Annotated in this window: 51 protein-coding genes and 1 pseudogene; 12 read left to right on the plus strand and 40 right to left on the minus strand. The window is 34.6% G+C overall.

Translation table 11 applies throughout. The features are described 5' to 3' along the window. The first annotated feature begins 82 nt into the window (after positions 1-82). On the plus strand, positions 83-604 hold the full coding sequence (locus tag ACFXN8_RS11030; RefSeq protein ID WP_386845027.1) for a GNAT family N-acetyltransferase: 522 nt from the start codon (positions 83-85) through the stop codon (positions 602-604). A 179-nt stretch (positions 605-783) separates the two neighbouring features. Here ACFXN8_RS11030 and ACFXN8_RS11035 read toward each other — a convergent pair whose 3' ends face one another. Together ACFXN8_RS11035 and ACFXN8_RS11040 are read right to left on the minus strand one after the other, a co-directional pair. Then, positions 784-963 carry a hypothetical protein gene (locus tag ACFXN8_RS11035; protein WP_386845029.1) on the minus strand — a complete coding sequence of 60 codons (180 nt, stop codon included), beginning with the start codon at positions 961-963 and terminating at the stop codon, positions 784-786. Positions 964-1,361: 398 nt separating this feature from the next. Continuing rightward, positions 1,362-2,615 carry a collagen-like protein gene (locus tag ACFXN8_RS11040; RefSeq protein ID WP_386845031.1) on the minus strand — a complete coding sequence of 418 codons (1,254 nt, stop codon included), beginning with the start codon at positions 2,613-2,615 and terminating at the stop codon, positions 1,362-1,364. A 253-nt stretch (positions 2,616-2,868) separates the two neighbouring features. Here ACFXN8_RS11040 and ACFXN8_RS11045 point away from each other — a divergent pair, with 253 nt between their 5' ends. Beyond that, entirely contained in the window at positions 2,869-3,288 is a 420-nt protein-coding gene (locus ACFXN8_RS11045) for an HXXEE domain-containing protein (protein WP_376074766.1), read from the plus strand. A 389-nt stretch (positions 3,289-3,677) separates the two neighbouring features. Here ACFXN8_RS11045 and ACFXN8_RS11050 read toward each other — a convergent pair whose 3' ends face one another. Both ACFXN8_RS11050 and ACFXN8_RS11055 read right to left on the minus strand, forming a co-directional pair. Next, entirely contained in the window at positions 3,678-3,929 is a 252-nt protein-coding gene (locus tag ACFXN8_RS11050; RefSeq protein ID WP_386845033.1) for a hypothetical protein, read from the minus strand. Positions 3,930-4,427: 498 nt separating this feature from the next. Continuing rightward, the gene (locus tag ACFXN8_RS11055) at positions 4,428-4,937 is read right to left on the minus strand and encodes a MepB family protein (protein ID WP_386845035.1); all 510 of its coding nucleotides are present in this window, start codon (positions 4,935-4,937) and stop codon (positions 4,428-4,430) included. Positions 4,938-5,197: 260 nt separating this feature from the next. Between ACFXN8_RS11055 and ACFXN8_RS11060 the strand changes: the two genes are divergently transcribed. Together ACFXN8_RS11060 and ACFXN8_RS11065 are read left to right on the plus strand one after the other, a co-directional pair. After that, positions 5,198-5,413 (plus strand): YkvA family protein, encoded by a 216-nt coding sequence (locus ACFXN8_RS11060; RefSeq protein WP_376074851.1) that lies wholly within the window; start codon positions 5,198-5,200, stop codon positions 5,411-5,413. A 401-nt stretch (positions 5,414-5,814) separates the two neighbouring features. Continuing rightward, entirely contained in the window at positions 5,815-6,258 is a 444-nt protein-coding gene (locus ACFXN8_RS11065) for a carboxymuconolactone decarboxylase family protein (protein ID WP_386845037.1), read from the plus strand. 273 nt (positions 6,259-6,531) lie between these two features. On the opposite strand, the gene ACFXN8_RS11070 is transcribed toward ACFXN8_RS11065, so the two are convergent. The 5 genes from ACFXN8_RS11070 to ACFXN8_RS11090 all read right to left on the minus strand — a co-directional run bounded on the left by ACFXN8_RS11070 (position 6,532) and on the right by ACFXN8_RS11090 (position 11,395). After that, positions 6,532-7,350, minus strand: a complete 819-nt coding sequence (locus tag ACFXN8_RS11070; protein WP_386845039.1) for a phosphoenolpyruvate hydrolase family protein — start codon at positions 7,348-7,350, stop codon at positions 6,532-6,534. Next, a complete protein-coding gene (locus ACFXN8_RS11075; RefSeq protein ID WP_386845041.1) occupies positions 7,316-8,575 on the minus strand; it encodes a Tm-1-like ATP-binding domain-containing protein in 1,260 nt (419 codons plus the stop codon). The genes ACFXN8_RS11070 and ACFXN8_RS11075 overlap by 35 nt, the downstream gene beginning before the upstream one ends. Positions 8,576-8,919: 344 nt before the next feature. Further along, positions 8,920-10,134, minus strand: coding sequence for a phosphoenolpyruvate hydrolase family protein (locus ACFXN8_RS11080; protein ID WP_386845043.1), 1,215 nt, complete (start codon positions 10,132-10,134; stop codon positions 8,920-8,922). Between the two features lie 127 nt (positions 10,135-10,261). Continuing rightward, entirely contained in the window at positions 10,262-10,831 is a 570-nt protein-coding gene (locus ACFXN8_RS11085) for a histidine phosphatase family protein (RefSeq protein WP_386845045.1), read from the minus strand. 78 nt (positions 10,832-10,909) lie between these two features. Then, positions 10,910-11,395: an Lrp/AsnC family transcriptional regulator gene (locus tag ACFXN8_RS11090; RefSeq protein WP_376074774.1), complete on the minus strand. Its 486-nt coding sequence runs from the start codon at positions 11,393-11,395 to the stop codon at positions 10,910-10,912. Between the two features lie 233 nt (positions 11,396-11,628). Here ACFXN8_RS11090 and ACFXN8_RS11095 point away from each other — a divergent pair, with 233 nt between their 5' ends. After that, entirely contained in the window at positions 11,629-12,549 is a 921-nt protein-coding gene (locus tag ACFXN8_RS11095) for a DMT family transporter (RefSeq protein WP_376074852.1), read from the plus strand. Here ACFXN8_RS11095 and ACFXN8_RS11100 read toward each other — a convergent pair. Next, on the minus strand, positions 12,541-12,714 hold the full coding sequence (locus ACFXN8_RS11100) for a hypothetical protein (protein ID WP_376074775.1): 174 nt from the start codon (positions 12,712-12,714) through the stop codon (positions 12,541-12,543). The two genes, ACFXN8_RS11095 and ACFXN8_RS11100, sit on opposite strands and share 9 nt — an antisense overlap. A gap of 358 nt (positions 12,715-13,072) precedes the next feature. On the opposite strand from ACFXN8_RS11100, the gene ACFXN8_RS11105 reads away from it, so the two are divergent. Continuing rightward, a complete protein-coding gene (locus ACFXN8_RS11105) occupies positions 13,073-13,531 on the plus strand; it encodes a putative iron-sulfur cluster-binding metallochaperone (protein WP_376074776.1) in 459 nt (152 codons plus the stop codon). A 99-nt stretch (positions 13,532-13,630) separates the two neighbouring features. On the opposite strand, the gene ACFXN8_RS11110 is transcribed toward ACFXN8_RS11105, so the two are convergent. From ACFXN8_RS11110 to ACFXN8_RS11120, 3 genes are all read right to left on the minus strand, one after another. Then, the gene (locus ACFXN8_RS11110) at positions 13,631-14,587 is read right to left on the minus strand and encodes a hypothetical protein (RefSeq protein WP_386845048.1); all 957 of its coding nucleotides are present in this window, start codon (positions 14,585-14,587) and stop codon (positions 13,631-13,633) included. Positions 14,588-14,957: 370 nt separating this feature from the next. After that, positions 14,958-15,584, minus strand: a complete 627-nt coding sequence (locus tag ACFXN8_RS11115) for a DUF3267 domain-containing protein (protein WP_386845050.1) — start codon at positions 15,582-15,584, stop codon at positions 14,958-14,960. A 19-nt stretch (positions 15,585-15,603) separates the two neighbouring features. Then, positions 15,604-17,013 (minus strand): aminotransferase-like domain-containing protein, encoded by a 1,410-nt coding sequence (locus tag ACFXN8_RS11120; RefSeq protein WP_386845052.1) that lies wholly within the window; start codon positions 17,011-17,013, stop codon positions 15,604-15,606. 252 nt (positions 17,014-17,265) lie between these two features. Here ACFXN8_RS11120 and ACFXN8_RS11125 point away from each other — a divergent pair, with 252 nt between their 5' ends. Beyond that, positions 17,266-18,177 carry a DMT family transporter gene (locus ACFXN8_RS11125; RefSeq protein WP_386845054.1) on the plus strand — a complete coding sequence of 304 codons (912 nt, stop codon included), beginning with the start codon at positions 17,266-17,268 and terminating at the stop codon, positions 18,175-18,177. A gap of 317 nt (positions 18,178-18,494) precedes the next feature. On the opposite strand, the gene ACFXN8_RS11130 is transcribed toward ACFXN8_RS11125, so the two are convergent. The 10 genes from ACFXN8_RS11130 to ACFXN8_RS11175 all read right to left on the minus strand — a co-directional run bounded on the left by ACFXN8_RS11130 (position 18,495) and on the right by ACFXN8_RS11175 (position 25,506). Then, positions 18,495-19,238: an amidohydrolase family protein gene (locus ACFXN8_RS11130; protein WP_386845056.1), complete on the minus strand. Its 744-nt coding sequence runs from the start codon at positions 19,236-19,238 to the stop codon at positions 18,495-18,497. Positions 19,239-19,395: 157 nt separating this feature from the next. Continuing rightward, entirely contained in the window at positions 19,396-19,581 is a 186-nt protein-coding gene (locus ACFXN8_RS11135) for a hypothetical protein (RefSeq protein ID WP_376074782.1), read from the minus strand. Between the two features lie 79 nt (positions 19,582-19,660). Further along, positions 19,661-20,353: an ABC transporter permease gene (locus ACFXN8_RS11140; protein ID WP_376074783.1), complete on the minus strand. Its 693-nt coding sequence runs from the start codon at positions 20,351-20,353 to the stop codon at positions 19,661-19,663. Between the two features lie 25 nt (positions 20,354-20,378). Continuing rightward, a complete protein-coding gene (locus ACFXN8_RS11145; RefSeq protein ID WP_386845059.1) occupies positions 20,379-20,525 on the minus strand; it encodes a hypothetical protein in 147 nt (48 codons plus the stop codon). 642 nt (positions 20,526-21,167) lie between these two features. Beyond that, complete coding sequence (locus ACFXN8_RS11150; protein WP_376074785.1) at positions 21,168-21,728, minus strand: DUF1697 domain-containing protein; 561 nt, start codon at positions 21,726-21,728, stop codon at positions 21,168-21,170. A 25-nt stretch (positions 21,729-21,753) separates the two neighbouring features. Beyond that, positions 21,754-22,170 carry a hypothetical protein gene (locus ACFXN8_RS11155; RefSeq protein ID WP_386845062.1) on the minus strand — a complete coding sequence of 139 codons (417 nt, stop codon included), beginning with the start codon at positions 22,168-22,170 and terminating at the stop codon, positions 21,754-21,756. 2 nt (positions 22,171-22,172) lie between these two features. After that, positions 22,173-22,460, minus strand: a complete 288-nt coding sequence (locus tag ACFXN8_RS11160; protein ID WP_386845064.1) for an alpha/beta fold hydrolase — start codon at positions 22,458-22,460, stop codon at positions 22,173-22,175. Between the two features lie 320 nt (positions 22,461-22,780). Further along, entirely contained in the window at positions 22,781-23,320 is a 540-nt protein-coding gene (locus ACFXN8_RS11165; RefSeq protein ID WP_376074787.1) for a DUF7010 family protein, read from the minus strand. Positions 23,321-23,953: 633 nt separating this feature from the next. Further along, entirely contained in the window at positions 23,954-24,511 is a 558-nt protein-coding gene (locus ACFXN8_RS11170) for a cysteine hydrolase family protein (protein ID WP_386845066.1), read from the minus strand. 182 nt (positions 24,512-24,693) lie between these two features. Next, positions 24,694-25,506: an aminoglycoside adenylyltransferase domain-containing protein gene (locus tag ACFXN8_RS11175; protein ID WP_386845068.1), complete on the minus strand. Its 813-nt coding sequence runs from the start codon at positions 25,504-25,506 to the stop codon at positions 24,694-24,696. 305 nt (positions 25,507-25,811) lie between these two features. Between ACFXN8_RS11175 and ACFXN8_RS11180 the strand changes: the two genes are divergently transcribed. The 3 genes from ACFXN8_RS11180 to ACFXN8_RS11190 all read left to right on the plus strand — a co-directional run bounded on the left by ACFXN8_RS11180 (position 25,812) and on the right by ACFXN8_RS11190 (position 27,935). Next, entirely contained in the window at positions 25,812-26,498 is a 687-nt protein-coding gene (locus ACFXN8_RS11180; protein WP_386845070.1) for a DUF421 domain-containing protein, read from the plus strand. Between the two features lie 148 nt (positions 26,499-26,646). After that, on the plus strand, positions 26,647-27,561 hold the full coding sequence (locus ACFXN8_RS11185) for a class I SAM-dependent methyltransferase (protein ID WP_386845072.1): 915 nt from the start codon (positions 26,647-26,649) through the stop codon (positions 27,559-27,561). Positions 27,562-27,581: 20 nt separating this feature from the next. Then, positions 27,582-27,935, plus strand: a complete 354-nt coding sequence (locus ACFXN8_RS11190) for a cupin domain-containing protein (protein ID WP_376074792.1) — start codon at positions 27,582-27,584, stop codon at positions 27,933-27,935. A 291-nt stretch (positions 27,936-28,226) separates the two neighbouring features. Here ACFXN8_RS11190 and ACFXN8_RS11195 read toward each other — a convergent pair whose 3' ends face one another. The 5 genes from ACFXN8_RS11195 to ACFXN8_RS11215 form a co-directional block, all read right to left on the minus strand. Further along, positions 28,227-28,646: a VOC family protein gene (locus ACFXN8_RS11195; protein WP_386845075.1), complete on the minus strand. Its 420-nt coding sequence runs from the start codon at positions 28,644-28,646 to the stop codon at positions 28,227-28,229. A 191-nt stretch (positions 28,647-28,837) separates the two neighbouring features. Further along, a complete protein-coding gene (locus ACFXN8_RS11200) occupies positions 28,838-29,548 on the minus strand; it encodes an ABC transporter permease (RefSeq protein WP_386845077.1) in 711 nt (236 codons plus the stop codon). Positions 29,549-29,559: 11 nt separating this feature from the next. Beyond that, positions 29,560-30,255 (minus strand): ABC transporter ATP-binding protein, encoded by a 696-nt coding sequence (locus ACFXN8_RS11205; RefSeq protein ID WP_386845079.1) that lies wholly within the window; start codon positions 30,253-30,255, stop codon positions 29,560-29,562. 63 nt (positions 30,256-30,318) lie between these two features. Beyond that, a complete protein-coding gene (locus ACFXN8_RS11210) occupies positions 30,319-30,867 on the minus strand; it encodes a PadR family transcriptional regulator (protein ID WP_386845081.1) in 549 nt (182 codons plus the stop codon). Positions 30,868-31,122: 255 nt separating this feature from the next. Continuing rightward, complete coding sequence (locus ACFXN8_RS11215) at positions 31,123-31,968, minus strand: MBL fold metallo-hydrolase (protein ID WP_386845083.1); 846 nt, start codon at positions 31,966-31,968, stop codon at positions 31,123-31,125. Between the two features lie 478 nt (positions 31,969-32,446). On the opposite strand from ACFXN8_RS11215, the gene ACFXN8_RS11220 reads away from it, so the two are divergent. Then, a complete protein-coding gene (locus ACFXN8_RS11220; RefSeq protein WP_386845085.1) occupies positions 32,447-33,226 on the plus strand; it encodes a DUF1266 domain-containing protein in 780 nt (259 codons plus the stop codon). A 61-nt stretch (positions 33,227-33,287) separates the two neighbouring features. Here the strand turns inward: ACFXN8_RS11220 and ACFXN8_RS11225 are convergent. The 12 genes and pseudogenes from ACFXN8_RS11225 to ACFXN8_RS11280 form a co-directional block, all read right to left on the minus strand. After that, positions 33,288-33,983, minus strand: a pseudogene (locus tag ACFXN8_RS11225) (class I SAM-dependent methyltransferase); the annotation flags it as partial. A gap of 48 nt (positions 33,984-34,031) precedes the next feature. Beyond that, complete coding sequence (locus ACFXN8_RS11230) at positions 34,032-34,298, minus strand: phosphocarrier protein HPr (protein ID WP_386845087.1); 267 nt, start codon at positions 34,296-34,298, stop codon at positions 34,032-34,034. Between the two features lie 137 nt (positions 34,299-34,435). Next, positions 34,436-35,242: a BtpA/SgcQ family protein gene (locus ACFXN8_RS11235; protein ID WP_386845089.1), complete on the minus strand. Its 807-nt coding sequence runs from the start codon at positions 35,240-35,242 to the stop codon at positions 34,436-34,438. Further along, positions 35,242-36,228: an IF-2B domain-containing protein gene (locus ACFXN8_RS11240; protein WP_386845091.1), complete on the minus strand. Its 987-nt coding sequence runs from the start codon at positions 36,226-36,228 to the stop codon at positions 35,242-35,244. The genes ACFXN8_RS11235 and ACFXN8_RS11240 overlap by 1 nt, the downstream gene beginning before the upstream one ends. A gap of 134 nt (positions 36,229-36,362) precedes the next feature. Next, positions 36,363-37,088 (minus strand): amidohydrolase family protein, encoded by a 726-nt coding sequence (locus tag ACFXN8_RS11245; RefSeq protein WP_386845093.1) that lies wholly within the window; start codon positions 37,086-37,088, stop codon positions 36,363-36,365. An 87-nt stretch (positions 37,089-37,175) separates the two neighbouring features. Then, on the minus strand, positions 37,176-38,000 hold the full coding sequence (locus ACFXN8_RS11250; protein ID WP_386845095.1) for a PTS system mannose/fructose/sorbose family transporter subunit IID: 825 nt from the start codon (positions 37,998-38,000) through the stop codon (positions 37,176-37,178). Positions 38,001-38,013: 13 nt separating this feature from the next. Further along, a complete protein-coding gene (locus ACFXN8_RS11255) occupies positions 38,014-38,766 on the minus strand; it encodes a PTS mannose/fructose/sorbose/N-acetylgalactosamine transporter subunit IIC (RefSeq protein WP_386845097.1) in 753 nt (250 codons plus the stop codon). 515 nt (positions 38,767-39,281) lie between these two features. Continuing rightward, positions 39,282-39,671 carry a PTS sugar transporter subunit IIA gene (locus ACFXN8_RS11260; RefSeq protein ID WP_386845099.1) on the minus strand — a complete coding sequence of 130 codons (390 nt, stop codon included), beginning with the start codon at positions 39,669-39,671 and terminating at the stop codon, positions 39,282-39,284. Positions 39,672-39,741: 70 nt separating this feature from the next. After that, a complete protein-coding gene (locus ACFXN8_RS11265; RefSeq protein ID WP_386845101.1) occupies positions 39,742-40,218 on the minus strand; it encodes a PTS sugar transporter subunit IIB in 477 nt (158 codons plus the stop codon). A gap of 49 nt (positions 40,219-40,267) precedes the next feature. Further along, positions 40,268-40,996 (minus strand): amidohydrolase family protein, encoded by a 729-nt coding sequence (locus ACFXN8_RS11270; protein WP_386845103.1) that lies wholly within the window; start codon positions 40,994-40,996, stop codon positions 40,268-40,270. 36 nt (positions 40,997-41,032) lie between these two features. Further along, positions 41,033-41,779, minus strand: a complete 747-nt coding sequence (locus ACFXN8_RS11275; RefSeq protein WP_386845105.1) for a GntR family transcriptional regulator — start codon at positions 41,777-41,779, stop codon at positions 41,033-41,035. A gap of 1,372 nt (positions 41,780-43,151) precedes the next feature. Beyond that, positions 43,152-43,997, minus strand: a complete 846-nt coding sequence (locus ACFXN8_RS11280) for an alpha/beta hydrolase (RefSeq protein ID WP_386845120.1) — start codon at positions 43,995-43,997, stop codon at positions 43,152-43,154. A 259-nt stretch (positions 43,998-44,256) separates the two neighbouring features. Between ACFXN8_RS11280 and ACFXN8_RS11285 the strand changes: the two genes are divergently transcribed. Next, positions 44,257-44,742: a tetratricopeptide repeat protein gene (locus ACFXN8_RS11285; RefSeq protein ID WP_386845107.1), complete on the plus strand. Its 486-nt coding sequence runs from the start codon at positions 44,257-44,259 to the stop codon at positions 44,740-44,742. Positions 44,743-45,489 lie beyond the last annotated feature (747 nt).

Raw genomic sequence — 45,489 nt, forward strand, 5'->3', positions numbered from 1 at the left:
CTTGCCCTATTGTGCAGTAAGTACTATACAGATTGATTTTGGTATATTACGATATACTAGCGTTTTGAAAGGGGTACATATTTTGGATACCAACAATATATACATTAGGAAAATGACTGATAATGATTATGGTTTAATGGCAAAATGGTTGAGTACGAAAGAAGTTTTAGAATTTTATGGGGATATTAATTCACCATTTTCAATAGAACAAGTAAGGAAAAAATATGAACCACGCGTTCGTGGTGAAATCCTAGTTTTCCCCTTTATTGTTGAATTAGACGGTTCCCCAATAGGATTTATGCAATACTATAAACTTCAAGCAGAAGAACTAAAAGAATTAGGCTATTTAAATAATCAAGTGGTTTTTGGAATTGACCAATTTATCGGTATTCCAAAATTGTTTAATAAAGGCTATGGAACAATTATGGTTAGTAAATTTATTGAACTTATTATTATAATTACTGACGCCGAAATTATAATATTAGACCCTGAAGTTTCTAACGAAAGAGCTATTAGATGTTACGAAAAATGCGGGTTTACAAAAGTTAAAAAAATTAATAATGAACGTGCTTTGTTAATGGAATTTATAAATACTAAAATCTAACTCTATCTTATGATTTACAACTTCTTTTATTTCCAAACATTCCATTGGATCCTTAACGAATTTTAGGGATCTATACTTGAACAATAATCTGGTCATCCAAATGGTCATTGAACCACAATGACCATCAAAAGAATCGGGCATTTTGAGACCAATCAATATGGTGTTGGTATTCATAGGTATTAGTATGATATTTTATGCTGTTTCTTCTTTTTCAGCATTACTTCGATAATATTCTCAGAATCTTTTTGTCCTAATTTGATAGGTGTATTTTTTGCTACTCTTCTATAATTGTTTGGGTTATCTTTACAGTTTGGATTAGTAAAATTATTATTCATCATATTTAACGTATTGTTCAGCAAGATTCACTCTTCCTTTACGTTTCGAGATCTAACTAACCTTTACGTTTGTAGGTGCTTCCCAAAATCACCAATTCAAATAGTAGGAGGTATTAGAAATTGTTAAAACTTTTTATCTATCCTTATTGTGTTCATGTATTATTTGGACTTGTGGTCAGCTAACTCTACTATAAAAATTGTGCTTTTCTTTATTATGGTCCTCTTTATTTATGAAATAGGTGTTGAAACTGGTAAAAAGCAAAAGAACAGGATCTAACAAGAAAATTTTGCAGTTTTCTTTCGATTAATCCCAAGCACCTTTTCGTTTCATCACTTCTATAATCTTACCGATCCATGATGTTATTAAAATTGTTCACTTATATTGAACAGTCCTTTCAAATTTTGAAAGGACTGTTTTCATTTCATTGAGGCAAATTATATCGAATAGTTGCAGATACACCATTTGCGAAAGAGCCACCAGAAGTTATTATTTCTACAGACAGAAGAGTGCAACTATTTATTGGGAAATTTGACGTTGTAGTTGCACAGCAATTCGGTGTGGTAGATGTACTTGGTCCTGTAATAGTTGCTATAATACCCGAAGCTATCGGGACAGTAAAACCACAATTTGTGCTTAAATATATTTGTGCAGATGCTGTATCTCCAGCAGTTAAATTATGATCTCGTATATTAAGAGTTAAACTTGTTATAACTACATTTTGAGGGACTACAATTGTATTTTTGATGAAAGACGCCGAGGAACTCCCAACCCCAATAAAATCATTGTTTGCAACTGATTGATCTGAACTTAGGAAAACTTCCATTTGTCCTGGTCCATTCGTACCTGTTGGACCAGTAGTGCCAGTTACTCCTGTTGCTCCTGTTATTCCTTGGGCTCCAGTTGAACCCGTTGCTCCTGTTTTTCCTTGAAGTCCAGTTGAACCTGTCACTCCTGTTATTCCTTGCACTCCAGTTGATCCCGTTGCTCCTGTTATTCCTTGTACTCCAGTTGAACCCGTTGCTCCTGTTATCCCTTGCACCCCAGTTGAACCTGTCATTCCTGTTATTCCTTGCACTCCAGTTGATCCCGTTGCTCCTGTTATTCCTTGAATTCCAGTTGGACCCGTTGCTCCTGTTATCCCTTGCACCCCAGTTGAACCTGTCATTCCTGTTATTCCTTGCACTCCAGTTGATCCCGTTGCTCCTGTTATTCCTTGAATTCCAGTTGGACCCGTTGCTCCTGTTATTCCTTGTACTCCAGTCTGACCCGTTGCTCCTAGTATTCCTTGCACTCCAGTTGAACCTGCTACTCCTGGTATTCCTTGCACTCCAGTTGATCCCGTTGCTCCTGTTATTCCTTGCACTCCAGTCGGACCCGTTGCTCCTGTTATTCCTTGAAGTCCAGTAGAACCTGTCACTCCTGTTATTCCTTGCACTCCAGTTGAACCCGTTGCTCCTGTTATTCCTTGTACTCCAGTTGCTCCTGTTATTCCCTGGGCTCCAGTTGGACCCGTTGCTCCAATTCTCCCCTCTATTATTTGCAAGCCGTTTGAACCCGCCTCTATTATTAACCCTTGGAAACCTGTCGAACCAGGTAATCCTGTTTTTCCTCGATAACCTATCTCACCATCACCTGTTTCTCCTCTTAATCCTTCTTGAAAGTTATTAAAACTCATTAGATCACCCCCCTCCCTTTTTTCATAATATTTTTATTAGAATAAATGAAATAGACATAGCACTAGACTTATATAAACTTCCTTCCTCTTATTGTTTAGAATCAGCTCCTAAGAAAAATTGTTCATTCACTCATCACAATAAATCGTTCAATTATTTACTCTTTTGATTCAGACATATTCTTTAATATTTCTTGTAATTAATGCTAATGTAAAAATACAAATTATTTTATTACAATTATGGGGGATACTTCGAATGATTCAGTTTGAATTACATAACGCACTATGGCTTTTCGTTATTGTTTTTATGCTTCATGATTTTGAAGAAATAATAACTGTTGAGAACTGGTCTCAGAAAACAAATTATCTAGTTAAAAACACTAATAATAAATTGAAACTACTAATTTGGAAGTTTTGGAATATCAATTCACATTCATTTGCTAAAAGAGATGTATTTATTTTTCTAGTAACTTCAAGTATTGTATTTTTAAAAGTTCAATTTATAGATGCTAATTGGACAGCAGCATTATTTATATCTTTTTTATGTTTCGTTCTCTTCCATAATCTTGTGCATATCATACAAACAATTATTTTAAAGACATATACTCCTGGTCTTTATTCAGCTGTTTTTCTTGTTACCCCTTATACAGTCTATCTTTTAACCAGGTTAATTTAATTAATTCATCCAGATAATAAACTTTGTACTGTATGGGCGATTTACGAGTTCTATGGTATTTCCATCTAACCTTACAGCACATTTCCTTTCAAATATTTACTTGACTTACCTGCGTAAATTACTAATTCGTTCAAGTTCTCTTTGATTCTAACTCCCTATATGTTTGTTCTCCTTTGTCCAAAGCTTTTTTATGAAAGTAAGATCCATACGAAAAATTACAAGGTGAATAAACATAAAATGACCAGTATCTCATTTATAAAAAGAGAGTCCTGGTCATTTTGTATATGGTCAATCCATTTTTCTACAATTCAATTACGTCTAAATGATAGAGCGACATCACGTTATTTTCATTACAAATTATTTGTGAAACTACGAAGTAAAGTCATAGATTACTTTCTTTTATTTTTCCCAAGTTTCTCGTTTCCACGTTTAAAATTCCCTGTAATTTTAGCTAATAATAACTGTACTGCTGTTTGATTGTCTTCAACTTCTTTGATTCTTACGATAAGACGCTCGGCCTCCCTATCCTTTACAATTTTAATCTGTTTACCTTCATAATCTATTACTACCGTTCCTTTTTTCGTTATTTGATAAGCAAACGGTTCTTCGCTTAATCTGTTGCGTTTATCTATTTCGCTCACTACACCATCTCCCTAATTCTTTTCGTTTCAACTAGTATATTCAAAAAATTCTATTGGTCCACTTGTTTTCTTTTTCTTCTCAATATGTATATGGTGTATGAAATAATGATTTAATTGCAAACCGTTAGAGGTTAACTCAAACTGAGTTGTAATGGTGGCTTATCTCATACCATTGCTGCACATTTTCTTTCTTATACGAACAAGCCATTCGAGGGTATAACCCCATTCCTAGTTGAGCATGAAACGACACTGTGGCTTTTTTATTTTTCAATCTATTTTCTCAGGCTATGAACTATACAAACAACGCTATCACGACATATTAATAGAAATGTAAAGCTAATTTAGCCTTACACCTCCGAGTTTTGTTACTAAGGGTCACTCCTATCCCAAGTGACCCTTTTTATAGTTTCCTTACTCAAAATGTTCAGTAAATATTTAAATGACACAATTTCTGTAATAGAGCTTGTTACTTATTCTTTTGTTTTAAAGAATCTAATTTTAATTGGAGTATAATTTTAATAGCTCATGTATTGGCAAACTATTAGCATCGTCTATTTTAATAAAATATGGTAATTGCCATTTCTGTGTTGCTATCGCTTGTTTGCTAGTGGGAGTTTCCCAACTAGGATAAACTCTAATTGCCATTTTCCCCTTTGTATTAGCGGTTTTAAGGATGTTTTGTTTTAAAAGAACCTCTTTCGGAAAAACAAATTGGCCAAAATCACCATTATCATTAAAAGTGTTTATTACCAATAAATCAGTGGCATTGTCAAATGAAAATGCTTGGTTTTTGTTAGCTTCATCCTTTTCCCAAAAAGAAACAAACTGTCCTATCTTGGTTGGTGTAATTTTTGCGACTCTAAATCTAACCAATTTAGAATTCAACTGAAATATCCCAGCCCCATAATCTGAATTTTGAGTTTCTTCACATATGTTTTTTATTGTTAAATCATTAGGTTCATAAAGTAATTCATTTACATATGTTAACGTCTTATTAAATTTATTCATAGTTATTCTCCTTATCTCATACTACGATATACTAGTATATCATCCGCGGACTTATCACCGTAATTGTTCAGTAAATATTTCTATTCCCCGATGTATTTTTATGATATGTACTTTCTAGGAATGGGGGAAGATTTTTTCAATGAGAAGCAATTCACTATCAAAGTTCAAAGCCTTTGCTAAAAAATTAAAACAAAATTTATTTGTACTTTACTTGTCTTATAAAGATTCAGGGAACCCCAAGGTATGCAAAGCTTGTGGCAATGATTATAGTTGCTTATGCTTTTAGCCCAATAGAATTAATTCCAGATTTTATTCCTATTCTAGGGTATCTTGTTGATTTGATAATTGTACCTTTGGGAATTATCTTAGCTTTAAAATTAATTCCACCACATGTGATTGAGAATCATAAAGAAGCTGCAGAAGAGTTAAAACAATCTAAAAAACCAAAAATTGGTTTGTTGGTATTCTTTTTATAATTGTTTGGATTATCTTTGCAGTTTGGATTAGTAAAATGATTATTCATCATATTCAAAGGATTGTTCAGCAAGACTTCCTAACTATGTTATCATTTTGAAATCTACCAACCCAGGTATTAGGAGATATCAGGATGACTCTAAAGATTGTTAAAACTCTTTTATCTATCTTGTGTTCATGTATTATTTGGGCTTTTGGTCAGCTAGCACTACTCTAAAAATTGTTTTTTTCTTTATTATGATCCTCTTTATTTATGAAGTAGGTGTTGAAACTGGAAAGAGGCATAAGAACAGGGTCTAACAAGAAAATTCTATTTAATTCAAATATCCCAAAGCTAAAACTAGCACGAATGTTCGTATTCAATTATAATTAGCTTATCTTAATATAAAAGGAGTCTTGCCTTATGAGTCAAAGAGTTGCCTATTATGATATTGCACCTGATGGTATGAAAATTATGATGGATATGGAAAAGTACACTAAGAAGTCTACAATTAATCGAGCAACTAGGGAACTTATCAAAATTAGAGTCTCTCAAATTAATGGATGTGCTTACTGCATAGACATTCATACATCCGATGCTCGTAAAATGGGTGAAACCGAACAGCGTATTTATTGTTTAAATGCTTGGAATGAATGTACTTTTTATACACTTGAAGAAAAAGTTGCGCTAGAATTATCTGAATATATCACTTTAATTCCTACTAAAAGAGTTCCGGATGATCTATATAAGCGGGTCCGTGAATACTATGATGAGCAACAGTATGTTGACCTTGTTCTAATCATCAATCAGATCAACAGTTGGAATAGAATTTCTATTGCAATGGGGAATACAGCAACTGAAAAATAATAACTTTTAAACGAACATCTCAAGGTGTTCGTTTTTCTTTAGGCTGTTTTCTAAAAGATTGTTGCTATTAAAACATAAAGACAGATTAAATCTACAAAGACGAATCCAATTTGAACAATCTTTTTTCAAATTGGATTCGTCTTAATTAGATTAGAGTATTTTTTAATCAAACTTTACTTCAAAGTTACACCTGGTACATTGCATTTTCTTTCTGATACGATCTTCAAATTGTTTATTAAGTTTCAAACTTCCGATAAAAGAAAATACCTTCAATTATATACCTTTGAAAGCTTCAGTTTGTTCTTTGATTCCTTTTTCTGCAGCAAATCTCTCAATACTAGATGCACCAAAGAATCCAACAATCCCATCTACTCTTTCAATAATATAAGCAGCGTCTTCCGGTTCTGCGATTGGACCTCCATGGCAAATTGCTAATATTTCAGGATTTATAGACTTACCAGCACTAATAATTTTTTGAATTCGATCAACACAGTCATCTAAAGTTAATGCAGTTTGTGCACCAATCGTACCTTTAGTTGTTAATCCCATGTGGGCCACTAAAATATCTGCACCCGCTTCAGTCATTTTCTTTGCTTGCTCTTCATCGAAGACATATGGTGTAGTTAGTAAATCTAATTCATGTGCTTTTCTAATCATATCTACTTCTAAATCATAGCCCATTCCTGTTTCCTCTAAATTTTGACGAAAAACACCGTCAATTAAACCAACTGTAGGAAAGTTTTGAACGCCACTGAACCCTTGATCTTTCAGCTGCTTTAAGAAAACTTCCATCACTTTAAAAGGGTCAGTTCCATTAACACCAGCTAGTACTGGAGTATCCTTTACAACGGGTAATACCTCATTACCCATTTCAACAACAATCTGGTTGGCATCACCATACGATAATAATCCAGCTAAGGAACCACGACCAGCCATTCTATAACGGCCAGAATTATAGACAATTAGCATGTCGGCTCCACCGGCTTCACTACTTTTAGCTGTAATTCCTGTACCAGCACCAACACCTAACAGAATATTACCTTTTTTAATTTCTTCTTTAAAACGATTTAATATTTCTTGTCTCTGTAACATGATCGCTTTCCCTCTCTTTATTCTCTATTAATTCAATTAATTTCTTCGCTGCAGCTAATGCAAACTCTTGACTATTAATATCCGCATTGATTTCTATCATTTCCACTTTGCTTTGGTCAACATTTTTTCTTAATGTATCAAATAACATTCTGTCTTCTTCTAAACCATAGAAAGGCTGCCCTTCAACATCAAGACCTGAGAGCCCTTTTAGCGGTAAAAATAATGCTGTATTTCCATTAGCTAAAGCTAATTTTTCTGCAATTACTTCTCCTATTTGCTTGTTCTCTTCAACAGATGTGCGCATTAAAGTAACTGTTGGATTATGCTTATAAAATTTTCTACCTTTAAATTTCTCAGGAACAGAATCAAATGGACCAAAGTTAACCATATCTATTGCACCCACTGATACAACTTGAGGAATTTGTTTTTTGGATGCTGCTTCTAAACGATTCGGTCCAGCTTTCAATACACCTCCAATTAACTCATCAGCCCATTCAGTGGTCGTTATGTCAAGGACACCATCTATAAATCCATTAGCTATTAAATTCTCCATTGTACGACCACCAACACCTGTTGCATGGAAAATTAATACTTCATATCCTTTAGCTTCTAAAAAATCTTTAGCCTGATTAATACAAGGTGTTGTCAGTCCAAACATAGTTGCAGCAATAAGAGGCTTCTTTTTCACGATCGTTTTATTGTCAAAGTTCAGCATACCTGCTATCGCAAATACTGCATTCGTAAATATTTTAGTCGAAATTATATTTAAACCAGCAACGTCTACTATCGATGGAATCATAATGATGTCACTAGTACCTACATACGGCTCCGTATTACCAGAAGCAACTGTAGAAACCATCACTTTTGGAACACCTATTGGTAATGCTCTCAAACCAGTTGATACGATAGATGACCCTCCAGTACCTCCAAAGGAAAGTACACCGTCAAATTTACCTTCTTCATACAGTTTCGGCAAAAGCACTTCCATGCCTTTTGCAAGAACTGCGGTTGCATTTGCTCGATCTCTTTTTGCTGCAATGTCCTGTATATCTTCTTCAGCTGCCGCTGCTACTTCAGCATTTGATACGTCAGGCTCAAATGCTGGGTTAAAAACACCTGTATGAATCGTGAAAGTATTGAAACCTAACGATTCAATCAACCCTTTTACATACAAATATTCTTTTCCTTTTGAATCAAATGTTCCTGCCAAAGCAATTGTTTTCATATCAACTCTCTCCCTTCTTGATCTATCAATTATGCCTCGGCATAATTGCGTCCGGAATCGGCTTGGTGCTTAGGCCTGCAGATGTTTTTTTGCGCGAAAGCGTAGCGGCAGCGGCAACAACACGAGGGCCGACACGATGTCGGTCATTTCGGTAATGCCGCATTTTACCTATGCAGGTTAGTTAACCGTTTTCGCATGGATGCGATGTCCTATGTGAACTCCTTTCCGATTCCGTGACATCCGCCGGAGGCTTTAACATCAAATAATCATTTAAGAAAGCGGTTTCATTTATACCTCCATTTCATGATAACGTTTTCTATTAGGAGAGTTAATGTGTTTTTGTTCTATAAAATTGTCTCTTTGTTATTTTTTAAATAGTTTTTAGGTGACATACCTTTATATTTTTTAAATATTTTACTAAATTGAGTATAATCCGGATAACCTACCATTTCGGCGATATTATTTAGCGGTATTTTTTCAAATCTCAGTATTTCGATTGCGCGATTAAGCCGAAACTTAATAAGATATTCAGTAAATGAAATACCCATCTCTTTTTTAAATAATGTGCTTAAATAAGAGCGAGACAAATTTAATATTTCAGCCACTTCATTCAACGAAATTTCGTCCATATAATGTAAGCTGATATACTTCTTTGTAAAATTAATATAATCATCTCGGCTACCTAAACCATCAGTAATTTTACCGATTAATTCATCCAACTGAAAATCGTTCGTTTGCTTAAATGATTTCGTAATATGTATAAGAGCTTGTTCATTTGGAATCCTTTCAAAAACGGAACCTCCGATGTAACCCATAATAGTAGTATCATCGTACATATACTGAACATCTATTGGTTTATTAACTGGACCTCCATAAATCATGTTTATAATGTTTGGATTCAGTTCATTACATCTATTAAAAATATTTACAGCCATCCTTTTGGCAGCCTGTAAAGGTAAAATCTTTTTAGCGCCTAGTGATCCCCCATTCGTTAAACCTAAGTGAACACAAATAATATCTGCACCCGCTTCTACCATACTTATAGCTTGCTCCTCGTTAAATACAAAAGCTACAGTAAACAAACCTTTTTCACTAGCGATACGAATAGCTTCTATCTCTTTTTCATATGTAATCCCTTGTTCTTCTAAAGCTTCTCTAAAAAGCCCATCTACTAGACCAATACTTGGATAATTATTAATGCCCGCAAATCCTTTTTTCTGAATTAAATCGATATAGCTATCTAATTCAATTGTTGGATCTGTTGCACATAATCCAAAACAAATAGGAATTTTTTTTATCATTGGAATGATTTCTTTACATGCAAAATCCATAACAACTTCATTACTATTTGCATACGGTAAGAAACCTGCTAATGAACTTACCCCCATTAATCTGAATCGTCCTGAATTTAGAGCTAAAATAAAATCAGCGCCACCTTGTTCTGCATATTTAGCTGTCATTCCAGAACCTGCTGCAACACCTAAAATATATCTATTTTTATTAATTTGTTTATTCATATGATTTTTTATTTCATACTTCTGATTTAATTTGTCCTCCATTTTATTTTCACCCCTACTAACATTGTTTAGTTTTCAGTTATTTAATCATTCTTCTCTTTTAGTGTAATGTATATTATCTCTTATACCAAAGCTATATCTACAGATTTCCTAACTTCAAAAAACTCGCCTAAATCTCCCATAACCTTTTTACATCGACCAATTCTTGCCCATTGAATTCCATTCTGTATATGTCTGGCTTTGTTGTATGTAATAAAAAATTCAAATCATATCTACTATCATAAAACCCCATCATTAAAGTCATTACAGCCCCATGTGTGCCAATTACTACTTTTTGACCTTCATATGTGTATACTATTTTTTTCAAAACTTTTATAGCGCGTTTCTGGCAGTCAGCATTTGACTCGCCTCCCTCTAAAGCATAGGTTGGTTCAGAAAATGACTTTTGTAATAAAGGGAATAATTCCTTGTCAGAGATTCGCTTATCTCCCGCAATAAATATTTGCTCTTTTAGATCTTCAAATACAATGACCTCTTTTTCTATTTGTTCAGCTACTTTCTGAACAGTTAAGATCGAACGACTATACGGGCTTGAGATAACCGTATCAATGCCCTCTTTTTGTAGAATATCAGTTATTCGTTGAGCGTCTAATCTACCTTTTCCAGTTAATTCTCTCGTTCTCTCATTTCCGTCTTTCGGTGAATCCCCATGACGCACCATATATATGAATGTTTTCATAATACCTCCTAAAATCGAATTTTTGACCTAAACCATTTTTGTGACGAAGTTAAAAATCCATATTGCTCTGAAGAACTTCTACTGTTCATCTTCTGAAATCGGTAAGACTGTAGAATATTTAACTTCTCGTAAAGATAAATTCGTTTGAATACGGGATATGCCCATTCTATTTAATTTTCTAATAAAGCTATCTAATTCTTTTCGATCTCTAATAATGACCTTTAAAAGATAATCATACTCTCCTGTTAAACAATGACATTCTAATATTTCGGTCATTGTTTTCAAAGTATTTTCCAACGCTTCTAATTCCTTAGCTTGATGAATATTGGTACTCATGAAAACATAGCACAGTAAATCGAATCCCAGTTTCTCAGGATTTAAAATCGCTACTTGTTTGTCAATAAATCCTTCACTTTCTAAACGTTTTATCCTTGTATGGGTTGCCGGCGGAGACAAATTTACACGTCTCGCTATTTCTGCATTACTTATCTGAACCTCTCTCTGCAAAATATCTAGTATTTGAGTATCAACACTATCTAATAATTTTCTTTCAACATCTCTCATGCAATTTTCTCTCCTTTTTTTATTCGAAATAATAGCCACATTCGACAGCTATTATTAATTTTATTCTGCAAAATTTCATTTTTCTTTCTATTGTTTTGATTTTCATTAACCTTACAAAATATTATACTGTCAAAAAAGCAAAAGTGTTATGATTCTTTTATTAAATGTAACTTGATTGTACGTAAGACAATCAAAGGAGAGATAGTGATTTGACGAATGTCTATGTTTTATTAATGCTTGTAACTAGTATACTTTGGGGTGGCAATTTTGTAGTGGCCAAATCTCTTGTGGATCATGCCTCTCCCTTAACATTGACGAGCTTAAGGTGGCTCATTGCCATTGCGGCCCTTCTTCCAATGGTATGGTGGAAAGAGAAAAAACTGCTTCCCTCTCGAGCTGCCCTTCTCCCTTTATTTTTAATGGGCATAACAGGTGTGGTATTGTTCAATATCTTTCAATTTTTAGCATTAGAAAGAACTACGTCGACGAATGTTGGTCTCATTTCAACATTAAATACCATTTCTATTGCGTTTTTTTCATTTGTTTTTCTAAAAGAAAAGATAAATAGATTTCAGGTACTTTCATTGTTATTTTCGTTATTTGGTGTTCTTCTCGTACTGTCAAAGGGGAATATCAAGTTATTATTGTCTTTTCATTTTAATTTAGGTGATTTATGGATGATTGCAGCTGTATGTGTATGGGGAATTTATTCCGTTTGTAGTAAATGGGCATTAAAAACTACCTCGCCACTAATGTCTACTTTGTATTCAGGAATATTTGGACTTCTTATCCTATTGCCGTTTAATCTTAAGGATTTTACCATTTCCAATGTGAATCATTCTTTTATACTATCGCTTTTATATACAGGGCTTATTTCCACTGTTGTTTGTATGGTACTGTGGAGCATTGGTATTCAAAAATTAGGGGCAACAACATCCGGTGTTTTCCTTAATTTTAATCCGATTTTCACGGCACTTTTAGCGTTTTTATTTTTAGGAGAAAGCATCTCTTGGACTCAAGGGATTGGGGGATTAATTGTTATTATAGGCTGTTATTTATTTTCACATTTTAAGTCAAATACAAACTATTTGAATACGTCCCTTTCAAGTGAAAAAATGTCAACAAAATTTGTTGACACACGTAAATTACAGTGAATTATATTTTTTCACTTGTAAAGGAATAGATAATACATATAAATCTACAGCATATGTAGTAATCGTAATCCCTTTACCTTCTTCAGTAAATTTTGCTTGAAGAAAACGTTCCGAAACTTTTCTTTTCCCCCATCTTTTAGGGAACCATTCAAATCCTAATAACATAAAATTTATCACCCTTTATTATTTTATTTTATAAGACCAAGACGCATTTTGAACTGCATCCCAGTAAGTACGAACTAACAATTGGGAGGCAGTTTATTTTATGAGCGCCTTTTAAAAAGATCTTGTATTTTTTGGGAATTATTTTCATTTTAAAATAAAGTTTAATAAATTTCAAAAAGGATTTGGCGCTTAATCATTTTATGAATGTTCACCTTCTTGTTGATAATGAAGCTATTCCTTTCTCCTTTTGTCTTAGTGCATGGTTTATACTTTATAGAAGATGTATAATGAGTCCTAACCAATGTTCTGCTATTGAAACTTTAGTGGCAGAAAATAAATTGTACGAGGTGAATCAAAGATGGGAAATTGTTGTAGTAGCCCTAAAAAAAATAGTAATGAAAACACGATTATTTGTCCTTCTTGCAAAAATAAAGCTAAAAACATACAACTAATAACAATAAAATCAATGATTAAACCATCTGTATTAGGATCAATAAATGCTATGGAAAATCACTATTTTTGTTCTACCAAAGATTGTCATGTCGTTTATTTTGATACGAGTAATAAGGAGTACACTCTTCCTGATATAAAGGTAACTGTGCATCAAAAGGATGACACATTCAGTACACCGGTTTGTTATTGTTTTGATTGGACGAAAGACAAAATTAAACACTATGTTGAAAATGAACTGACGCCTAATCCGTTAGACCATATTCGTGCAAATATAAAAGAAAACCGTTGTGGCTGCGAGGTAAACAATCCTCAAGGTAGTTGTTGTTTAGGGAATGTTACGAAATACATTAAAGGTCTAGCCTAAATAGGAATAAAAAGAGGTCCTAAAATCCTGGTAAAACAGGTGTTTTAGGACCATTTTATTGATCGTAAAATTGCTAATTTATCCTCCCTTCACAACAGTTTAATCTACCAATTGATTAAACTTTTCTGTAGGGAAATCTACTCCTAATTCCTCCATTTGTTTTTTGGCTTTCTCAATTAATTTTGTTGCCTCTTTTTTAGTTTCATCATCCAAATTCGCGAATCTTCCGCCTTTTTCATTATGGGTTGGAAGGGTTACTCCAAGGTCTTTTAGTTGTTTATTCGCTTCTTCCTGAGTTAAAGAACCCTCTTTAACTTGTTTCATAATTTCCTGTACTTGTGTTTTTGTTTTATCATCTAAATTGGCGAATTTATCGTCTTTTTGATTATAGGTTGGAAGGGTTACTCCAAGGTCTTTCAATTGTTTATTCGCTTCCTTCTGAGTTAAGGAACCGTCTCTACGTTGTTTCATAATTTCTTGTACCTTTGTTTTTGTTTCATCATCTAAATTCGCAAATTTATCGTCTTTTTCATTATGGGTTGGAAGGGTTACTCCAAGATCTTTCAGTTTTGTATTTGCTTCTTCCTGAGTTAAGGCACCCTCTTTAACTTGTTTCATAATTTCTTGTACTTGTGTTTTTGTTTTATCATCTAAATTCGCGAATTTATCGCCTTTTTCATTATGGGTTGGAAGGGTTACTCCAAGATCTTTCAGTTTTGTATTCGCTTCCTCCTGAGTTAAGGCACCCTCTTTAACTTGTTTCATAATTTCTTGTACTTGTGTTTTTGTTGCGTCATCTAAATTCGCGAATTTATCGCCTTTTTCATTATGCTTTGAAGATAATGACACCCCTAAGTTAGCTAATTCATTCCTTAGATTATTTAAAATTTCATCAACTTTTTGTTGTGTTTCAGCATCCAAATTTTTGTATTTATCTACATTTACTGTTTCCTTTTGATTTGTAGCTGCGAGAGTTGGGATTGTTGTACCGCCAAATATCCCTAGTGATAAGGCTCCTGTCATAGCATAAATCGAAATTTTACTTCTTATTTTCATTCTTATTCACTCCTTGAATTAGTGTAACGAGGTATTTACCCCTAAACTTAGATTTAACTAAGCTGTATCTACACTATATCGACGAAATATGTCAGCAGGATGTCAAAGGACAGAAACTTTATAAAACGTATTATAAGTCAATTCCACAAAAGCCCTTCTACGCAAAAATACTAAAAATTATGTTTCGTAAAAGCCATTTTTATTGAAATCGCACCATTTTTGTATCTTCTCTACTGAATGTACTTGCAGATGATTCATAATTTCTTTTGCAAATTCCAATGTAGCAGTCCCGTTTGCTGTTATGTAATCATCAGCGTTGACACATTGTTTCTATAACGGAATATTCCTATTAAGATGACTTTCGATATCTTTACCCTATTTGTTCAGTCTGCGTTTTTTTCCAATAAGTGTTTGGTCCATTACATGTTAAAGTTGCATGTTTCGGTACCTGTTTCATAATTAGAAGAAGATTTAGTAAATCAACTGACGATCCCATTGCGTTTAATATGACCAAGAACTTTAATGTCGTTGTTAATTGTCCAAATACACTTAAAATTAGTGGCAAAATTATTGAAAGTATTATAAAAGGAGCAACCGTAATGAAGATATATCTTGATTTTGAAATCTCTTCTTCCGTAATGACAAAAGCCCCGAACAGAGTAAGCCCTACACAAGTTTTTTCTGATTTCATAAAATTAGGAATGAACATCACATGAAGTAATTCGTGAATGATTAATAGTAAGACAATCCCCAAAATAACGCTTAAGTTAATGGTTATTGATATTCCACCAAATGTAAATCCAAAATCTCTCAAAGAAATACTAGAAAAAATATTTATTACCCCAATAGAAATCATTGAAGCAATAATCATCAAAGGGATCGATAACAATATAGCACTTATTAAATTCTTAGGTTCTTTCATTGGAATCCAGCCATTTTTAATTAATTCTACATGTAAGTTTGGGTCACTTTTGGGTAATTTGTTTAGTAATTTCATTAAACCCCTCCATTACGATCTATTGATTTTTAACAATTTCACTTAATTGAAATATGCCTTCTTTAATTTTATCGAGCGAAGCATACCCGTAGGAGATTCGTATAAATAATCCTGATTTTTCGGCATAAATACTACCAGGATTTAGAAGAATATTATTGGATAATGCTTTCTCAAATAGCCTTTTCACTTTAAATTCAGGCTTTATTTTAACCCATATGAACAATCCACCTTTTGGGATGTCCCACGTAGCGTATGGACTCAAGTATTTTTCCAGTGCATCTAAAGCAACTTTTCTACGAATTTTAAGTTGTTCTCTTACTTTATCAAGGTGATCATCATAGAGATTACTAGATAACCACTCTGCTGCCACGAGCTGGGAAAGAGTACTTGATCCATAATCGGATTGCATTTTTAAATCTGCTAATCGATTAATGACTGACTCCGAACCAACTACCCACCCAATTCGTAATCCTGGACTAAGGGTTTTGGATAAACTTCCAACATACAATACATTTCCATAATGATCCATTGCTTTCAGTGACTTAGGTGGTGAATTATCAATCCATAAATCACGGTACACATCATCTTCTATTACTGGCAGTTGCTCTCTTTCACAGTATGCAATTAATTTCTCTCGTCTCTCTTCTTGCATTAAGGCCCCTGTTGGATTGTGGAAAGTTGGAATCGTATATAAAATATTCTTTCCTTTTTCATTTATCGGATAGATGGAATCTATGATGATCCCCTCATTGTCCATCGTTAACCCTTGCAACTCCATCCCCGCAGACTCAAATACTGTCAATGAGTAAAGGTAGGACGGCATTTCTAACAATACCGTTGAACCTCTTTTCAGGAGTCCAATTGAAATTAGATGTACAGCTTGGAGCGCACCAGAAACGACAAGGATGGACGACGGAGATGCTTCAATTCCTCTTACCTTCAAATAATCACTAATGGCTTGGCGTAATTTTATATTTCCTTTTGGCTCTTCATAGCCAAAAATGGTCAATTGATTCGAAACCTTTTGAACAACGGATTTCATCTCTTCTAAAGGGAACATCTCTGGTGATAACTCCCCTTTACTCAATTGAATAAGATTCGCATTCGATTCCGCTTCGTTAATCTCCTGCACCATAGAAACGCTAGGTTTATGAATGCCTAAAGTGACTTTTTCATTCCAGTTCGTCGAGGATTTTGCCCCCATCAAAGTCCACGTATTATTGGTGACAACAGTTTCCTTCCCTGCTTTGCCTTCAATGAGTCCTTCTGCCATTAGTTCCTCTAATGCTGTTATGACTGTACTCCGATTAACCTCAAACAGGTTTGCCAGATTACGTTGACTTGGTATAGGACTGCCGATCGCCCACTCTCCCTTAGCAATTTTCTCTTTTATAAAATCAATAATCAATTGGTATTTTGGCTTTTTCATATGTACTCCTTATTGTTCAATTATGCCTTGGCATAATTGTGTCCGGAATCGGCTTTGTGCTTGCACAAAGAACTCCTTTCCGATTCCGTGACATCCGCCGGAGGCTTTAACTTATTTTAGCGGTTGTTTGATACCCGCTGAAATAAGTTAAACTGGTTGGTTATTTTCATTTTAACCTGTTGGAGAAATTTTACCAAAATCCTATTAATATTGAAAACATAAATTTAATTGGTTGGATAAAGAGGTGTATTCATGTTAAAAACATTAGATCTTAAGATTATTTCTGCTCATTTCATTACAATCCTTTTATGGGCATCGGCTTTTCCAGGAATACGAGTGGCATTGACGGCATATTCGCCTGAGCATATTTCACTTTTTCGATTATTAGTCGGCTCATTTATATTAATAATCATAGCAGTTATCAAAAAAACTCCTTTACCTGCGTTAAAAGATATCCCCATTATTTTATTACTTGGCTTTTTAGGTTTCACCGTGTATCAAGTAGCACTAAATTATGGAGAGCAAACGATTAGTGCTGGCATTGCAAGTTTACTTGTTTCCACAACCCCTATATTCACCGCCTTGTTAGCTGTATTCTTTTATCGTGAGAAGCTTGGATTATGGGGATGGATTGGTTCACTTGTTGGTTTTTGTGGTGTAGCATTTATTTCTGTAGGAGGTTCAACTGAAGACTTTGCTTTTAATACTGGGATTATCCTAGTTTTAGTAGCATCTCTTTCCGAAAGTATATACTTTGTTTTTCAACGTCGTTATCTAGAAAAATACGGGGCTCTTCCCTTCACGATGTACGCAATTTGGTCAGGTACTATTTTTATGTTACTATTCTCGCCAGGCCTACGTGAAGCCATTATGGATGCGCCGTTAAATGCAACATTCGTCACTTTGTATCTTGGCATTTTCCCAACAATCATTCCCTATTTTATGCTAGCCTATGTTACATCACGAACAGGAGCAGCTGAAGCTACGAGTACACTTTATTTAACTTCTGTTTTTGCATTTCTTATAGCATGGATTTGGCTTGATGAGGTTCCGCATTTTTCTGCCATTACAGGTGGCTTGATTACTTTAATAGGTGTATTTATTGCAAACGTAAAGAAAGAAGATATTAGTAAAGAAAATAACAATGCTCAAAGTTTAAACTAACTGTCTCGATTGAATAATTACTGCATTGATTCTTTAAAGACTGTTGACAACAGGTATTAGTGTAGTTATCGTTCTATACCTGTTGTTCATTTTTCAATCTTTTTAAGAAGCAATTTCTAACATTGTAGATGATGCTTGATCGTTAGAACATATTGCATTAATAACACCTTTTTGCACTATTTAACTATCAGAAACTTCGAGAATCATTAGGCATTTAGTTGCCCATCTTGATTGCTCTCAAAGCGCATAATAAAAACCTTCCACAATAGTGAAGTGAAAGGCAATCAGCGATTTCTACAGCATTTCTACTCAAAAACTCACTTAAAATAAAAATTCATCGCGTTTTGATAAAGAATTTTCTCAGTTGACGTTGCATCAAATAATTCTTGAATCAGTTCAATATCTGCATAAGCAAATGGTCTTTTTGCTCGTGTGGACGGTAAGTCTGTACCGAACATTAGCGCTTCGGGATTAACTGTATAAAAAGACTTCAAAGCATGTTGTACATCGAGCTCCACACGACCAAATCCTGTCGCCTTTACTCGTACACCTTTTTCTACGAGGCGCAACAAATGAGGTAAACCTTCCTCGGATAATCCTAAATGATCAATTGAAATCGCCGGTAAGTTTTCAATCGATGGTGCAATTTCAGGCAAATTTTTTGCGTCTATATATAATTCACTATGCCAGCCAGTTAAATCATAAACACGTCTCGCTAAGTAATCGAGTTTCGATAAATCTTCGGAGCCGCCACGCTTCACATTGAATCGTAGTGCACGTACACCTCTGTTATGTAAATCCATAATCTCATCATCTGTCACCGAAAATGGTAGCTGCGTAACACCACAAAATGCAGACCCCATTTTCTCTAAAGCATTCACTAAGTAAGCTTGGTCAAAACCTTGAAAGGAACCTGATACAATTGCCCCACCTACAATAGGATAAGTCGCTGTTTCTTTTTGATAATCTTCTACAACAAAGCTTGGTGGTACATATCCTTGATTTTCAGTAATCGGAAAATCAAAATCAATAATGTGAAAATGTGCATCAAAAATTCTCATCTTTCCTGCCTCCTTTCTATTACATTATCAAACAAAGAACATAAAGAAAATTTATGATTTTTTATGTAAATTCATAATTTTTTCTTATCAAATAGAACGTCCAAATCGTTAAAGTCTTGCAAAAATCCTATCTTGAGTCAAAACAAAATATAATTCCTTATAAGAAATACCTTAAAGCATTGCTTCCTGATGTAATTAACGCTATAAAACCTGCCACCATGATCCATATTGCATAGCGATTCTCTTCTTGTTTTCTCTTACTTATCCAAAATAATATTATGCTAATTACTAATAAAACCACACCCAAAACTGCACCTATACTAATGCCTATAATCATTCCCATTTCTAGTTGCCTTCTCTCTTTTCATTTTTTATTGTAAGTACAAATATTCATTACTAATACCGTTTTACCATACTTCAAGCTACATCGCATCCTCGTTTTCAATATTACGAATACCTAGATACGCAATTATTACGCCCACAGCTGCAAGCCCTAATTGAAGTGGAATGAAGGTCACCAATGAGACTGCAGGATTATAAGAACAAGCAATCGCTACTACGAGTAGAGACGAACCAATAGTTGCCGGAACAGAATGATTACGCATCCCAAAATACAATGGAATTAAGCTTGTTCCTGTTGCGGCAATAGCAAAAGGTATTATGTTTATGACTTCTCCAATAAACTGGTTTGCAGTTATTGAAAATGGAACGATAGGAAAATAAAAATTAATGATCGAAAAAAGACCAGCTACAACGATATTTGACAACATCATAGTCATTAAGGTTAAAACAGCGATCAAGGCCAGTTTACTAGCAATCAATTTCTTACGACTAACCGGATAAGTGAACATAATCAAAATGGTTCTGTTTTTATATTCTTCAATAACTAGTTTCGCAATTAATACCGAGGCAAACACAATAAACGTTGCCCTCACACTAGCACCAATCATTACATAAACATCTTGATACGTTGAAATGGGTATATCCCCTTCTCTTTGTGCAATATAAATAACGAAACACACTATTGCTGTTATAACGATGTTTGCGATAATTGCACCTTTTACATACCAACCTAATTTAAATTTCTTCATTTCCAGCTTTAATAGATGTAGCATAGCACCATTTCTCCTCCTCGGTTTGTTATTGCATGATAATATAAACAACACTCACTATGTTAAATATTGGTACGTCATAACCATTCCAGTATTTATCAATTAATAAACGTAATAAAATAATAGCTAAAATAATAGTCAATGTTGTTTTAATAAGAATATCTAATACTGGCATTAGTCCACTTCCAACTTTAAATCCCCACGGCACAAGATCAACTGGAAAGGAGGTCGCCAGAATACAAATGATTATTCTTATAAAGTATTTAGATAATTGATATTTTTTCCACCCTAGTTCCATCAGTTTAAGCATGGATTCTCTCTCCGTTCGTTCATTTAAGAAATGCTCCTCTAAAGAGCTATGTATTTTTTATTACTTTCAATCTCAATATCATTCATAAGTGTTTTTTCAAAGTGCTGACATTAATCGATATCTTTTCAGTACTCTATCCAATAAAGTAATAGAATTTCACCCTTCTCCACATACATGTTTACACTTAAAACGACCCCTTTCATGTACTTTAATTGTACGAATCGATCATCTCTTTTTTCTTACTCATTCCTTACAAATTTATTAATTAAAAACTGCACCCCAATTATTAGAAATTAACTAATAATTGAGGTGCAGTTCAATTAGCTTTATTGATTTTTATTGTTACAAGTCATCAACAAAAAAAGCTAGGCTCACAAAAAAATTGTGAATACCTAGCTGTTTTTATGCGTGTTCATTTGTTAACCATGACACTACTAGTTTAGCATATTATTCTAACAAATTCCACAAAAACCACAAAATGTATTTTCTATATTGTGATTAATGGTATCAATGTTTGAATTCTTCAACCAAACTTGAAAGCTTCATGAGCGTTTTCCAATTGCGGACAGTCGCTGGAATCTCAAGTTTTTTTAGATTATTGCCTAGTTTGGAATTTCGAATGCTGTCATAAAATAAAAGATACACATCTCTTCCACTTATGACACTGCGTTCTCTTTCGTTTGTAAAGGTTAAAAATTGGTCACTATTGACCTTCGAAGGAGCTGTCGGCAACAAAGCAACATGCAAACATTCCCCTTTACATGATTGCTCCGCTTCCGAAATCTCCTGATCTGAAAAAGGGGATTGACTAACAATCCGCTGTATTTCCTCTGCTGTCCTAATGACAACAACGCTAGATACTCCAAAATCCGCTTTAATTTTATCGTGTATTTTCGTTTGCAAAAGCTCCTCAGTTTCGTCTGATTCAAAAAGGATGTTTCCACTTTGGATATATGTCTTCACATTATGTAATCCAAGCTGCCCAAGAGAACTTCTTAATTCTGCCATGATGATTTTATTATGCCCGCCTACATTAATTCCTCTAAGTAGCGCAATGTAAATGGTCATACTATCCCGCCTTTCTATATACATTTTATTTACTAAAAATAGCTACATCCTTATATTGCTGTAAAGGCTTATCCTCTAGAAAATCAATAATCATCTCATTAAAAATATCTCTGGACATCGTACTTAATGGATCGAATGCATTTTTGAATAATGCTAGTTTTGCATTTTGAATATGGTTAAAAATAATTCGGGATCCTTTCCCTTCATCAACACCTGTTATAACTTTTCCTTCGCCGCCCATTACAAGTGTAGGTGACTTTATTCGATACAATTGATCAGTATGAGTTGGAAATGGTGCCTTTTTCATCGCAAGTAACATCTTCTTATCAATCGAAAAAGACTCTCTTAAAATACGTTGAGTATAAGGATCCCCCTTATAAAATTTCATCATGAGATTTATTATTGTGTGGTATGGAAGCAAACTAAATATAAAATTTGACATCGTCAGTACCCTGTGGGCATCTCGCTATAACTATTAGAGACTACAAGCTTATCTACGTAAGTTGGGTATTTTATTGCAAGTAGAGTAGCCAATTGACCACCTTGCGATACACCGACGACATGAATTTTGCTAATTCCTAGTACATCCAAAAAATATTTGATATCCTCCACAATGATATGGTGATCATATTTATTATTCGGGAATTCCTTTGTTGTATCACCATGTCCTCTATAATCTGGCATAATCATTTGATAGTGTGTAGAAAATGCTTCAATTTGAGGCTCCCACATTTTCCATGATGCCCGCTCCCATGCAAAAACAATATAGGCGTCCCTTGACCTCTAATTTCGTAATGGATCGTGATATTGTTCGCATTAACGTTTGCCATCAAATATCCTCCTACTTTGTATAATTACCTTTTCACGCTTCCCACTGAACTAAAAAATACTCTGTCTGTTGGATAACAAAATTATAGAAGTCATGATACGACAAAAACGTCACCAAAACCTTTAGGCTGAAAGTTTTCTATACTCAACAGGAGATTTTCAGCCTAGTTTTTAATTACAATATTTAGAGTAGTGATACCCATTAGCGAAGAATGAACCATCCTTTATTCAATAGGGACCAAATTTTTATTTTCGATCCACAATGACATGCAAAATGCTATTTCTATAATAATCATTACCAATGCCAGAATTGCCGGTGAAAATGAAAGGCCAACTACTAAAGCTAAAAATGGAATAATTATCGAGAAAAACATATACACTTTCGAAAGATATAGCCAGCTAAACGGCAGTAAATGAGCACCGAAAATCATGGCAATTACCATAACAAGTTTTTCTGGGATAGTCGGATAAATCCACATAGCAATAAGTAAATAGATAATTTGATTAAAAGAGAATAACATGCCCAGATTTGTAAGCGGGTTTTTCACATTCTTAAAATCAATTTTCATTAATTTAGATAGTATAAAAGCTAAGGGTAAAAGTGGTGCAGTACAACAAAATGTCAAAAGATTTTTCGTTAAGATCGGCAGGTTGGTTATATGTATCACAAATACCAACCCCCAAATAACTATGGAAGCTACTATAAAATGTAATCCTCTTTTTTGTTTGATTGCACAATCCAAACGAATTTCACGCAGATTCATGAGTCTCACTCCTTTACTGCATTTTTTATCCTAGCGTTTAATTCTTTGCTTAATCGCTCGTTCTCATATTTAGCATAAAAGTAAAAAGTAATAATATGAATAGTTAGCGTTATAAGTACAACGATAAACCAGTATGGAACTATGAACAAGTACATTTCTTTAGAAAAGAGCCACACACATGCGAATCCAACGAAAACATTTGCAGCCGTTGATAAAGTACTATTCACAGGGCTACTAAATGTGCCATATTGCCATAAAAATGGATAAATAACTCCAAAAGTGATTGAGCTTAGAAATGAGATAATAGTTAGACTAATTAATTATTAGAATTAAGTATTACGTGTGCTTCATCTTTTGGAAGATTTTTATCATAGAAAAATAGTGTTTTCATTCTAACTCCTTTCTTAATTTAAAAATATCAAAGTAGTATGAAATAAGCAGCAAAAATTCACTTTGATGCACAGTATTTTATTTTGTTACATTACTTGACAGGGGTATCTTAACTACATAAAAATAGTAACTGAAATCAATCTTTTTTTGGTATAGCAAAAACCCTCTCACTTTTTTAAGTGATAGGGTTTTTATTTGTTTCTCACTTTATAGGGTAAATACCAAGGACCATTAGAATTTTACTTATCTATACGAATCATGTGTAGGTTGAAACAAGTCTTCTTCTGAATTTCTAACAACAGAAAAGTGTTCGACATTGTAATGACCATGAAGAGTATGATTATGATGCTTAATAATTTGTTCTGCACTTAAAACATCACTGTCCGCAGTTGAATGCCCATCACCAACTAACGTAACATCCAAACCACTAATAGTCGCAGTTCTTACTGCACTATCGATACAGTGCTGCGTCGAGCAGCCCATCACAACAACATGTTTAATATCTTGAGATTGTAAATGATTTAGCAGTTCAGTCCCATGGAAACAATTCGATGCTTTTTTATCGAAAATCTTAACTTCCGTAGGTACATTAATGCCATTATGAATATCGAATCCTTGCCCTTTACCTTCAGCTACATCGAGATCCCTTATAAAGACGACTGGAACATTGGATTTTCTTGCTTTTTCAATAACTAAATTGATATTTCTAATAAGCAGTTCTTTATTAAAAACAGCTCTTTCTTTCTCGTTGCCATCGATTAAATCTTGCTGAGCATCAATAATAAGTAATGCTTGATTCAAATAATTTTCCCCCTTCAATTTGAAGAAACGCTATATAATATTTTAGTTAGACGGTTTCCCCTTTTTGTTTATCACGCTAACATAATTTTTAATCATAATATCTACCCCAAAATTGTCATTTAAGACTAATTAATTTTATCATATTTTCCCATAAAAGGTAGCAGATGAAATGAAACAATTCACTAATTTTTGGTACTATTACAATCTTTAAGTATATAATCCATACATTGAATAGTGTCATCGATGCGTTGTTTTTTCGAATTACAATAGCGTATATTGGAGCCTTCTCGAATACTGATGGCTTCGTTAATAATTTTGTGAAATTCTTCTGGTAAATGATGTATTGCATATTTACATGCATCAACTTTTGAAACAATATCGTGTTCTTCTAATGTGTAAAATTGCCGTAACATCCCAGTAATAGACCATTCTACTTCGACATCAATTAATTTATTTGGTATCAAAAATGCTTTAGTTTTATATTTTTTCATCGTTTGCAATCTATTCGACCAATAACTGTTCATATTTTCTAAAACATAATCATTAAGCACTCTTTCATCTACATTGAAGTTATATGTAGCTACATCTGATCCTAGAATGGTGATTCCTTTATTGTTTAAAATCCACCATGTAATTGGGTTAATATCATCGTTACCCCAATTTATTTTGCCTTCATTTACCTTTAAACAGCCTTTTACCTCACTCTGTTTCTTTCCAACATCCTCAACAAGTATATAACTTCCATCCATCCCTACATTCTTATATTTTCGATTTAATTCTTTATGAAGGTCGGATATAACTTTCGCATCTTCTTCTGTTAAGGTTCTGTTTACAACTGTAATAAAATCGATATCACTAGAACCGTTTATGTATGCGTTTAGAGCAATGGAGCCATGTAAATAGAACCCTTCCAGTGTATTAGGCATTTTATTTTGAAATAGGGTTATATATTCATTTAAAACTTTTTTAACCGGAATAGGAACTCTAGAATCCATAAAAACACTCCTTTTAATCTGATCAATACAATATTAACAAAATGCTTTCTATATTTTCCATTATTTGTTGATATTAATGCGGTTATCATCTAAATGTAGGGTTCATTTCTGTTCCGACTAGGCACTTTCTTGGGGGCGTTCAGTCTTCATTCCAATCAACTTACATACATAACATACGTTTTAGACAAAGGTTATCTCTACTTTTGATTAGAACAAATCTATTCGAATCCAGCTCTGTTGTCATATCGGAGTATCTTTTAAAAATTCATTGGGTATTCTAGGGATTAGATAAGGAGTGGGAGAATTTGTACACAAGTTATTTACAAGTAGTTGTTCAAACGATTATTAGTTTTTTTGTTCTTCTGACACTTACGAGGTTTTTAGGTAAAAAACAATTAAGTCACTTAACCTTCTTTAACTACGTGACTGGTATTACAATTGGTTCAATGGCCGCCAATATGGTAGTTTTAAAAACAATTGTATACACAAAATTTTTAGTAAGCTTAATTGTTTGGTGTGCGCTTACTACTTTAATTAGTTACATCGCTATGAAATCTGGAAAAGCAAGAACATTACTTGATGGACAACCGACAATTGTTATTAAAAAAGGGAAAATAGATAGAAAAGCTTTAGCAAACACTAAAATTAATATTGATGACCTTACGATGATGATTAGACAATATCAAGTTTTTTCAATTACAGAAATTGACTATGCTATATTAGAACCCAATGGCATGCTTAGTATTCTTAAAAAACCTGAATTTCAAAGCCCACAAAAGATGGATTTAAAAATTGCTCCTTCATCCCCGGCTTTTATCCCTATTGAAATCATCACTGATGGGAAGCTATTGAAACGAAATTTATTGGAAGTTGGAAAAAGTAAAGAATGGCTGGATAACGAATTAAAAAAAGCAAATATACAATCAATCGAAGAAGTTTTTTATGCAGAAATTCAACCGAATGGTAAAATATTTATCCAAAAATTTGATTAAGGAAATTTCCATATCCAGTTGCTTCCTAGCACTAAAAAATTGACAAAAAAATCTATTTATGCAATAATTTACTTTTATTATATTTATTTGTACAATAGGATTCTCCTGGCCAGGGGGAATCCTATTTTTTTTGAAGGAGTGTATTTGCATGAACAAAGGTGAATCCAGTTTAACTTCATTAATCTCAGCTTTTGCCAGAGCTTATCACAGTCAATTCGATACCCCTATAATTTTTGATGACTACCTTGCAAAAGAATTGATCACACAAAAAGAGTTCCATGACATTCAAACAAATATGGTACAAGGCATCCAGTTTTTTAACAAAGAAATCGCAGAAAAACTAAATGGACAAACTGAAGAGCTATTAAAATGGATTGTGCAAACTCAACTCTCTCCTACTCCCTTAGCACGTGCAGCATATTGTGAAAAAGTTTTGCTAAATGAAGTCATGTTAGGTTTACAGCAATATGTCATACTCGGAGCAGGGTTAGATACGTTTGGCTTAAGACACTCTGAACTTGAAAACATGTTGGAAATCTTTGAAATTGATCACCCTGCAACACAGGAATTTAAAAAGAAAAGAATGGCTGAAGTTAATCTAAAGCTTCCTAGTAATGTACATTTCGTTTCGATGGATTTCACAAAAAAGTTTGCAACTCAAAATTTATTGGACAGCGGCTTTGACAATAAAAAAACTTTCTTTAGTCTATTAGGCGTTTCCTATTATTTAACGAAAGAGGAAACTTCAAGCTTACTTGATCATTTGTTTGCCAATGTACCATCAGGAAGTTCCATCATATTTGATTATGCAGATGAAAAACTATTTAAAGAAAGTGGAATTTCAAATCGTGTTGATAACATGGTGAAAATGGCTGCAGCAAGTGGTGAACCGATGAAATCGTGTTTTACTTATGAAGAACTGGAAAAAATGTTAGAAAACTCAGGACTGCTTATTTATGAACATCTTTCGCCAGATACAATTAATGAGCTTTATTTTGACAATCGAAAAGATTATCTAACAGCCTTTGAAACGATTCATTACGTTCATGCTGTAAAAAAATAAGTTAAGTTCGGAGGAATCTAATGAAATTTTATCAATTGTCTAAAGAGAATGGCAAAAACATAACACAATTTAGGTCAAATTTTATTATGTCTCGTATTATCAACACTGAAACATCAGCTAGTATCGGGTGCATGTATTTAGAAGAAAACGATGTTATTGGCTATCATCAAGCTGTAGTTCCCCAGCTTCTCTTAATTATAGAGGGCGAAGGATTTGTAAGAAATGAACAGGAGCAATATTTTCAAGTCAAGCCTGGAGATGCAGTATTTTGGGAAAAGGGTGAATGGCATGAAACTAAAACGGATAAAGGATTAACTGGCATCGTGATAGAATCTGAGCAATTAAATCCGGCAGTTTTTATGCCTTTAAAATAAGTTACTAATATTTTTAAACTATTTCTCAGGCAATTAACTATGCAAAAATAACATTCTTAGCATATTTTAGTAATGTAAGATTGGTTTAGTCTTACACCTCCGAGGCTTGTTACTAAGGGTCACTTATATTAATAAGTGGCCCTCTATAAATTTACTGTTCAAGAAATAGTGTTTCTATATAGTTTATTGACAAACTCCTAGTGTAAAATCAAAGAATTTTCCAACGCTAAAATAATTTTCTGGGAAATTTAGTGGAATCGGAATAAATATTGCTTCTACTCCTTGCCATGCTTATTTTCCCTCCCCATATTTTTCTTTAAAAGCAGGACTCAGCTCACTCCACACATCAAATTTATTTCCGTCTAAATCGTAAAAAACAAAATTTCTTCCCGCATGCCCCCTATTTTCAACTTCTCCAACTCTAATTCCTTTATCTCTAAAATTTTTATGAATAGTCTCTAATGCACTTAATCCATCAACCTCAAAGGTAATCGAAAAATGTTCTTTGCCGTAGCAATCAATGAAATTTGAGCTTTGATTGTTCATTGATCTAACAAGAAAAATACTTTGATTGGCAAAATTAAGAATAGCCTTATCGGTATCTACGTAACTGCACTCTGCTCCCAACTTACTTACATACCACTCACATGACAGTTCTACATTGCTGACTGGAATATAAGTAGTTCCTATTCTAATTAACGTTTCACTCATCTAATCGCCCTCTCCAATGTCTTTAATGAATTATTCTATTTCTAGCTTTTATATCCCTTCTGACCAGTTCTACAATTTCTAAGTTCCCCACAATTGCGCAATGGTGAGGTCTGCAAAGTTGCATTTGTCTACAGTCTGAAATGACCAGACTCAATTTTAAGTTCTGGTCATTTCATTTTTTACTTTTATAATTATTGGTCACTATACTTGAATGTTTTTAAGGAAATGATAAGTGTCAAAGCTAAGCAACCCAATAAAAGGAGTAAAGATTCTCCCCATGTACTAAAGTTATTTAGAAATGCGGCTTTAATTCCATTTAAAAACCATTCAAATGGATTTACTAGACTAATCATTTGTATAAGATTTGGTGCCTTTTCCATTGTAAAAAATGCATCACTACAAAGTAGCATTGGTATCATCAGTACATTTGCAGTCATACTTAGATGTCCCTCGTTTTTCACGAGACTTGAAATAAAAAAGCTTAAAAAGACAAAACTTAATGAAGCTATAAGAATAATCGGTGTCATTAATAAGAGGACATTAAAAGAAAAATTCAGTTGATTGATAACGATAGAGAATAAAAGCACGATATAAGATAAAATAATCGCTACTATAGCCCATGCACTAGAAATACTAACGATATATTTCCATAAAGGCATTGGTGTAGCGTGAAGTAAATTATAAACCCCTCTCTTTCTTTGCGATAACGCTATAAAAGCAGTGGTCATAAATGAATAGAAAAATACACTAACGGCAATGATGCCTTCTACATAATTTCCTGCATAGTTCGGTAAAAATATCCTTAACGCAATGATTGCAGCAAATGGCATTAATATTGACCAAAAGAGTAAATACATATCCTTTATGCTAGATTTCAAATTTAATACGAAAATAGCCTTCATCTTCTCGCTCCTTACTTCGTTAATTCAAAAAATAATTCTTCTAAATTTTGAGTTTGATATCGCTCCATTAAAGCATCAGGTGAGCCATTTGCCACTATTTTTCCGTGATGCATAATCAACACTCTGTCAGCTACATTCATTACCTCCAACATATCGTGGGAAGAAAATAAAACTGTAACGCCGGTATCTTTTAAACGTTTAATGATCTGTTGAATTTCTCTTTGGCCTCTAGGATCCAATCCGGCAGAAGGTTCATCCAAAATTACTAATTTAGGATGATGCAAAGTTGTCACGATAATTGCTAGCCGTTTTTGCTGTCCTAATGACAATTTGATAGCAGGCGTTTTTTTGACCTGCAATAAATCAAAAGCGGCAAGTTTTTCTTCAATTTCATTTTTTGTTAGCGAAATTCCATAGAATGCCCCGAATAATTTTACATTATCCTCTACAGAATAACCTTCGAAAAAAGGGGTTGATTGAAGCTGCGTACCTATTTCCTTTTTGTAATCAGATGTCCAGTACTCAATCGTTCCACTGTCCTGAGGAATAATGCCAAGAAGCATACCGATCGTTGTTGTTTTCCCAGCACCATTTGAGCCCACTAAAGCTATTATATCCCCCTCTTGAATGTCAACATTTATATGATCAACGACACACCTAGCTTTATAATTTTTCGTTAATTGACTAGCACTAATGAGTTTTTTCATTTTTTCTCCCCTTACTTAACATTGTATATTCAACATTGAACATATAGCTATTTTTTAACTCTCTCATTCGAGAGAGTTACTTTTTTTCATAATTTCAATAGCTTGATTTACAAATTTGGATTGTACTTTTACAATTTCTAGCATATTATCAAATGCTAGCTGTGTTAATGCTGGCAGTTCTCCTTGCACAGCAATCAATTTCGCTTCATAGCCAGCATTGATCGCCTTTTCTTCTTGTTCCAAAATTATTTTCTGCTTTTCTAATGCATCCACTGCTTTAGCTTTTGGCAGTTTAAATGCAAAGGATACACCAGAATACAATGTTGTAGGATAAACTACAGAGGATTTTTCAAGAGCCTCGATAATTAATTCTTGCTCATGCGCTCTGCCCTTTTCAGTAATTTGGTAAATTGCTTTTTGTCTGTGACCCGTGGATTCAATACTAGCCACCTCTATATAGCCATCTTTTTCAAGCTTCTTTAAAGCATTATAGATAGAGCCGATTAGCACACCACCCCATCGTTCAGCGTCACTTAATTCAAGCATTACTTTAATATCATAGCCTGTCATTGGTTTTAGCCCCAACATAGCAAGAACTAATAGCCTTGTCATAATAATCACCTTTTTATATTCAACGTTGAATAAATTGAATATAACAATTCTTATTTTTTTTGTCAATAGGCTTAATAATTATTGTTGAAATGTTGTAAAAAAACTAAAAATACTACAATAACGTATTTTATGATAAAATGAATTATATTGCACCATCAAAGGGCATAAACCAATTCAGGCTGTAGCAAATTTATTTGCTACAGCTTTTCATATTTATGATAAAAATCTTCAACAGTAATGGATTTTATTTCATCACTAATTCAGAAATTTGCTGTGATTAGGTAAAGCAATCTGCTCGAATTCAGTTGCTAACTTATACAAATTTCTAGTAAGCTCTTCCCCCTTCATTGGTAATCCATGTCCTGTAATAGCAACTGAAGGTTTTAGAGCCTCTAATTTTTTTACAGAATCCCAAGCAGCTTGCCAATCTGTCGTGAAATATCGTGGCGGTCCGCTAATTTCCTTTTTTTGTAGCAACACTTTGTAGAGCGACTCTTGTTTAACCGTAACAAATGCATCTCCAACAATTAACGCTCGATCCTCTTCGCGAAATAAAGATATATGCCCTGGCGTATGACCCGGAGTATGAATCCAACGAAAATCATCCATAAATGGAATACTTCCATCAGAAGGGAGTGCCTCAACGTTGTTTCCTAAGTTAATGGCTTCATTCGGAAAAAATGATGACATTTTTGCTAGTAAGCCACCATTTACACTAGAATCAGGTTCAGGATAATTTTTTATATCAGTTAAATAAGGTAATTCTAAGGAATGTGCATAAACAGGCATACCCCAGTGTTCAATTAAATCGATTATCGCCCCAACATGATCAAAGTGACCGTGCGTCAAAATTAACGCTTTAGGTCGACTATTTGTTCCAAATCTCTCCTCGGCTATTGAAATAATTTCCTTTGCACTTTTTGGCATGCCTGCATCAATTAATACAAACTCTCTCTTATGAGGTTCACCGTAGAGTACGATATTAACAATTTGAATCGTATGTTGGTATAAATCAGGCATTACTTCTACACCATCTCCACTCCAAATTGATGTCGCTGGAATATATTTAAAGTCGCTACCATAGTTCATATCTTTATGCATGGAAAACCCTTCTTCCTCATTGAATTGTAGATAATCATATTTTTCCTTTATACAGTAAAAATATAGCAAGAAAAAAATGGATTATAATTCAAAACTAGCGACTTAGCAACAGTTATAGTATATTTAATGGATTTACGTTCTCATGCAATTTCTTCTTCACACGATAAGATGTTATAACCTTCCCTGTTCGCTAGCTATATGATTAAACATATATTTTTCCATAGCATCTTTTGAATTCACTATTAAACAGAAACGATCTATAAGCATTAATTAACAGTCCCCTTTCATTAGTTCCTTTCAAACGCTCGTGCCAAAGCCTTTACGCCTACAATGTCATCCTCACTTCCGTTGAAAAGTAATAAAATAGTCTCATTGTATAAAACTACCTGAAAATGTATAATTTTACTGTCTTTTGTTCGAAGTAAGTGATTTTGATTTTTACTTCGCCCGATTAAAACACGGTAAGGAACGTGGTAGTTTGAAGATTGTAGGAATAATTATAGGAGTTGTGGTTTTACTTATTGTTGGTTTAATTATTGCGAGCAAGCGAATCGTGAAAAACGCTAAAAAATCACAGTTAGAAATGGAGTCGGCTAACCCTTTATCGAAAGAAAAACAGCATTTGCTTGCCTACGGTGCCAATCTAGCTCTTTATCGGTCTGAGTCGCCTCGGATACTGCCGGTGAAGGTAGATCATGAAACTTTGAAAGAAGGTCTTTCTTCTAACTGGGACGTTAATAATCCAGAGGAGGCTGTAGAGACCCTAGAATGGCTACTTATGGAAGGGCATCGTGCAAGGTATGATGAGTTCCTTAATTCATTGAAAGCTGGCCAGTCTTTTACAGAGGAAGAAGTGGGCAAATCGCAGAAGTGCTACGAATCTGCGCAAGAAGTAATGATGAAGCAGCTTTCCTTTGCAAAATCAGACTATGACCGTGTGGACACTATTGCCGCCTGGGATTTCGACCGAGCTGTAAATATTGCAAGATGGAGCTACATAGTTGGTTATATAACCGAAGAACAGGCATGGGGCTATATAGCGAGAGCAGCTGATGCCGGCAGCCATATCTTCCAATCTTGGAAGGACTATCTTATATCATTTGCATTTGGCCGAGCCATTGCTTACGAGGGTGACATTTACGACATCATTTGGAGTGGAAAAGAATTGCTGAATGAAAAAGATTCGATCTGGAATGAATTTAGTATTCAACGATCAACGGCACAGGATTCCAATAACTTAACATTGGACAAGGTTTGATGGCATTAAAAAACCTGCTAGATATTTAGCTACTTTCTTAGCTAAAATCTAGCAGGTTTATTTATTTACGAACAGCTTCAAATGTAATTAATGATTGCTCTTTTGAAGGCTTCTTGTTATAAACATATTCAGCGGAGCAAGTAATATCAGAAAAACCTAAGCTTATTAATATGTGTTGGAATTCTTCTATTCCGTACCATCGTACCGGGAATCTTTGTAATTCTGTATCTATTAATTTACCATTTCTCCATTTTTCATATTTTAAAACGGTTAGCGTATATTGATCGACCCAGTTCATTTCAACGGCTTTTCTTTCTAATGAAATTCCTTCCTCTTTTGAAATTTCATAGTAGGATGAAGAAATTTCCCCTGTTCGCCAGTCTGTAGGTAAAAGTAAGTCTACAATTAAGCGACCTCCAGGTATCAAATGATTATACATACATGTTAATGCATCCATTGCATCTTTTGAATTCTCTATTAAACATAACGAACCTGTCGGCATAACAATCGCTTCATATTTTGTGTCTAATGAGAAATTGCTCAAGTTACCTTCATATAGATTTGGCTTGAATCCTCTTTCTTTACAACGTTTTCTGCATAAATCTAACATTTCAGGTGAATAGTCGATTCCCTCAACATTATATCCCTTTTCAAGTAAAGGAATTAAGAAGCGTCCAGAGCCAACTCCCGCTTCAAGCACTTTTCCCGTAGTTCCTTTTAATCGTTCAATATAATATTCCCATTGCAATTCCGCTTGAAGCCGTAATACCGTTTAATAAAGGTGTTCGATCTGTAAAAGAACTCATTATAATGCTAGACCTTCCTTCTTTAAAATTTCTTCTATGCTTTGTAATGCTTCTTTTTCATCGGTACCGTCAACAATAATTTTGATTTCTGCACCTTGGCCGATTCCTAGAGCCATTACGCCCATGATCGATTTTAAGTTTACTCTCTTTTTGTTATATTCAAGCTGAATACTTGAATCATATTTCCCAGCAGCCTTTACTAAAATAGATGCGGGGCGAGCATGAATTCCTGTTTCTTCAATAACCTGATATTGTTTTTCAATCATAATTTTTTCCTGCTCCTTTTCTTATTACTTTTACTTCATACGAATAAAGGCTAGCTTTAACGCCGAATATATTCATCAACACCTCTAGTACTCCACTGCGGTAACGCTATTGTGCATTGGGGGTCAGACTCCAAAAATTATTGTTTGTTTTTTCGAAATTCCTTCGCCTTGTTCGCTTCTTCCATAAAAATGCGAGCTCGTTCAGAATCAATTGGATTTTTCATATCTCCTTTTTTCACCCATGTGGCCACCGATACGCCATCATAGTATTTTAGTAGCTCATAAATGTTATCTCCAGTTGCTCCGCCGCCTAAGAAGATAGGAGTATCAGGCAATTTCGTTCTTACCTTCTCAATCATCTCAATGCTTTCAACCGGGCTATTTCCTGCGATAAATAGTCCATCTGCAAATGCCTCGTGAACGGCCTCCCAAGCGGCATTTTCAATTGATTTACGGCCTAGTGGCACGCCATGGACTTCGTATACATCGGCATAAACCGGCACTTTGGTTCTGATTCTTTTTCTAAGACTAGCAATATCAACGCATTGCGCTTCAAGAATGCCCGCGCTCGTTACATTCGCTCCGGTAAAGAGATGTTCGACCCTTACAAAGTCTGCACCCACCGCATCGGCGACAGATAATCCGGCAACGCCATCCCAGTTCATCAAAATACCCATTGTTAAGTTAGGAAACTCTTTTCTAATTTCATAAGCAATTCTACTCATATAGGCAACTGCTTCTGGTTCAGCATGCTGCTTAATCGGCATATCATTCATATTTTGAATAATAATTCCGTCAAAGCCATTTTCCTGCACCATCTCGGTTTCCTTTAAGGAATAATACACAATCTCATCAATTGTTTGATCAGTGTGTCGATAACTTCCCGGAAGTGGCGGCGGCTGAATCATCGATAAGACGGTACAATTTGGGTTGAACGCTACCATTAGATCGCTCCTCCTAACTTTTTATAGTAATTCATGCTGACATTGAAAATTTGATTTACCGGGATAATTCCCTCTTCAGTAATAAACCCTGATATATGCTTAGGTGTTACCCCAAGTAATTCAGGAGCCTTAAAGTCTATATTTTCTACAAGATTTTGATCCGGCCAATCTTTGGTTAATTTCTTCTCTAATTCTTGGACAACTAACACTTTCTTATATCCATAAATTGAGCGAATATCCAATTTAATTAAAGGGGTTAGAAAATACAATGGAATTTTATAATAGTCACAAACTAAACCTACGATATCAGAGCCAGTTGTATTAAAGCCTGTCCCATCCGGGAAGAACGTTTCCGCTCCCATAAGCGCGACATCACATTCTTTTAGGTAATACATCAGTGCAGCATCCGGGAAAAACTTAATTTGATGACCTGCTTCCTTGCAGACTTTCACATAAGGAAGTCCACCATCAATAATGCGGCTTTCAGGAATATAAATGGTATAGGTTTGCTCATTTTCGCCTATTCTTTTCAAAAATTTATCAACAGTACTTGAGTAATCATAAACCAAAATATTTTTCATGTCTTTGACAGCAGAATTGGCGTAGTCAATAACTTTTAATGTAGCTTCTTTGTTATATTCAAGGTAACCATTCTTTTGATTAATGATTTCTTCAACAGCTTCATCAATTGGTTTGTCTGAATGACTTTCCAGGTTGTTTGTCATCAGTAAGATAGCATTGCTAACCGCCTGACTTGCTTCTCCTCTTGTTTTGATAAAAAATTGGCTTACAGATTGAATTTTTTCTATAATTTCTTTGACGTTACATTTATTATGTTTTCCGTCCAATGCTATCGATTCAATCATGTCACCGATTATAGAAATGTGATTACTTGCGCCCAATACTTTTTGTCCAACAATATCGTCAAATAATGATTGAACGTCTGTAGTCAAAAGATTTCTAACACTTTCTGCTGCCTGAATCATATAAAACCGTCTCCTTCTCGTCTACTAGGCTATTTACACAAACCTTGTTACGAATCTTGTGCAAATAGCCATTTGCAGTGGATATTTGTCCTGCAGGTTTAAAGAAAAAAATATCCTTCTTATTCATGGTGACTTTATTTCTTTAATAAATCATCAGCGTTTTTATAATAGATACTTTCCAGATAGTCCTCTTCCAAGTTAAACATATCAAAAAGGTCAATCGAACATTTGGTCAACGTGGTAGGATAATAAGAACCGAATAGTAATTTTTCCTTTGGTAACACTGAAAATGCTTTTCTAAGAACTTGCACTTCATACTGGTTAGAGGTTTCAACTAGGATATTGTCGTGTTCATTGGCAACATCTACACAGCTATAGCCGTAGTCAAAGCAGCCGATATGGAGGAAAATAAATGTGATATTTGGGTGTTTTTTTGCATGAAGAGCCCATTGCTGAGGCATTGACATAGAACCAATTCCTGTGAAAACTTTCACTGGTGTTTGGGTTTCTTCGACAATATCGAGAATTTGGTCGATATTAGAGCAGCTATCAGGATAGTAGCCATGTTCAATTGAATTAAATTCAATCATTTTGATTCCAGGGAGCTGAAGCACTCTCCTCGTTTCTTCTACTGAACTGTCTTCTTTTGGATTTATGACGGCACAGCCAACTAATTGATTGGGGTGCCTTGTTACAAGATCCGAAATATAGTTATTTTGATCCTGGATTGATTTTCCTTCTAACGCAGAGACAACCCTTAAGGAAATATAGTTTTTTTTCATATCATCTAGTAATTCTTGTTCGAGATATTCGTGAGTTGTCTCATCCCTTTTGATATGAGCATGTATATCGATAATCAAATTTCTTCACCTTCTTGTTTGATTTTCATGTAAGAGCAGCTCCTTCCCTCCAGCGATTTTGGAAGGATAGGGACGCTGCCGCTTCTATTATCCTAAAAATCCTGCGTATACTCCGATGATTCCAAAAATCATAGTTAAGAAGATTAATTTAATGGGTGATACTTTTTTCTTTGTGATGAGGTAATACATGAGACCGGTGTAGAGTAATCCAAGTACCCCAGGCATTAAATTATCTAATGTTTCTTGAATACTGATGGTTGTCTCTCCAGACGTATATTTGATTGGGACATTTACAACCACTAATAATGGAATGAATCCACCGACAATAATATAGGCAGCAATACCGGCAAGTTCTGAAATCCTACTAATTAAACCAGATGATTGGAATTTGCCAACTAATGAAATCCCTTGTTTATAACCTTGGAATACGCCAAGATAGCGAACTCCCAGTGAAAGAATGGTCATACAAATGACGAACATGATCGGTCCAACCCAGCCTGTTCCAGCACTGACTAATGAGATGGCAAGTCCCGCTATAATGGGTCTTGCGGTTCCGTTTAGAAGAGAGTCACCCAATCCTGCCAATGGTCCCATTAGGGCTGTTTTAACAGAGCCAATCGTGGATGGATCAAAGTCTCTTTCATTGGCATATCTTTCTTCCATAGCCGCACTGATTCCAACAGGAATAGCTGAAACCATGTCTTGTGTTAAGAAGTACTCCATATGTCTTTCATATGCTTCTTTTTTATCTTCAGGATCATCATATACTTTTTCAATAACAGGCATCATGGCTTGGGTAAAACCAGCATTTTGCTGACGTTCATAGTTATTAGTGGCACGAATCGTCATTTGGTTCCAAAATACTTTCCATAAATCTTTTTTGGTTAATTTTTTTTCATTCTCTTGCACCATATTCACTCTCTCCTTATGCATTAGTGTTTTGTTCATCTATCTTCAGGTAGTAATACAATGCAACACAAATGACACCCAATAATGCAATTCCGATCATGTTTATTTTTAAATAGGAAGCAAATAAGAACCCTAAGAATAAAAATGGCCAGAATTTTTTCACCTGGATTGTACTTAGTAGTAATGCAAATCCGACTGCACCTATTAATCCTCCGCCAACTGCTAATCCGGTAATCAATTTCTCAGGAACGGCTTCAATGATTCCCTTTACAAAGTCTGCTCCAAAGTAGATTGCTAGAAAAGCAGGTATTCCATATAAAACAGAGTTCATTAACATCGGATAGACCGTATTATTTAATACAAGTCCACGCGTATTTAAATTGGTTATCGCCCTTTCGGCTCGATGCATGAAGAAGATGTTGATCACCGAGTTTTGGAAAGTGGTAGCAATTTGGCCGATAAAGGAAACTGGTAATGCAGTCGCAACAGCTAGTTCGGTTCCACCGCCACCAAGAATCGCTATCCCTGTTGCAATGGCTGTACTGAGAGTGGGATCTGGAGGAGTTGCTGTCCCTACGAAGATTACCGCAAGGAACATTAACTCAATTGTTACACCGACGGCTAATCCCGTGGTTACATCCCCCATAATCAATCCAACGACTGGCCCTGTAAAAATAGGCCTGAAAATATGTGTTTGCAAAGTATGAGAGTCAATAAATGCAATGGTAACAAATAATGCAACTAGTACTGCCTGTAGTAGAATGTCCATGTGTAAGTCCCCCTGCCTATGACTGAAATTTATATTTATTGATTAGTTGGATGACGTATTGACTGCGTTCATTTGGAACTGTGCTTACTTCAAGAGAGATGCTTCAGCTGACTGATGTGAGTGACGCATATCTTCCTAATCGACCCAAAGGTTTCCTAATATCTTGGTTTTGCCTTTTTTCATATTGATGTTGCCCACATTGATTTCTTTTATATCAAGGTCGCCTTCAATCATTTACAGCGCTTCTTTAGATTCTCTTACTAATAATAGGCCCTTCATATCGATTGGATTCTTGGATGGTTCGAATGGTATCATCTACTCCAAGGATTTGCAGTTCGATTGTTTTTGGCGTTGCATCTGCAACAATGTTTTTTAAAATTCATCATTGGCTGCTTTGTCATCTGCGACATTAATTCAAGTCGCGTCCTCCTAGGCAATCCACGTGGTAACGATTTGTTCATGGATTAATCGTCCGTCGATTCTAAAAAATTTGATAATCATTTCCGTTTCGTTTTTTATATGTCACTTAATCCTAAACTGTCGTGGCTTACTTCTACTAATTCAGAAGTCAGGCTGTTAAGGCTTTTTCCATCTCTTGTTAAAATCGCATGAACAAGGATTGGTAAATTCACCCCGTAAAAAACACTTACATTGTCGTTGTTAAAAGAAAATTTGCTGCTGATTTTGAACGGAGTGCCTCCCATGATATCGCAAAATATTAGGAATTGTCCGTCGTTTGAAAGCCCTTTCATTTTTTCGTTTATTAAATCGGAAAGTTCATCTTGTCCCATATCTTCCATTAAACAAAGAAACTCAACATTTTCCGCTTCTCTTGTAAACATTTTTGCAGAATGAACGATTCCTTCTGCCATTTTTCCATGCGTAACAACTAAAATGTTAATCATTTTAAAACCTCCCCAGTTGGGTCCAAAGTTTTTTCTAAAGCTGTATTTATAAAAGGTGATCATTCACTGGTTATTTGCTGATCAATTTAATTACATCTTGACTGCGCTCGTTTGGTACTGTACGAACTTCAAGGGCAACACCTACTTCATGTATCTTGTTTAGATATCGAATATCCTCATCGTCTATCCAAAGGTTACCTAAAATCTTCGTTTTGCCTTTTTTCATGTTGATGTTGCCAACATTAATTTCTTTTAAATCAAGGCCACCTTCAATCATTTGCAGTGCTTCCTTTGGTCCTCTTACTAATAACAGGGTCTTTGTATCACTTGTGTCTTCTTTAATGGTACGAATAGCTTCGTCCATTCCAAGGATTTGCAGTTTAATTGTTTTTGGCGTTGCCATTTGGAGCAATGTTTTTTGAAATTCATCATTGGCTGCTTTGTCATCTGCGACAATAATTATGTTTGCATTTGCGTAGGCAATCCACGCAGTGACAATTTGTCCGTGGATTAATCGTTCGTCGATTCTAAAAACCGTAATGTTCATTTTTATTCGCTCCTTTTTGATGAGTTTTGCGTAACGTAATTTCGAGTCTTTACATTCTCCATAAGTACTCTGCATTTTTATAGAAAATATATTCTAATTGATCTTCTGGAATATTTAATTCAAAAAATTTCTCAATTTCAATGTTTACTAGTTTGTAAGGCCAATCCACTCCGAATGCCATTCGTTCAGTTCCAAGAATTTCAATCGATTTTTTTAACACCTCGGAATTCATTTGACCTGATGTTTCCACCCAAACGTTTTTCAAATCTTTAACTGCTTCGATTGTTGATAATCCAAATTCATAATAACCGGTATGGGTAAAGAGAAAATCAATATTTGGGAATTTCTTCGCGTATTCTGCCCATACATAAGGTGTACTAATTGGAGCTGTACCAACATGTGTTTGAACATGAACGCCGTATTTTGCGATTTCAAAGAAAATATCATTTAAACTAGGTGTATTGTCTGGATAGTATCCGTGTTTCCATGAGTGAAACTTAATGCCGTTCATTTTGTATTCGTCTAAACATTTATGAACTTCCTCAATCGCATCGGATGCTTTAGGATTAATAAAACTATAGCCTTCAATGATGCCTGGATATTCCTGCATCGCTTTGTAGATGGTGTCGTTTTGAACTCTTGTAGAAGTTCCTGATAAGCTGCTAATCCCAATTTTGGTAATCCCGTATCTTCCTAATTCCTCTACAATATCTGTTGGTGTATTTTCGTCACCTGAACTTGTTTTTCCTAAGTGTGAATGAATATCATATATTTTCATGATTTGATTTCCCCCTAACTCAGTTACAGCTATAAACTATTTGTCATCAAATACATCAAGGGTTACTTTATATTGATAAACATCTGAACGGTAATACATTTTTACATATTCGATAGGAATTCCAGATGTATCATACATGACTCGTTCTTTATAAAATATAGGGATGTTATCTTTTATCTCCAAAATCTTCTTCAGCTTATTGTCTGGTGTTTTCGCTTCTAAAATTTCGTCGGCGTATTTAAATTGGACTCCTTTCTTATTCAAAGTGTCATATAATGAGGTCTTTTCACCGAACTCTGATGGATCGAGAGTAAATTCATTGGACATTCTGATATACGCCTTATGCAAACCTACGATGGCATCACCACATAACCGGATTCGTTCTAAATAATACACTTCATCTCCTTCCAAGATATTTAATGATTGAGCAACCTTGAAATTGGACTTTATAATGTTGAACTCCTGGATAATGGAGCTTGAAATTTCGCCAAGTTTTGTTGTATCTTCGCTAAAACTAGTGAGCCGCTTTAGATCATACCTATGTTTCGGGGTACAAACGATTGTTCCTTTTCCTTGCGACTTTTTTACAAATCCCTCGTTCTCTAAATCTTGAATGGCTCGTCTGATGGTTATTCTGCTGACTCCGTATAGATTCTGTAGTTCAGTTTCAGACAACAGCATGTCACCGGCGAGCAATTGTTTACTTTCTATTTTTTTCTTAATTTCCTCATAAATCTGAAAGTGCAAAGGCACCTTCGAATCTTTGTCTATGTTGGGTTTCATAACATTCACCTATCCGATCATTAGCAGTAGATATAACGTTATAATTTGAGGTATAATTTTTGGCTTAACTAAGCTTTAAACCTAATATTTGTTTAAAAATACCTCACGCTAAAAGGAAATAACGTTATAACAAGTTGGAGTAAAATAATAAAGTCTAAACGACTTTTATGTTGGTATTTATTACCAAAAACTAATCATAACATCATGTAAACGCATTCGCTTTTGGAGAAGTTAATATAACGTTATAACAAGTTGCTATGACTATAAAGCTTTTTAAAGTGGTTGTCAACAACTCTTTGTGCTATCTTGTCTTGAATGCGCTTGTGTATCAATGAAACTTTGGCGTTTTACCGGAAGCTTTACGAATGAAAACTGGATTATTTTGATTAACTAACACACCTTATAATAGAACCAAAAGTAGGTAAACATATCCTTAAATTCTTAAACGAAAGACTAGAAGTTTTTTGAATTTAAAAAGCAGCTCATCTTTTTTAGCATTATCATTTTACTAATTTTTATAGGCATTCTATATTTAAAATTATAATTTCACTAACTATCGATTCTCATGAAACAGTATACATTTTTGGCTCATCACCAAAAGTTGTGGATGACATTTGTTTAAACCTATGCCATGTATTTAAGTTGATTGGAGTGGAGGCTGGCGCATGCGAGTGAAGCGGCTCATCGGACGCCCCTAGGAAAGCGCCCAGTCGGAACGGAAGCCAACCACACGTTATAGTGACGGTCCCATTTTTTTACAAAAAGTGTAATTATTTATAGTGATCCTTATTATAGTGATAGGTAAGCCTTTGACGGCCGTTCCCGCACTATTCCAAATAATATAAAAGGAACTCTAATTTCCACAAAAATAATGCGTATAAAAAATAATAGTTGATCTATACTATTAAGGATTTCACTTCAAATCCAATGTGACTAGGAGGGTTAACCCGATGAGTAAGGTTGATCGATAGCTCTGAAGGACCATCAATACTGAATAAAGCTAAAGTACGGTTATCTTAGGAAAATCTTAAGATCCAATGCGGAAGCTAGGCAGTGTGTCATGGAGGAAGAAACGTAAGTGGTAATCAAACCCGGAATATTATTTCCGGGTTCTTTTGTTTTGGTACTACTATATCGTCTTGGCGTAATTGTTGCTGTCGCTTTGCTTTCGCACAGATAAACAATGCGTCCGGATCATAAGTTCCGCCCCATCTAGTTGTTATATTCATTATAAAAAAATCACCCTATAAGAGAGACTTTTTTTAAGTGACTATCTTATAGGGTACATTTTATTTAATACTGAATTTTGATCAAACTTTATTACAAGTTATTAATCTTTTAAGCCACATGAGCAACTGGTCATCAGTCTCTTCTATCCATTAATCCAATTAATTAATTCCCTATCAAAAATATTTGGTTCTTCAAACATTGGGTTATGGCCGCTTTTTTCAAAAATGACCTTCTGAACATTTTTAGATGAATCATCAATTACATCCCAGAGCGAAACAGGAGCGACTAAATAATCATACCTTCCTAACCCTACAAAAATAGGTTTATCGAAATGGGCCATAGATTGGATTAGATTTCGCTCGGCAAAAGCTACACCCCAAAGGTAATCAATAACTTCCATATTTGTATAGACGCCATCCCACATATAAGCAGCATCGAACGTATAGTCATAAAAGCTATGCGCCCCCATGCGAATACACATATGCACAAATCGTCTTTCCGGATCATTGTGAATATCATCCTCTAAGAAAGCAATATCATGCTCAAATTGCTTTGTTCGTTCAGCACTAGCAGTCTCATTAAAAAATGAAAAACTTTGCTGCTGTCTCTCCTGACTGTTTGTCGGTGCTGAATTTAGTAAAATGACCTTCTGAACAAATTGAGGATATTTTTCGGCATATGCCAAGGCCATAAATGCATGTCCAGAATGTCCTAAAATGATAAAATCCTCAAGCTTTAACAATTGTCTTGCTGTTTCGATATCCTCGACAATTTTATCCAAAGTATAATCTTCTTTCTTTAAAGAACGTGGAGGCTTCACAAAACCTCTATGATCTAAGAAGATAAATTGAAAATGTTTATATAAATTTTCCGAGAACAAGCGTGGATAATATACACTGCTACCCACTACCAATATAGGCTGACCTTGTCCCTTCACACAATATTTTAATTCAAATCCTTCATTTAAAATGCTTTGATAATTATTCATCATAATAGTCCTCTTTTCTTTTTATATAGAAGAGCTATCATATAATGCTCCTCTTTCTATCACTCCCCTTCTTTTTTACATTCCCGTGTTTTCTCCATAGAACGTTCCAGCATTCTAACTCACCTCTATTATTATTTTCTATGTATATAAAAGTAGAATTTTCAAAATAGGAATTATTTTCTTAAGTATACAATAATAATTAAAGAGTTTAAAATTATTAAATATTAAGAAAAAATAGAGAGTTAGAGGATATAAGAACATGGATAAGCGATTACAGCACATCATAACATTAAGAGAGAATGGCCGATTGGAAGAAGCAAATCAATTAATGGTGGCACTAGTTCAAGAAAAGCCTGAAAATGCATACTACCAATTTCAATGTGCCTGGACATATGATTCATTAGGAAAAGAAAAAGAGGCTATCCCCCACTATGAAAAAGCGATTCAATTAGGGCTCAAACCAGAAATTTTACTAGATGCTTATTTAGGATTAGGCAGCACTTATCGTACATTAGGGCAATATGAGCAGGCAAAACGTATTTTTGAACAAGCCATAAGCGAGTTTCCAGAAGCTGAACATTTAAAGGTTTTCTATGCGATAACACTTTATAATCTTGGTGAACATTCAATGGCTATGGAAACTTTATTAAATACAATAATTCATACTACTAATCATGAAGGCATAAAAGATTACCGCAAAGCCATTAAGTTTTACAGTGATAAGCTAGATCGAACTTGGGAATAACACAATAAAGGCATAAAAGATCAGGCTTCTATTTTGTGAACCTGATCTTTTCTATAGTTGTCTTCCTTTTTGGTTTCTCGATATATCATATAAAGTTCTCGATAAATTCTAGATCTAAGTCGATAAATATAGGATTTCCCTCGATAAATCGACCTATAGAAAGTTTTCATTGAAGCGACTCTATGTATTTCAGTTAATTATGTTTATGAACATTTCATTATACAAGAATCTACGATAAAATAAGAACATGCATTCGCCCTCCCTTGATTTTCCACACGGGAATATTTTGTTATAAAAGTAAATTGGGTGCGAGAATACATCTTAAACTATAATATATAATGTCGGATAATCTGTGGTTGTAACAATAAAAAAAATAACCGTCGCTTTTATTAGCAGCCGTTATTTTAGTCTGTAGACAATCACTTTTCTAATTACATAAATCTGTATGGCTATTGCAAGACCACGTACTGAAATGAATATTCTTAAAGAACTTTAATAGGAGATCCTACTTAAAATGTAGTATCTCCTTCCTTTGTGTTTAAAAAATAGAATACCTTTATTATTTCTACACATTTGGTTCAGCTTCTTTTCATACTAATGATGAGGAACCGTTGATTTTTCACGGAGAGTGGCGACTCCTGCGGGATGATCTTGCGCTGAAAGCCCCGCAGGAACGTAGTGACGAGGAGAATAATCAATTATGCCTCGGCATAATTGTGTCTGGAATCGGCTTTGTGCTTGCACAAA

Source organism: Lysinibacillus sp. NPDC059133 (assembly GCF_042755925.1).
Taxonomy (GTDB): domain Bacteria; phylum Bacillota; class Bacilli; order Bacillales_A; family Planococcaceae; genus Lysinibacillus.

Excerpts from the sequence above, each read along its gene's own strand:
- ACFXN8_RS11235 (WP_386845089.1), bottom strand. The coding sequence starts at position 35,242 with ATGGTAGCGTTCAACCCAAATTGTACCGTCTTATCGATGATTCAGCCG.
- ACFXN8_RS11060 (WP_376074851.1), top strand. The coding sequence starts at position 5,198 with ATGATTATAGTTGCTTATGCTTTTAGCCCAATAGAATTAATTCCAGAT.
- ACFXN8_RS11085 (WP_386845045.1), bottom strand. The coding sequence starts at position 10,831 with ATGAAAACATTCATATATATGGTGCGTCATGGGGATTCACCGAAAGAC.
- ACFXN8_RS11145 (WP_386845059.1), bottom strand. The coding sequence starts at position 20,525 with ATGCCAGTATTAGATATTCTTATTAAAACAACATTGACTATTATTTTA.
- ACFXN8_RS11195 (WP_386845075.1), bottom strand. The coding sequence starts at position 28,646 with ATGAGTGAAACGTTAATTAGAATAGGAACTACTTATATTCCAGTCAGC.
- ACFXN8_RS11100 (WP_376074775.1), bottom strand. The coding sequence starts at position 12,714 with ATGTTATTAGGATTTGAATGGTTCCCTAAAAGATGGGGGAAAAGAAAA.
- ACFXN8_RS11160 (WP_386845064.1), bottom strand. The coding sequence starts at position 22,460 with ATGTGGGAGCCTCAAATTGAAGCATTTTCTACACACTATCAAATGATT.
- ACFXN8_RS11045 (WP_376074766.1), top strand. The coding sequence starts at position 2,869 with ATGATTCAGTTTGAATTACATAACGCACTATGGCTTTTCGTTATTGTT.
- ACFXN8_RS11230 (WP_386845087.1), bottom strand. The coding sequence starts at position 34,298 with ATGATTGAAAAACAATATCAGGTTATTGAAGAAACAGGAATTCATGCT.
- ACFXN8_RS11070 (WP_386845039.1), bottom strand. The coding sequence starts at position 7,350 with ATGTTACAGAGACAAGAAATATTAAATCGTTTTAAAGAAGAAATTAAA.
- ACFXN8_RS11110 (WP_386845048.1), bottom strand. The coding sequence starts at position 14,587 with ATGAAAATAAGAAGTAAAATTTCGATTTATGCTATGACAGGAGCCTTA.
- ACFXN8_RS11280 (WP_386845120.1), bottom strand. The coding sequence starts at position 43,997 with ATGAATAATTATCAAAGCATTTTAAATGAAGGATTTGAATTAAAATAT.
- ACFXN8_RS11105 (WP_376074776.1), top strand. The coding sequence starts at position 13,073 with ATGGGAAATTGTTGTAGTAGCCCTAAAAAAAATAGTAATGAAAACACG.
- ACFXN8_RS11270 (WP_386845103.1), bottom strand. The coding sequence starts at position 40,996 with ATGAAAATATATGATATTCATTCACACTTAGGAAAAACAAGTTCAGGT.
- ACFXN8_RS11080 (WP_386845043.1), bottom strand. The coding sequence starts at position 10,134 with ATGGAGGACAAATTAAATCAGAAGTATGAAATAAAAAATCATATGAAT.
- ACFXN8_RS11135 (WP_376074782.1), bottom strand. The coding sequence starts at position 19,581 with ATGGGAATGATTATAGGCATTAGTATAGGTGCAGTTTTGGGTGTGGTT.
- ACFXN8_RS11275 (WP_386845105.1), bottom strand. The coding sequence starts at position 41,779 with ATGAAACCCAACATAGACAAAGATTCGAAGGTGCCTTTGCACTTTCAG.
- ACFXN8_RS11150 (WP_376074785.1), bottom strand. The coding sequence starts at position 21,728 with ATGACCATTTACATTGCGCTACTTAGAGGAATTAATGTAGGCGGGCAT.
- ACFXN8_RS11240 (WP_386845091.1), bottom strand. The coding sequence starts at position 36,228 with ATGATTCAGGCAGCAGAAAGTGTTAGAAATCTTTTGACTACAGACGTT.
- ACFXN8_RS11125 (WP_386845054.1), top strand. The coding sequence starts at position 17,266 with ATGTTAAAAACATTAGATCTTAAGATTATTTCTGCTCATTTCATTACA.
- ACFXN8_RS11075 (WP_386845041.1), bottom strand. The coding sequence starts at position 8,575 with ATGAAAACAATTGCTTTGGCAGGAACATTTGATTCAAAAGGAAAAGAA.
- ACFXN8_RS11215 (WP_386845083.1), bottom strand. The coding sequence starts at position 31,968 with ATGCATAAAGATATGAACTATGGTAGCGACTTTAAATATATTCCAGCG.
- ACFXN8_RS11040 (WP_386845031.1), bottom strand. The coding sequence starts at position 2,615 with ATGAGTTTTAATAACTTTCAAGAAGGATTAAGAGGAGAAACAGGTGAT.
- ACFXN8_RS11210 (WP_386845081.1), bottom strand. The coding sequence starts at position 30,867 with ATGACAAGGCTATTAGTTCTTGCTATGTTGGGGCTAAAACCAATGACA.
- ACFXN8_RS11155 (WP_386845062.1), bottom strand. The coding sequence starts at position 22,170 with ATGTCAAATTTTATATTTAGTTTGCTTCCATACCACACAATAATAAAT.
- ACFXN8_RS11175 (WP_386845068.1), bottom strand. The coding sequence starts at position 25,506 with ATGGATTCTAGAGTTCCTATTCCGGTTAAAAAAGTTTTAAATGAATAT.
- ACFXN8_RS11095 (WP_376074852.1), top strand. The coding sequence starts at position 11,629 with ATGCTTGTAACTAGTATACTTTGGGGTGGCAATTTTGTAGTGGCCAAA.
- ACFXN8_RS11065 (WP_386845037.1), top strand. The coding sequence starts at position 5,815 with ATGAGTCAAAGAGTTGCCTATTATGATATTGCACCTGATGGTATGAAA.
- ACFXN8_RS11205 (WP_386845079.1), bottom strand. The coding sequence starts at position 30,255 with ATGAAAAAACTCATTAGTGCTAGTCAATTAACGAAAAATTATAAAGCT.
- ACFXN8_RS11200 (WP_386845077.1), bottom strand. The coding sequence starts at position 29,548 with ATGAAGGCTATTTTCGTATTAAATTTGAAATCTAGCATAAAGGATATG.
- ACFXN8_RS11260 (WP_386845099.1), bottom strand. The coding sequence starts at position 39,671 with ATGATTAACATTTTAGTTGTTACGCATGGAAAAATGGCAGAAGGAATC.
- ACFXN8_RS11285 (WP_386845107.1), top strand. The coding sequence starts at position 44,257 with ATGGATAAGCGATTACAGCACATCATAACATTAAGAGAGAATGGCCGA.
- ACFXN8_RS11250 (WP_386845095.1), bottom strand. The coding sequence starts at position 38,000 with ATGGTGCAAGAGAATGAAAAAAAATTAACCAAAAAAGATTTATGGAAA.
- ACFXN8_RS11190 (WP_376074792.1), top strand. The coding sequence starts at position 27,582 with ATGAAATTTTATCAATTGTCTAAAGAGAATGGCAAAAACATAACACAA.
- ACFXN8_RS11255 (WP_386845097.1), bottom strand. The coding sequence starts at position 38,766 with ATGGACATTCTACTACAGGCAGTACTAGTTGCATTATTTGTTACCATT.
- ACFXN8_RS11115 (WP_386845050.1), bottom strand. The coding sequence starts at position 15,584 with ATGAAATTACTAAACAAATTACCCAAAAGTGACCCAAACTTACATGTA.
- ACFXN8_RS11055 (WP_386845035.1), bottom strand. The coding sequence starts at position 4,937 with ATGAATAAATTTAATAAGACGTTAACATATGTAAATGAATTACTTTAT.
- ACFXN8_RS11090 (WP_376074774.1), bottom strand. The coding sequence starts at position 11,395 with ATGAGAGATGTTGAAAGAAAATTATTAGATAGTGTTGATACTCAAATA.
- ACFXN8_RS11265 (WP_386845101.1), bottom strand. The coding sequence starts at position 40,218 with ATGAACATTACGGTTTTTAGAATCGACGAACGATTAATCCACGGACAA.
- ACFXN8_RS11130 (WP_386845056.1), bottom strand. The coding sequence starts at position 19,238 with ATGAGAATTTTTGATGCACATTTTCACATTATTGATTTTGATTTTCCG.
- ACFXN8_RS11165 (WP_376074787.1), bottom strand. The coding sequence starts at position 23,320 with ATGAATCTGCGTGAAATTCGTTTGGATTGTGCAATCAAACAAAAAAGA.
- ACFXN8_RS11120 (WP_386845052.1), bottom strand. The coding sequence starts at position 17,013 with ATGAAAAAGCCAAAATACCAATTGATTATTGATTTTATAAAAGAGAAA.
- ACFXN8_RS11185 (WP_386845072.1), top strand. The coding sequence starts at position 26,647 with ATGAACAAAGGTGAATCCAGTTTAACTTCATTAATCTCAGCTTTTGCC.
- ACFXN8_RS11140 (WP_376074783.1), bottom strand. The coding sequence starts at position 20,353 with ATGCTACATCTATTAAAGCTGGAAATGAAGAAATTTAAATTAGGTTGG.